This is a genomic window from Lysobacter sp. 1R34A, assembly GCF_051217035.1.
In the GTDB taxonomy this organism is placed as follows: Bacteria; Pseudomonadota; Gammaproteobacteria; order Xanthomonadales; family Xanthomonadaceae; genus Lysobacter.
Genome location: NZ_JBPKJP010000014.1, coordinates 1 through 54,680, shown reverse-complemented (window position 1 = coordinate 54,680; position 54,680 = coordinate 1). Strand labels below are relative to the sequence as shown.

At 68.4% G+C, this 54,680-nt stretch carries 45 protein-coding genes, 1 other RNA gene and 2 pseudogenes; 13 read left to right on the top strand and 35 right to left on the bottom strand.

Features of this window, described 5'->3' with window-relative positions; translation table 11 throughout:
- Window positions 1-434: 434 nt before the first annotated feature.
- Together ACSAMQ_RS06465 and ACSAMQ_RS06460 are read right to left on the bottom strand one after the other, a co-directional pair.
- The gene (locus ACSAMQ_RS06465; RefSeq protein ID WP_435394867.1) at window positions 435-1,511 is read right to left on the bottom strand and encodes a CmpA/NrtA family ABC transporter substrate-binding protein; all 1,077 of its coding nucleotides are present in this window, start codon (window positions 1,509-1,511) and stop codon (window positions 435-437) included.
- Window positions 1,512-1,518: 7 nt separating this feature from the next.
- Window positions 1,519-2,094: an ANTAR domain-containing response regulator gene (locus ACSAMQ_RS06460; RefSeq protein WP_223620158.1), complete on the bottom strand. Its 576-nt coding sequence runs from the start codon at window positions 2,092-2,094 to the stop codon at window positions 1,519-1,521.
- Window positions 2,095-2,180: 86 nt separating this feature from the next.
- Here ACSAMQ_RS06460 and ACSAMQ_RS06455 point away from each other — a divergent pair, with 86 nt between their 5' ends.
- The gene (locus ACSAMQ_RS06455) at window positions 2,181-3,161 is read left to right on the top strand and encodes an NAD(P)-dependent oxidoreductase (RefSeq protein ID WP_435394866.1); all 981 of its coding nucleotides are present in this window, start codon (window positions 2,181-2,183) and stop codon (window positions 3,159-3,161) included.
- Window positions 3,162-3,246: 85 nt separating this feature from the next.
- Here the strand turns inward: ACSAMQ_RS06455 and recJ are convergent, their stop codons facing one another.
- From recJ to hrcA, 11 genes are all read right to left on the bottom strand, one after another.
- On the bottom strand, window positions 3,247-4,971 hold the full coding sequence (gene recJ / locus ACSAMQ_RS06450; protein WP_435394865.1) for a single-stranded-DNA-specific exonuclease RecJ: 1,725 nt from the start codon (window positions 4,969-4,971) through the stop codon (window positions 3,247-3,249).
- Window positions 4,972-4,979: 8 nt separating this feature from the next.
- On the bottom strand, window positions 4,980-5,921 hold the full coding sequence (locus ACSAMQ_RS06445) for a phosphoglycerate mutase (protein WP_435394864.1): 942 nt from the start codon (window positions 5,919-5,921) through the stop codon (window positions 4,980-4,982).
- Between the two features lie 43 nt (window positions 5,922-5,964).
- The gene (gene greA, locus ACSAMQ_RS06440) at window positions 5,965-6,441 is read right to left on the bottom strand and encodes a transcription elongation factor GreA (RefSeq protein WP_435394863.1); all 477 of its coding nucleotides are present in this window, start codon (window positions 6,439-6,441) and stop codon (window positions 5,965-5,967) included.
- A 214-nt stretch (window positions 6,442-6,655) separates the two neighbouring features.
- Window positions 6,656-9,907 (bottom strand): carbamoyl-phosphate synthase large subunit, encoded by a 3,252-nt coding sequence (gene carB / locus ACSAMQ_RS06435; RefSeq protein WP_435394862.1) that lies wholly within the window; start codon window positions 9,905-9,907, stop codon window positions 6,656-6,658.
- Between the two features lie 3 nt (window positions 9,908-9,910).
- The gene (locus ACSAMQ_RS06430) at window positions 9,911-10,315 is read right to left on the bottom strand and encodes a four helix bundle protein (RefSeq protein WP_435394861.1); all 405 of its coding nucleotides are present in this window, start codon (window positions 10,313-10,315) and stop codon (window positions 9,911-9,913) included.
- A complete protein-coding gene (gene carA, locus ACSAMQ_RS06425) occupies window positions 10,312-11,466 on the bottom strand; it encodes a glutamine-hydrolyzing carbamoyl-phosphate synthase small subunit (RefSeq protein WP_435394860.1) in 1,155 nt (384 codons plus the stop codon). Before carA ends, ACSAMQ_RS06430 begins: the two co-directional genes overlap by 4 nt.
- A 370-nt stretch (window positions 11,467-11,836) precedes the next feature.
- The gene (gene dapB, locus ACSAMQ_RS06420) at window positions 11,837-12,574 is read right to left on the bottom strand and encodes a 4-hydroxy-tetrahydrodipicolinate reductase (RefSeq protein WP_435394859.1); all 738 of its coding nucleotides are present in this window, start codon (window positions 12,572-12,574) and stop codon (window positions 11,837-11,839) included.
- Window positions 12,575-12,840: 266 nt separating this feature from the next.
- Complete coding sequence (gene dnaJ, locus ACSAMQ_RS06415; protein ID WP_435394858.1) at window positions 12,841-13,977, bottom strand: molecular chaperone DnaJ; 1,137 nt, start codon at window positions 13,975-13,977, stop codon at window positions 12,841-12,843.
- A 166-nt stretch (window positions 13,978-14,143) separates the two neighbouring features.
- Complete coding sequence (gene dnaK / locus ACSAMQ_RS06410; protein ID WP_435394857.1) at window positions 14,144-16,060, bottom strand: molecular chaperone DnaK; 1,917 nt, start codon at window positions 16,058-16,060, stop codon at window positions 14,144-14,146.
- 238 nt (window positions 16,061-16,298) lie between these two features.
- Window positions 16,299-16,817 carry a nucleotide exchange factor GrpE gene (gene grpE / locus ACSAMQ_RS06405; protein WP_435394856.1) on the bottom strand — a complete coding sequence of 173 codons (519 nt, stop codon included), beginning with the start codon at window positions 16,815-16,817 and terminating at the stop codon, window positions 16,299-16,301.
- 398 nt (window positions 16,818-17,215) lie between these two features.
- Window positions 17,216-18,283: a heat-inducible transcriptional repressor HrcA gene (gene hrcA, locus ACSAMQ_RS06400; protein WP_435394855.1), complete on the bottom strand. Its 1,068-nt coding sequence runs from the start codon at window positions 18,281-18,283 to the stop codon at window positions 17,216-17,218.
- A gap of 239 nt (window positions 18,284-18,522) precedes the next feature.
- Between hrcA and recN the strand changes: the two genes are divergently transcribed.
- Window positions 18,523-20,205: a DNA repair protein RecN gene (recN, locus tag ACSAMQ_RS06395; RefSeq protein WP_435394854.1), complete on the top strand. Its 1,683-nt coding sequence runs from the start codon at window positions 18,523-18,525 to the stop codon at window positions 20,203-20,205.
- Between the two features lie 122 nt (window positions 20,206-20,327).
- Here the strand turns inward: recN and ACSAMQ_RS06390 are convergent, their stop codons facing one another.
- Window positions 20,328-20,840 carry a DUF2199 domain-containing protein gene (locus tag ACSAMQ_RS06390; RefSeq protein WP_435394853.1) on the bottom strand — a complete coding sequence of 171 codons (513 nt, stop codon included), beginning with the start codon at window positions 20,838-20,840 and terminating at the stop codon, window positions 20,328-20,330.
- A gap of 8 nt (window positions 20,841-20,848) precedes the next feature.
- Window positions 20,849-21,250, bottom strand: a complete 402-nt coding sequence (gene fur, locus ACSAMQ_RS06385; protein WP_435394852.1) for a ferric iron uptake transcriptional regulator — start codon at window positions 21,248-21,250, stop codon at window positions 20,849-20,851.
- 221 nt (window positions 21,251-21,471) lie between these two features.
- Between fur and ACSAMQ_RS06380 the strand changes: the two genes are divergently transcribed.
- Entirely contained in the window at window positions 21,472-21,873 is a 402-nt protein-coding gene (locus tag ACSAMQ_RS06380) for an outer membrane protein assembly factor BamE (protein ID WP_031372716.1), read from the top strand.
- Between the two features lie 97 nt (window positions 21,874-21,970).
- Here the strand turns inward: ACSAMQ_RS06380 and ACSAMQ_RS06375 are convergent, their stop codons facing one another.
- Together ACSAMQ_RS06375 and ACSAMQ_RS06370 are read right to left on the bottom strand one after the other, a co-directional pair.
- Window positions 21,971-22,252 (bottom strand): RnfH family protein, encoded by a 282-nt coding sequence (locus tag ACSAMQ_RS06375; protein ID WP_435394851.1) that lies wholly within the window; start codon window positions 22,250-22,252, stop codon window positions 21,971-21,973.
- A gap of 10 nt (window positions 22,253-22,262) precedes the next feature.
- Window positions 22,263-22,745, bottom strand: a complete 483-nt coding sequence (locus ACSAMQ_RS06370) for a type II toxin-antitoxin system RatA family toxin (RefSeq protein WP_435394850.1) — start codon at window positions 22,743-22,745, stop codon at window positions 22,263-22,265.
- A gap of 226 nt (window positions 22,746-22,971) precedes the next feature.
- On the opposite strand from ACSAMQ_RS06370, the gene smpB reads away from it, so the two are divergent.
- Window positions 22,972-23,484, top strand: a complete 513-nt coding sequence (gene smpB, locus ACSAMQ_RS06365) for an SsrA-binding protein SmpB (RefSeq protein ID WP_435394849.1) — start codon at window positions 22,972-22,974, stop codon at window positions 23,482-23,484.
- 318 nt (window positions 23,485-23,802) lie between these two features.
- Here smpB and ACSAMQ_RS06360 read toward each other — a convergent pair whose 3' ends face one another.
- Genes ACSAMQ_RS06360 through ACSAMQ_RS06350 form a run of 3 tightly spaced genes read right to left on the bottom strand, consistent with a single transcriptional unit; the run spans window position 23,803 to window position 26,870 of the window.
- Window positions 23,803-26,028, bottom strand: coding sequence for a CHASE domain-containing protein (locus tag ACSAMQ_RS06360; protein WP_435394848.1), 2,226 nt, complete (start codon window positions 26,026-26,028; stop codon window positions 23,803-23,805).
- Between the two features lie 54 nt (window positions 26,029-26,082).
- Window positions 26,083-26,547: a hypothetical protein gene (locus ACSAMQ_RS06355; RefSeq protein WP_435394847.1), complete on the bottom strand. Its 465-nt coding sequence runs from the start codon at window positions 26,545-26,547 to the stop codon at window positions 26,083-26,085.
- Window positions 26,547-26,870 carry a hypothetical protein gene (locus ACSAMQ_RS06350; RefSeq protein WP_435394846.1) on the bottom strand — a complete coding sequence of 108 codons (324 nt, stop codon included), beginning with the start codon at window positions 26,868-26,870 and terminating at the stop codon, window positions 26,547-26,549. The genes ACSAMQ_RS06355 and ACSAMQ_RS06350 overlap by 1 nt, the downstream gene beginning before the upstream one ends.
- 187 nt (window positions 26,871-27,057) lie before the next feature.
- Between ACSAMQ_RS06350 and ACSAMQ_RS06345 the strand changes: the two genes are divergently transcribed.
- Window positions 27,058-27,429, top strand: a complete 372-nt coding sequence (locus ACSAMQ_RS06345; protein ID WP_031373591.1) for a helix-turn-helix domain-containing protein — start codon at window positions 27,058-27,060, stop codon at window positions 27,427-27,429.
- A gap of 210 nt (window positions 27,430-27,639) precedes the next feature.
- Window positions 27,640-27,993, top strand: a transfer-messenger RNA (tmRNA) gene (gene ssrA / locus ACSAMQ_RS06340).
- 149 nt (window positions 27,994-28,142) lie between these two features.
- Here ssrA and ACSAMQ_RS06335 read toward each other — a convergent pair.
- The 6 genes and pseudogenes from ACSAMQ_RS06335 to ACSAMQ_RS06310 all read right to left on the bottom strand — a co-directional run.
- Window positions 28,143-29,177, bottom strand: a complete 1,035-nt coding sequence (locus ACSAMQ_RS06335) for a hypothetical protein (protein WP_435394845.1) — start codon at window positions 29,175-29,177, stop codon at window positions 28,143-28,145.
- A 588-nt stretch (window positions 29,178-29,765) separates the two neighbouring features.
- Window positions 29,766-32,807, bottom strand: a complete 3,042-nt coding sequence (locus ACSAMQ_RS06330; protein WP_435394844.1) for a winged helix-turn-helix domain-containing protein — start codon at window positions 32,805-32,807, stop codon at window positions 29,766-29,768.
- A gap of 157 nt (window positions 32,808-32,964) precedes the next feature.
- Window positions 32,965-33,339, bottom strand: a complete 375-nt coding sequence (locus tag ACSAMQ_RS06325) for a hypothetical protein (RefSeq protein ID WP_435394843.1) — start codon at window positions 33,337-33,339, stop codon at window positions 32,965-32,967.
- 246 nt (window positions 33,340-33,585) lie between these two features.
- A complete protein-coding gene (locus ACSAMQ_RS06320; RefSeq protein ID WP_435394842.1) occupies window positions 33,586-34,020 on the bottom strand; it encodes a transposase in 435 nt (144 codons plus the stop codon).
- Window positions 34,021-34,188: 168 nt separating this feature from the next.
- Window positions 34,189-41,592: a hypothetical protein gene (locus ACSAMQ_RS06315; protein ID WP_435394868.1), complete on the bottom strand. Its 7,404-nt coding sequence runs from the start codon at window positions 41,590-41,592 to the stop codon at window positions 34,189-34,191.
- A 525-nt stretch (window positions 41,593-42,117) separates the two neighbouring features.
- A pseudogene (locus tag ACSAMQ_RS06310) lies at window positions 42,118-42,246 on the bottom strand (ESPR-type extended signal peptide-containing protein); the annotation flags it as partial.
- Between the two features lie 295 nt (window positions 42,247-42,541).
- Between ACSAMQ_RS06310 and ACSAMQ_RS06305 the strand changes: the two are divergent.
- Together ACSAMQ_RS06305 and ACSAMQ_RS06300 are read left to right on the top strand one after the other, a co-directional pair.
- Window positions 42,542-42,751 carry a hypothetical protein gene (locus tag ACSAMQ_RS06305; RefSeq protein WP_435394841.1) on the top strand — a complete coding sequence of 70 codons (210 nt, stop codon included), beginning with the start codon at window positions 42,542-42,544 and terminating at the stop codon, window positions 42,749-42,751.
- A gap of 199 nt (window positions 42,752-42,950) precedes the next feature.
- Entirely contained in the window at window positions 42,951-43,352 is a 402-nt protein-coding gene (locus ACSAMQ_RS06300) for a hypothetical protein (RefSeq protein WP_435394840.1), read from the top strand.
- A 384-nt stretch (window positions 43,353-43,736) separates the two neighbouring features.
- Here ACSAMQ_RS06300 and ACSAMQ_RS06295 read toward each other — a convergent pair whose 3' ends face one another.
- The 5 genes from ACSAMQ_RS06295 to ACSAMQ_RS06275 all read right to left on the bottom strand — a co-directional run bounded on the left by ACSAMQ_RS06295 (window position 43,737) and on the right by ACSAMQ_RS06275 (window position 46,565).
- Entirely contained in the window at window positions 43,737-44,006 is a 270-nt protein-coding gene (locus ACSAMQ_RS06295) for a DUF2845 domain-containing protein (protein WP_435394839.1), read from the bottom strand.
- Between the two features lie 293 nt (window positions 44,007-44,299).
- Window positions 44,300-44,686: a hypothetical protein gene (locus ACSAMQ_RS06290; RefSeq protein ID WP_435394838.1), complete on the bottom strand. Its 387-nt coding sequence runs from the start codon at window positions 44,684-44,686 to the stop codon at window positions 44,300-44,302.
- Between the two features lie 224 nt (window positions 44,687-44,910).
- Window positions 44,911-45,111, bottom strand: coding sequence for a hypothetical protein (locus ACSAMQ_RS06285; RefSeq protein WP_435394837.1), 201 nt, complete (start codon window positions 45,109-45,111; stop codon window positions 44,911-44,913).
- A 214-nt stretch (window positions 45,112-45,325) separates the two neighbouring features.
- On the bottom strand, window positions 45,326-45,772 hold the full coding sequence (locus ACSAMQ_RS06280) for a hypothetical protein (protein ID WP_435394836.1): 447 nt from the start codon (window positions 45,770-45,772) through the stop codon (window positions 45,326-45,328).
- 301 nt (window positions 45,773-46,073) lie between these two features.
- On the bottom strand, window positions 46,074-46,565 hold the full coding sequence (locus ACSAMQ_RS06275) for a GNAT family N-acetyltransferase (RefSeq protein WP_435394835.1): 492 nt from the start codon (window positions 46,563-46,565) through the stop codon (window positions 46,074-46,076).
- Window positions 46,566-46,762: 197 nt separating this feature from the next.
- On the opposite strand from ACSAMQ_RS06275, the gene ACSAMQ_RS06270 reads away from it, so the two are divergent.
- Together ACSAMQ_RS06270 and ACSAMQ_RS06265 are read left to right on the top strand one after the other, a co-directional pair.
- A complete protein-coding gene (locus tag ACSAMQ_RS06270; RefSeq protein WP_435394834.1) occupies window positions 46,763-47,386 on the top strand; it encodes an antitoxin Xre/MbcA/ParS toxin-binding domain-containing protein in 624 nt (207 codons plus the stop codon).
- Between the two features lie 34 nt (window positions 47,387-47,420).
- Window positions 47,421-47,897, top strand: a complete 477-nt coding sequence (locus tag ACSAMQ_RS06265) for an RES family NAD+ phosphorylase (protein ID WP_031370827.1) — start codon at window positions 47,421-47,423, stop codon at window positions 47,895-47,897.
- A 128-nt stretch (window positions 47,898-48,025) separates the two neighbouring features.
- Here ACSAMQ_RS06265 and ACSAMQ_RS06260 read toward each other — a convergent pair whose 3' ends face one another.
- The 4 genes from ACSAMQ_RS06260 to ACSAMQ_RS06245 form a co-directional block, all read right to left on the bottom strand.
- Window positions 48,026-48,706, bottom strand: a complete 681-nt coding sequence (locus tag ACSAMQ_RS06260) for a DUF4166 domain-containing protein (protein ID WP_435394833.1) — start codon at window positions 48,704-48,706, stop codon at window positions 48,026-48,028.
- 67 nt (window positions 48,707-48,773) lie between these two features.
- On the bottom strand, window positions 48,774-50,315 hold the full coding sequence (locus tag ACSAMQ_RS06255) for a TIGR01777 family oxidoreductase (RefSeq protein WP_435394832.1): 1,542 nt from the start codon (window positions 50,313-50,315) through the stop codon (window positions 48,774-48,776).
- Window positions 50,316-50,328: 13 nt separating this feature from the next.
- Complete coding sequence (locus tag ACSAMQ_RS06250; protein ID WP_435394831.1) at window positions 50,329-50,766, bottom strand: thiol-disulfide oxidoreductase DCC family protein; 438 nt, start codon at window positions 50,764-50,766, stop codon at window positions 50,329-50,331.
- A gap of 55 nt (window positions 50,767-50,821) precedes the next feature.
- Window positions 50,822-51,529, bottom strand: coding sequence for a GbsR/MarR family transcriptional regulator (locus ACSAMQ_RS06245; RefSeq protein WP_435394830.1), 708 nt, complete (start codon window positions 51,527-51,529; stop codon window positions 50,822-50,824).
- A gap of 478 nt (window positions 51,530-52,007) precedes the next feature.
- Here ACSAMQ_RS06245 and lexA point away from each other — a divergent pair, with 478 nt between their 5' ends.
- The 3 genes and pseudogenes from lexA to ACSAMQ_RS06230 all read left to right on the top strand — a co-directional run.
- Window positions 52,008-52,673, top strand: a complete 666-nt coding sequence (lexA, locus tag ACSAMQ_RS06240; RefSeq protein ID WP_435394829.1) for a transcriptional repressor LexA — start codon at window positions 52,008-52,010, stop codon at window positions 52,671-52,673.
- 8 nt (window positions 52,674-52,681) lie between these two features.
- Window positions 52,682-53,305: pseudogene (gene imuA / locus ACSAMQ_RS06235) on the top strand (translesion DNA synthesis-associated protein ImuA); the annotation flags it as partial.
- A 205-nt stretch (window positions 53,306-53,510) separates the two neighbouring features.
- On the top strand, window positions 53,511-54,680 hold a 1,170-nt coding region (locus ACSAMQ_RS06230; RefSeq protein ID WP_435394828.1), incomplete at its 3' end, for a Y-family DNA polymerase.

Here is a 54,680-nt window from a genome sequence, read left to right as displayed (position 1 = left end):
GGCCTCGCCGTCTCTGCGCGTCCCGCGGTCGCGACTCACGCCGCTCCTACCGGGGATACACCCAAAGACGAAGCGAGATTGCTACATGACGGTCGCGGCTTGCGCCGCTCCTACCCTGCGAGAGCACGTCGCTTCGACCAATGACGGCGGCCTCGCCGTCTCTGCGCGTCCCGCGGTCGCGACTTACGCCGCTCCTACCGGGGATACACCCAAAGACGAAGCGAGATTGCTACATGAAGGTCGCGGCTTGCGCCGCTCCTACCCTGCCAGAGCACGTCGCTTCGACCAATGACGGCGGCCTCGCCGTCTCTGCGCGTCCCGCGGTCGCGACTTACGTCGCTCCTACAGGGGCACATCCGATGACGACGCAACGATCCGGACATGGCGTTCCCGGCTCACGCCCGCTCCCACAGGGAGGCGATTGCCACTCTTCGTCATTCCCACACCGTTCCATCGAACAGCAGACTGCGGCGGCTGTCGACAGCCGGCACCGCGACGTTCAATCGCTGCGCCGCCTCGCGATAGGTGTCCAGGCGATGGATATTGCCGAGCCGGATCGCGTCTTGGCCCGGCTGCGCCGGCGCCAGCCAGCCCCAGCGGCGGAACTGCTGCAGGAACCAGCGCCCATCGGACAGCCAGGGAAAATTGACCCGACCGTCATCGTGGAAACGCAGGCCGCCGTCGCGGGTGTCGATGGCGCCGCCCGGCAGCAAGCCGGCTTCGATCGAGGCCGCCGGCAGGTCGATCACTTCCGGCTGGGCCAGCCAGGCCACCGCCTCGCGCCGATGCTCGGCCTCGTCGAGCCAGCGGCAGGCGTCGAGCAGAGTCGCGGCCAAGGCCAGCGCGAGTTCCGGCTGCAGGGCGGCGAATTCGCGCCGGCACGCCAACACTTTCTCCGGATGCCCCGGCCATAGCCGCCCGCTGCGGATCGCCACCCGGCCGGCGCCGAGCGCTTCGGCCTGGCTCGCCCAGGGTTCGCCGGCGCAGTAGCCGTCGAGTTCGCCGGCGGCGAGCGCGGCCGGCATCTGCGGCGGCGGCAGGCTCAGGCTGCGGATGTCCTCGACCGGGTTCACTCCCTGCGCGGCGAGCCAGTAATACAGCCACATCGCGTGGGTGCCGGTCGGAAAGGTCTGGGCGAACACCGGCCGCCTCGGCAGCCCGGCCAACAGTTCGCGCAGCGGCCGGCCTTCGGCGAGGCCCTGCGCTAACGGCGGCGACAAGGTGATGGCCTGGCCGTTCTGGTTCAGGGTCAGCAGGATCGCCAGGTCCGCCTGCGGCCCGGCGATGCCGGCGTCGATGCCGTAGACCAACCCGGCCAGGGCATGCGCGGCGTCGAGTTCGCCGGACAGCAGCTTGTCGCGGACCGCCGCCCACGACGCCTGCCGCCGCAGCTCCAGGCGCAAACCGTGGCGGCGGTCCAGGCCCAACCGCACCGCCGCGATCAGCGGCGCGCAATCGATCAGCGGCATATAGCCCAGGGTCAAGGTCGGCAGTTCGCGGTCGATGGTCATGCGGCCCTCATCCGATCAGGTCGGCCATGGCGATGATCTGGCGCGCCACGTCGACCAGCTTGGCGCCCTGCCGCATCGCCTGCTGGCGCAGCGCGGCGTAGGCCTCGCTTTCGCTCATGCCGCGCTTTTCCATCAGCAGGCCCTTGGCGCGGTCGATCAGTTTGCGGTCGAGCAATTGCTGCTGGACGTCGTCGAGCCGGCGGCGGATATGCAATTGCTGCTCGAAGCGCGCCAGCGCCACCTGGATGATCGAGGCCAGCCGTTCCGGCGCCAGCCCGTCGACGACGTAGGCGGTGACGCCGGCGCCGACCGCGGCGCGGATCAACTGGTGGTCGCCGTCGGCGGAGAACATCACCACCGGCCGCGGCGCGTGCTGGTGCAGCATCGCCAATTGCTCCAGCGAATCGCGCGAGGGCGAATCGACATCGACGATCACCACGTCCGGCTGCTGGGTCTCCACCGCCCGCAACAGGGCGCCGGTGGCGGCCACTTCGTCCAGCACCTCGTGGCCGGCCGCGAGCAGCGCGTTGCGCAGCTGGCCGATCGGCTTGTCGGTGTCGGTGACCAAGAGGACGCGTAGCATTGCAGCCCTGGCTGGCGGAGTCCGACCCCATGTTGCCATGCAACATGAGCCGCCGCGAGCCACCCCCTCCGCCCCAGGAACCCCGCATGGCGCTGTTTCCCCTGTTCGCCAATCTGTCCGGCCGCGAGGTCCTGGTGATCGGCGGCGGCGAGGTCGCCACCCGCAAGATCGAGGCCTTGCTGCAGGCAGGGGCGCGGGTCGAGGTGCACGCTCATGCGCTCAACGAAACCCTGCGGCAATGGCTCGGCGAGGGCCGGCTGAGCCGGCGCGAGGGCGATTTCGACCCGGACTGGATCGACCAGGCCTGGCTGCTGGTCGCGGCGACCGACGACCACGCCTTCAACCAACGCCTCGCCGACGAGGCCGGCCGGCGCAAGCGCCTGGCCAATATCGTCGACGACGCCACCCTGTCGAGCTTCCAGATCCCGGCCCTGGTCGACCGCGCTCCGCTGCAGGTCGCGATTTCCTCCGGCGGCGCCGCACCGATGCTGGCCCGGCGCCTGCGCGAGCGGTTGGAGTCGCAGCTCGATCCCTCGCTCGGCGCACTCGCCGGCCTGTTCGAACGCCATCGCGACGCGATCCGCCGGGCGCTGCCGCACCTCGCGCAGCGGCGGCGCTGGTTCGACCAGGTGCTGGACGGCCCGGTGCCGGGCCTGCTCGAACGCGGCGAAAGCGCGCAGGCCGAGCAGGCGTTCCGGTCGGCTCTGGAGCACAGCGATGCGGTCGCGCGCAGCGGTGTGGCTTTGCTGGTCGGCACCGGCAGCGGCGACGTCGGGCAACTGACCTTGCGCGCGCTGCGCGCGCTCAACCAGGCCGATGTGCTGTTGTACGGCCCCGCGGTCGCGCCAGCGGTGCTGATGCTGGCGCGGCGCGATGCACCCCGCCGGCCGCTGCCGGGCGATGCGGATGCGCAATGGCGTTCGATACTCGATCGCCTCGAAGCCGGCGACTGCGTGGTCTGCCTGCAACCCGGCGATGCCTACCGCAGTGCGCCCGGCGATGCGTTGGCGCGACGGCTGGCCGACCAAGGCCTCGCGCATGAAGTGATCGCGGGGTTGGCCGGGTAGTACCCGAGCGCATGCGGTGCCTGGCGCGGTGACCGCAGAGGATCGGTGTCCCGCGCGGGCGGGCGGCGCCGGTTCGAGCCGCGTCTCAGAGCGACTCTCGGTAGACGACGTTGAGCTGGATCGCGTCCCCGCCGCGGTAGTCGTCCGGCTCCAGCTTGAAGGCCGCCAGGACGTGCTTCGGCGGAGGCACGCCGTCCCAGCCGTTGAAGTGGATGGCGTTCAGTGGCTCCGCCCTGCCCTCCAGGCGCAACACCAGCTTCAGGTGCTTTTCGCCGAGGACGCGGAAGCTGAGCACTTCGAAGGCCAGATCGAAGGTCGGCTCGGGAAAGCCCTGGCCCCAGGGACCGCCGTCGCGCAGCGATTCGGCATGCGCGCGGTCGAATTCGCCGATTTCGAGTCCGCCGTCGCTGAGCACGTCGGCCTGCAGCAGCTCCGGGGTCAGGATGCGGCGGGCGCAAGCCTCGAAGGCTTCGCGGAAGGCGTCGAACGCGTCCAGGCGCAGCGACAGGCCGGCGGCCATCGCATGCCCGCCGAAGCGTTCGATCAGGTCCGGGTGTTGCGCGGCGACGTCGGCCAGGGCGTCGCGGATATGGAAGCCGGGGATCGAACGCGCCGAACCGCGCAGGTGGTCGCTACCCGGCTCGGCCGGCGCGAACGCGATCACCGGCCGGTGCAGGCGCTCCTTCATTTTCGAGGCGACCAGCCCGACCACGCCGGGATGCCAATCGCCGTCGAACAGGCACAGCGCCATCGGCATCGCCGCGGCGTCGATGGCGACGCGGGCGAAGGCGAGTTCGGCCTCGTCGGTCATCTGTTGCTGCACCGCGCGGCGCTCGGCGTTGATCTCGTTGAGGGTGGAGGCGATGTCGCGCGCCTGTGCGGCGTTTTCGGTCAACAGGCATTCGATGCCGAGCGCCATGTCTTCGAGACGGCCGGCGGCGTTGAGGCGCGGCGCCAAGGCGTAGCCGATGTCGGACGCGGTGAGCCGGCGGTAATCGCGCTGCGAGACTTCGATCAGCGCGCGCAGGCCGGCGCAGCCCTGCCCGGCGCGCAAGCGGCGCAGGCCGGCGGCGACCAGGGCGCGGTTATTGGCGTCGAGCGGCACCAGGTCGGCGACCGTGCCGACCGCGACCAGGTCGAGCAGCACGCTGAGGTCGGGGCCATTGCCGTCGCCGAAAGCGCCGGCGTCGCGCAGGCGCCGGCGCAAGGCCAGCAACACGTAGAACATCACCCCGACGCCGGCCAGCATCTTGCTGGGGAAGGCATCGCCGGGTTGGTTCGGGTCCACGATCGCATCGGCCGCGGGCAAGTGTTCGCCGGGCAGATGGTGATCGGTGACCAACACCTGCCAGCCGCGCCCGCGCGCGGCGGCGATGCCGGCGTGGCAGGCGATGCCGTGGTCGACGGTGACGAGCAGATCGGGTTGCAGCGCGGCGAGTTCGTCGACCAAGGCCGGCGACAGGCCGTAGCCGTGGACGATGCGATTCGGCACCGCATGCGACACGCGTTGCGCGCCGAGCATGCGCAGGCCGCGCACGCCGACCGCGCAGGCGGTGGCGCCGTCGCAATCGAAATCGCCGACCACGACGATGTGGCGGCCCGCGGCGATGGCATCGGCGAGCAACCCGGTCGCCGCATCGAGGCCGAGCATGCCGTCCGGCGGCAGCAATTGGGTCAGCCGCGGTTGCGCCTGTTCGACGCAGGTCGCGCCGCGCGCGGCATAGACCCGGCGCAGCAACGGCGGAACCGCATCCGGCCACTGTCCGGTTTCGGCCGGTGCGCGGCGACGCAGGCGTGCGACGGGTTTCATCGTGGGGTTCAGTCCTGCAGCGAATGCAGCGGCTTGCGCCAGAAGCGCCAGCGCTGCGAGCGGCTCAGTTCGAAACGTTCGCCGTCGGCGAAGGCCAGGCTGACGCGATCGAGACTGCCGCCGTCGAGGGCGAGCCCGATCGGTTCGAACCAGTCGCGTTGCAAGGGGGTGACGTCGCGGGCGCCGCGCAGGTCGAACAGGCGCGCACCCTCGCCCGCGGTCCAGGCCGACGGCATGTCGCCGGCGACGATGCCGGCCTGCGCGCCGAACGCGGTCAGCGCTTCGTCGTCGCTGCGCACCTCGGAATACTCGCTGCGCACGTGATCGGGCAATACGCCGGCGCCCCAGAACCACAGCGAATTGATCGGCGCCAACCCGGCGGCGATGCGCTGGGCGTTGTGCGGATGGTTGTGCAGCAGCACTTGCGCCTCGCTGAGCAGGGCGCGCCAGCGGCGGCCTTCGGGGCCGTCGCCCTCGGCCCCGGGCAGGTGCTGGAACAGGTCTTCGCCGAGCGCCCGCTCGGGCGAGGCGAAACGCGGCATGCGCGCTTCGCGCGGCAGCGCCAGGTACCAGCGCGTGGGAGTCGGCGCATCGATCGGAAAACCGGCGTCGCCGAACAACGGCTTCAAGGCCGGCAGCAGCGCAGCGGCATCGCGCTCGGTCAAGGCCAATGCCTCTCCATAAGCCAACAGGCGCGCGCCGTTGATATCCGGGCGCACATAGGCCGGGTCGGCGCGCAGCCAGGCGCCGAGCATGGCGTCGCCGGCATCGCGTTGACGGGTCACCGCCGCGACCGGCCAGCCGCGCGGCAGGATGTCGAACACCCGCGCGGCCTGGTCGCCGGCCTCGACGCTTCGGTCGGAGCGCCCGAGCCGGCGCCCGAAGCTTTCGCTCAGGCGCTGGCCGCCGAACCGGGCCCGTTCGGGCAACAGCAAGGTGGCGCTGTTCATGTGCGGCGATTCCTGCACGGCGAACCCGGATGCGGAATCACGCTCAGCCTTCGTAGCTGACGGCGACGATCTCGTACTCGTGGGTGCCGCCCGGCGCTTCGATGACGACGCTGTCGCCTTCGTTCTTGCCGATCAGGGCGCGCGCGACCGGCGAGGAGATCGCGATCAGGCCGAGTTTGATGTCGGCTTCGAGGTCGCCGACGATCTGGTACTTGCGCTCTTCGTCGGTGTCGACGTTGGCCAACTCGACGGTGGCGCCGAACACGACCTTGGAGCCCGCGTTGAGCTGGCTGATGTCGATGACCTGGGCGTGCGACAGCTCGGCCTCGAGCTGCTTGATCCGGCCTTCGATGAAACCCTGCTGTTCGCGCGCGGCGTGGTACTCGGCGTTCTCCTTGAGGTCGCCGTGGGCGCGCGCTTCGGAAATCGCGTTGATGACCGCCGGCCGCTTGACCGACTTCAGTTCTTCCAGTTCGGCGCGCAGACGCTGCGCACCCTTCACCGTCATTGGTGCTCTCATTCCAGCTTCCTCATACCGGGCTGTGCCGGCCGATCGAGTTGATTGTCGACCCCATTGTGCCGGGAACAGAAGCGCTTGACACCCTTGTGACGGGGCGCCGGGTTCCGCAACGCGGCAACAGGGACAAGGCGTCTCCCGCTCCGCTCGCGCGGGCCGGAAGGCAGCGGGACCCGGCGACCGCCGGGCCCGCCTGCGGAGGGACCGCCGCGGCCGGTCAGGCCGTGGCGGAACCGATCTGCGCGTGCAGTTCCTGCAGGGACCAGACCGGGCCGGTGCCGCGGTAGTCCAGCGAGTTCACCAGCGCGCGCGCGCCCGACACCGTGGTCGAGTAGGTCACGCGCTGCTGCAGGGCCTCGCGGCGGATCGAGAACGAGTCCGAAATCGCCTGGCGGCCTTCGGTGGTGTTGATGATGTAGACGATCTCGCCGTTCTTGATCAGGTCGACGATGTGCGGACGGCCTTCGGTCACCTTGTTCACCACTTCGCAGGCCACGCCGTTCTCGCTCAGGAAGCTCTGGGTGCCGCTGGTCGCGACCAGGCGGTAGCCGCGGCGCACCAGTTCCTGCGCCACCGGCAGCACGCGCAGCTTGTCCGGGTCGCGCACCGAGATGAAGGCCTTGCCGACCGGCGGCGCCTTGATCCCGCCGGCTTCCTGCGCGCGCGCCATCGCCGCGCCGAAGTTCTTGCCGACGCCCATCACCTCGCCGGTCGAGCGCATCTCCGGCCCGAGGATCGGGTCGACCCCCTGGAACTTGGCGAACGGGAAGATCGCTTCCTTGACCGAATAGTAGTCGGGCACGATTTCTTCGAGCGCGCCCTGCGAGGCCAGGGTCTGGCCGACCATGCAGCGCGCGGCGATCTTCGCCAGCGCCATGCCGGTGGCCTTGGACACGAACGGCACCGTGCGCGAAGCGCGCGGGTTGACCTCGATCAGGAAGATCGTGTCGTTGCCTTCGGCATCGGTCTGGATCGCGAACTGGGTGTTCATCAGGCCGACCACCTTGAGCGCCTTGGCCAGGGCCACGACCTGCTGACGCAGGCGCTCCTGGGTCGCGGCCGACAGCGAGTACGGCGGCAGCGAGCACGACGAGTCGCCCGAGTGCACGCCGGCTTCCTCGATGTGTTCCATCACCCCGCCGATCAGCACGTGGCCTTCGCGGTCGGCGATGATATCGACGTCGACCTCGACCGCATTGTCGAGGAAGCGGTCGAGCAGCACCGGCGAATCGTTCGACACCTTGACCGCGTCGCGGATGTAACGGGTCAGGTCGGCGTCGGAATAGACGATTTCCATGGCGCGGCCGCCGAGCACGTAGCTCGGGCGCACCACCATCGGGTAACCGATCTGGCCGGCCAGCAGCAGCGCCTCATCCGGGTTGCGCGCGGTGCGGTTGATCGGCTGGGCCAGGCCCAGCTCCTGCACCAGTTGCTGGAAGCGTTCGCGGTCCTCGGCCAGGTCGATGCTGTCCGGGGTGGTGCCGATGATCGGCACGCCGTTGGCCTCGAGCGCGCGCGCGAGCTTGAGCGGGGTCTGGCCGCCGTACTGCACGATCACGCCCTTGGGCTTTTCGAGGTCGGCGATCTCGAGCACGTCCTCCAGGGTCAGCGGCTCGAAGTAGAGGCGGTCGGAGGTGTCGTAGTCGGTCGAGACCGTCTCCGGGTTGCAGTTGACCATGATGGTTTCGTAGCCGTCCTCGCGCAGGGCGAGCGCGGCGTGCACGCAGCAGTAGTCGAACTCGATGCCCTGGCCGATACGGTTCGGGCCGCCGCCGAGCACGATGATCTTGTCGCGGTTGCTCGGCGCGGCCTCGCACTCGTCCTCGTAGGTCGAGTACATGTAGGCGGTGCTGGTGGCGAACTCGGCGGCGCAGGAGTCGACCCGCTTGTACACCGGGCGCACGCCGATGGCGCGGCGCAGGGTGCGCACCGCGGTCTCGTCGGTGCCGGTCAGCTGGGCGATTCGCGCATCCGAGAAGCCCATGCGCTTGATCGCGCGCATCCGGTTCTTGTCGAGCGCGCCGAGGCCGCCATCGGCGATCTCGCGCTCGCTGGCGATCAGCTCTTCGATCTGGTCGAGGAACCAGGGGTCGACGAACGACAGCGCGTGCACGTCCTCGACGCTCATGCCGGCGCGGAACGCGTCGCCGATGTGGAACATGCGCTCCGGGCCCGGCTCCTTCAGTTCGCGGCGCAGCTTGGTCAGGTCGGCTTCGCTGCTCAGGTCCAGGCCGGTCGGGTCGAGGCCGACCTTGCCGGTTTCCAGGCCGCGCAGGGCCTTGTGCAGCGATTCCTGGAAGGTGCGGCCCATCGCCATGACTTCGCCGACCGACTTCATCTGGGTGGTCAGGCGGGCGTCGGCCTGCGGGAACTTCTCGAAGGCGAAGCGCGGGATCTTGGTGACGACGTAGTCGATGCTCGGCTCGAACGAGGCCGGAGTGGCGCCGCCGGTAATCTCGTTGCGCAACTCGTCGAGGGTGTAGCCGATGGCGAGCTTGGCGGCGATCTTGGCGATCGGGAAGCCGGTGGCCTTGGAGGCCAGCGCCGAGGAGCGCGACACGCGCGGGTTCATTTCGATGACCACGACGCGTCCGTCGTGCGCGTTGATGCCGAACTGGACGTTGGAACCGCCGGTGTCGACGCCGATCTTGCGCAGCACCGCGATCGAGGCATCGCGCAGGCGCTGGTATTCCTTGTCGGTCAGGGTCTGCGCCGGCGCGACCGTGATCGAGTCGCCGGTGTGCACGCCCATCGCGTCGAAGTTCTCGATCGAGCACACGATGATGCAGTTGTCCGCGGTGTCGCGGACCACTTCCATCTCGAATTCCTTCCAGCCCAGCACCGACTCTTCGACCAGGATCTCGTGCACCGGCGAGAGTTCCAGGCCGCGCTTGGCGATCTCCTCGAACTCTTCCTTGTTGTAGGCGATGCCGCCGCCGGTGCCGCCGAGGGTGAAGCTCGGGCGGATGATGGTCGGGTAGCCGACGCGGGTCTGGATGTCGACGGCCTGCTCGAAGGTGCGCGCGACTTCGGCCTTCGGGCATTCCAGGCCGATCTCGCTCATCGCGATGCGGAACAGCTCGCGGTCTTCGGCCATGCGGATGGCGTCGCGTTTGGCGCCGATCAGCTCGACGTCGTACTTCTCCAGCACGCCGTTGTCGGCCAGGTCGAGCGCGCAGTTCAGCGCGGTCTGGCCGCCCATGGTCGGCAGCAGCGCGTCGGGCTTTTCCTTGGCGATGATCTTCTCGACCGTCTGCCAGTTGATCGGCTCGATGTACACGGCGTCGGCCATGTTCGGGTCGGTCATGATCGTGGCCGGATTCGAATTCACCAGCACGACGCGATAGCCCTCGTCGCGCAGCGCCTTGCACGCCTGCGCGCCGGAGTAGTCGAATTCGCAGGCCTGTCCGATCACGATCGGGCCGGCGCCGATGATCAGGACGGTTTTGATGTCGGTACGCTTGGGCATGTTTTAACTCCGGGACTCGGGGCTCGGGACTTGGGACTCGGTCTCAAGCCTGCGAACAAGGGACTGATGAAGGCGTTGCAGCATCTGCCCCACCCGCTCACATTCTTCGATAGCGTTCGTGCGTGTCGTCTCGTCGCCGAGCGTCAGCTCGCCGGACAAGATCAACTGTGTTTGCAGCTCGGCAGAGGAACCCAGCGCCATCGACACGAATCGCGCGTAGTCCCGGGTGCTGTGCCGGGCATTGCCCTCGGCGATGTTCGATGGAATCGATACAGCCGAACGCTGTAGCTGGGAACTCAAGCCATATCGCTCGTCGCGAGGAAAGCCGGCGGTCAGTTGATAGACCTGCTTGGCCAGCGACATCGCCAGACGCCAGACTTCCAATTCGCGGAAGTGCGAAATGCTCATCCGGCTCCTTTCGAGTCCCGAGTCCCGAGTCCCGAGTCCCGCATCGAATTAACGAAGCGGTCGAACAAGGGCGACACATCGTGCGGACCCGGACTGGCTTCCGGGTGACCCTGGAAGCTGAAGGCCGGCGCGTCGGTCAGGGCGATGCCCTGGTTGCTGCCGTCGAACAGCGAGCGATGGGTCACGCGCACATTGGCCGGCAGACTGGATTCGTCGACCGCGAAACCGTGGTTCTGCGAGGTGATCATCACCCGGCCGCCGTCGAGGTCCTGGACCGGGTGGTTGGCGCCGTGGTGGCCGAACTTCATCTTCAGGGTCTTCGCGCCCGAGGCCAGGCCGAGCAGTTGGTGGCCGAGGCAGATGCCGAAGGTCGGCACCTTCCTGGCGATGAATTCCTTGATCGCGGCGATCGCGTAGTCGCAGGGCTCCGGGTCGCCGGGGCCGTTGGACAGGAACACGCCGTCGGGATTGAGCGCCAGCACCTCGGCGGCCGGGGTCTGCGCCGGCACCACGGTGACGCGGCAACCGCGCTCGGCGAGCATGCGCAGGATGTTGAGCTTGACGCCGAAGTCGTAGGCCACGACATGGAAGCGCGACTCGACCTTGACGAAGGCGTTGCGGTCCAGGTCGAGCTGGCCGTCGGTCCACTCGTAGCGTTCGCGCGTGCAGACTTCCTTGGCCAGGTCCATGCCCTTGAGGCCGGGGAACTTGCGCGCGGCTTCGAGCGCCTTGGCCGCATCGATCTCACCGGCCATCAGCGCGCCGTTCTGGGCGCCGGTATCGCGCAACAAGCGGGTCAGCTTGCGCGTATCGATGTCGGAGATGGCGACCACGCCGCGATCGCTGAGCCACTGCGGCAACGCGACCTGGCTGCGCCAGTTGCTCGGGCGACGCGGTACGTCGCGCACGATCAGGCCCGAGGCCCAGACCCGGCGCGCTTCGTCGTCCTGGTCGGTGCAGCCGGTGTTGCCCACGTGCGGATAGGTCAGGGTGACCAACTGGCGGGCATACGAGGGATCGGTGAGGATTTCCTGGTAGCCGGTGATCGCGGTATTGAATACGACTTCGCCGACGCTGAGGCCGGGCGCGCCTACGGAAACGCCCTCGAACACGGTTCCGTCTTCGAGTGCGAGGATTGCGGGTTGGGTCACGGGGGTCGCCTTGGCTGCCGAAGGATCTGATCCCGTGCGCGACATCGGCAAAACCGACTTGCAGCAAAGCGCGGACGCGGTGCGGGACCGGTCCGGCGTTCGGGATTCAGGCGAGCCGGAATTCTAGCGGCGATGGGCTCCGGAAGCCAGCTAAAATTTGTCCGGATCGCGGCGGCCCGGCCCGTTCAGGCTACGGCGGCGCGGCACATTCCGCGCGGATTTGTCGTAGTTCCACGCCGTCTACGCGCCGGCAACGCCTGAACGAAAGCTGGGCGCCCTGCCCGGCCGGCCCGGACACGCCCTTTTTCGACCCGGCGAGCCGTCCCGGAACTCCGTGCTGCCGCGTTCGGGGCGCCGGGTCAAAAGGCGTTCAGAGGTTCGGAAACATCAGCTCGGCCAGTCCGTAGCGCCCCGGCGCCTGGTGGGCGACCCGCAGCGCGGCCTCGAGCGCGCCGCGGGCGAAGATGTCGCGATTGGTGGCGCGATGGATCAGCTCCAGGCGCTCGCCCGCCGCGGCGAACTGCACGGTGTGCTCGCCGACGATGTCGCCGGCGCGCAGGCTGGCGTAATGCGGCTCCTCGCCGCGGCCGATCGCCGCGGCCGCGCCCAGGTGCAAGGCGGTGCCCGAGGGCGCGTCGAGCTTGCGGGTGTGGTGGGCCTCGATCACGTCGCAGTCCCAGCCCGGCAAAGCCGCGGCGGCGCGCCGGACCAGTTCGGTCAGCACCGCCACGCCAAGGCTGTAGTTGGCCGCCCAGACCACGGCGATGCCGTTGGCGGCGTCGTTGATCGCGGCGTTCTGCGCCGAACTGAGCCCGGTGGTGCCGGACACCAGCGCCTTGCCGCGCGCCGCGCACAGCGCCAGCACCGGGTCGAAGCCCTGCGGCAGGCTGAAATCGATGGCGACGTCGAACTCCGGCGCCCCCGACAGCTCGGCGACGGCGAAATGCGGCACTCCGTCGATGACCCGCTGGGCCGGCTGCGAACGCGAGTACGCCGCGACCACGTTCAAGTCCGCGCGCTCGGCGGCCAGACGCAACAGGGCCCGGCCCATGCGCCCGGAAGCGCCGTGGATCAGGAGACGGACGGGGGTCTTGGTGGGTTCGCTCATGCGCGCAGGCTAGCGGCTGCGCGGGGGCGAGGACAAGCGCAGATGCATGTGGTTCACGCTGTGGCACGCGGCGCGACCGGCACCCTACGCGGGATTCGCCACCTGGCCGACGGAAACAAACGCCGCGGCTGAAACCTCGGGCGATTCGTCGACGCCACGAATGCGGCCGAACGGCTGCTTCAACAAGGTCCGCGTGGATCTTCTAGGGCGCATACCCGCGAGAAGGGGCCGAAGCCCCTTTCGCAATGCATTCGAGAGGCTCGGATTCAGGACGTCATGCGGTCCCAGAACCCTTTGACCCCGTCCAGAAAGGTGGAGGACCGTGGCGAGTGCTTTCGCGCCCCCTCACCCACGAACGTAGCCTCGAACTTCTCCAGCAGCTCGCGCTGCTCGGGAGTCAGGTTGACCGGCGTCTCGACCACGGCGCGACAGTACAGGTCGCCCGGCTTGCGGCTGCGCACCGACTTGACGCCCTTGTCGCGCAGGCGGAACAGCTTGCCGCTCTGGGTTTCGCCCGGAATGCGCAGTTCCACCTCGCCGCCGAGCGTCGGCACCCGGATGGTGTCGCCGAGCGCGGCCTGGGAAATGCGGATCGGCACTTCGCAATGCAGGTCGTCGCCGTCGCGCTGGAAGATCTCGTGCTCGCGCACGCGCACTTCCACGTACAGATCGCCCGGCGGCGACCCGGTCGGTCCGGCCTCGCCCTCGCCGGTCAGGCGGATGCGGTCGCCATTGTCGACACCGGCCGGAATCTTCACCGACAAGGTCTTGGTGCGCTCGACCCGACCTTGGCCATGGCAGTCGGCGCAGGGGTTGGCGATGCTCTGGCCGCGGCCGTTGCAATGCGGGCAGGTCTGCTGCATCGAGAAGATGCCGCGCTGGAAGCGCACCTGGCCGCGGCCGCCGCAGGTCGTGCAGGTCTCGACCTTGCCGTCCGCCGAACCGCTGCCTTCGCAGGTGTCGCAGGCGTCCAGAGTCGGGATCTCGATCTGCTTTTCGATGCCGCCGACCGCCTCTTCCAGCGACAACTCCATCACGTAGCCGATGTCGGCGCCGCGGCGCGGCGCGCGCGCACCGCCGCCTCCGCCGCCACCGAAGATGTTGCCGAAGATGTCGCCGAAGATATCGCCCATGTCGGCGTAGCCGGGACCACCGCCGCCACCGCCGCCCATGCCGTGCTCGAACGCGGCGTGGCCGTGCTGGTCGTAGGCGCGGCGCTTGTTGGCGTCGGCCAGGACCTCGTAGGCCTCCTTGCATTCCTTGAACGCGGCCTCCGCGGCCGCGTCGCCCGGGTTGCGGTCCGGGTGGTGTTTCATCGCGCAGCGGCGATAGGCCTTCTTGAGGTCGTCGTCGCCGGCGTTGCGCGCAACGCCCAGCACTTCGTAATAGTCGCGTTTGCTCATAGGCCGGGAATCGGGAATCGAGAGTCGAGAATCGTTAAATCAAAAGCGGGCGGCGCGTAAAAACGCCTGCCGCCCGCGACGGATGCGGGAACGGGGAACCGGATCTTTACGGGCCGCAAGCACAAGCCGCGTACCGATTGCCGATTCCCCATTCCCTATTCCCGGCTTACTTCTTGTCTTCGTCCTTCACTTCGGTGAATTCCGCGTCGACCACGTCCTCGGACTTGGCCGAGCCGGCTTCGGCGGCGCCGCCGGCCTCCGGCTGCGCGGCCTGGGCCGCGGCGAACAGCGACTGCGCAGCCTCTTCCAGCGCCTTCGACTTGGCCTCGATCTGGCCCTTGTCGTCGCCCTTCATCGCCGTTTCGAGGTCGGCGATGGCCGCCTCGGCGCGGCCGATCTGGTCGCCCGGCAACTTCTCGCCGTGCTCCTTGATCGTGCTGCGGGCCATGTGGATCAGGCCGTCGGCGTGGTTGCGCGCCTGCACCAGTTCGTGGAACTTCTGGTCTTCCTCGCGGTTGGCTTCGGCGTCGGCGACCATCTTGGCGATCTCTTCCTCGGACAGGCCCGAGCCGGCCTTGATCTCGACCTTCTGCTCCTTGTTGGTCTTCTTGTCCTTGGCGCTGACGTGCAGGATGCCGTTGGCGTCGATGTCGAACGACACCTCGACCTGCGGCATGCCGCGCGGCGAGGGCTCGATGCCGGACAGGTCGAAGCGGGCCAGCGACTTGTTGAAGCGGGCTTGTTCGCGCTCGCCCTGCAGCACGTGCACGGTCACCGCGGACTGATTGTCCTCGGCGGTCGAGAAGGTCTGCGAGGCCTTGGTCGGCACCGTGGTGTTCTTCTCGATGATCTTGGTGAACACGCCGCCGAGGGTCTCGATGCCCAGCGACAGCGGGGTCACGTCGAGCAGCAGCACGTCCTTGACGTCGCCGGCCAGCACGCCGCCCTGGATCGCGGCGCCGACGGCGACCGCTTCGTCCGGGTTGACGTCCTTGCGCGGTTCCTTGCCGAAGAACTCGGCCACCGCCTGGCTGACCTTGGGCATGCGGGTCTGGCCGCCGACCAGGATCACTTCGCTGACGTCGCTGGCGCGCAGGCCGGCGTCGTTGAGGGCGATGCGGCAGGGTTCGATGGTCTTCTTGACCAGGTCCTCGACCAGCGACTCCAGCTTGGCGCGGGTCAGCTTGATGTTGAGGTGCTTCGGACCCGAAGCGTCGGCGGTCACGTACGGCAGGTTGACTTCGGTCTGCTGCGAGGACGACAGCTCGATCTTGGCGCGCTCGGCCGCATCCTTCAGGCGCTGCAGCGCCAGCGGATCCTTGCGCAGGTCGATGCCCTGGTCCTTCTGGAACTCTTCGACCAAGTAGTCGATGACGCGCTTGTCGAAGTCTTCGCCGCCGAGGAAGGTGTCGCCGTTGGTCGACAGCACTTCGACCTGCATTTCGCCGTCGACCGAGGCGATCTCGATGATCGACACGTCGAAGGTGCCGCCGCCGAGGTCGTAGACCGCGACCTTGCGGTCGCCGCCCTTCTTGTCCATGCCGTAAGCCAACGCCGCCGCGGTCGGCTCGTTGATGATGCGCTTGACTTCCAGGCCGGCGATCTTGCCGGCGTCCTTGGTCGCCTGGCGCTGGCTGTCGTTGAAGTAAGCCGGCACGGTGATGACCGCTTCGGTGACCGGCTCGCCCAGGTAGGCTTCGGCGGTCTTCTTCATCTTGCCCAGCACTTCGGCCGAGATCTGCTGCGGCGCCATCTTCTTGCCGTCCTGGGTCGCGACCCAGGCGTCGCCGTTGTCGTGCGGGACGATCGCGTACGGCACCAGGCCGAGATCCTTCTGCACTTCGGCGTCGGTCATCTTGCGGCCGATCAGGCGCTTGACCGCGTAGAAGGTGTTCTTGGGATTGGTGACCGCCTGGCGCTTGGCCGAAGCGCCGACCAACACTTCGCCGTCCTTGGTGAACGCGACGATCGACGGCGTGGTGCGGTCGCCTTCGGAATTTTCGATGACCTTGGCCTTGCCGCCTTCCATGATCGCGACGCAGGAATTGGTGGTGCCCAGGTCGATGCCGATGATCTTGCCCATACGTAGTGCTCCCTCTCGAATGCTTGAAATAGTGGGGCGGTCCGCGCAGTGCGCCGTGCCGCCGATGTCCGTTATCTGGGGCTAGGTGCCGGGCAGTTCAAGCGCCCGTGCCCCGCCCTCGTGACGTCCGTCCCGGCCCTTCCCGGTACGTCCGCTCGCGGCTCGCGCCGCTTTCAGCTCCGGTTCCGCGACCGCGGCCGAGCCGCCGCCGTGAGCCGTCCCGCGTCCGCTCAAGCGCTTATTCGGCGTCCTGGGCGACCACCACCAGCGCCGGCCGCAGCAGGCGCTCGTTGAGCAGCCAGCCCTTCTGGTAGACCTGGACCACATGGTTCGGCGCCACGCCCGGAGCCGGCACCATGCTCATGGCCTGGTGATGCTCGGGGTTGAACGGCTGGCCGGTCGGGTCGACCGCGATCAGGCCGTTGTCGCCGGCGACCTTGAGCAGTTGGCGCAGGGTCAGTTCCATGCCCTGGCGCAGGGCGCTGGTGTCTTCGCCGGCGACGGCCAGGCCGGCCTCGAGGCTGTCGATCACCGGCAGCAGGTCGCCGAGCAGGCGTTCGTTGGCGAACTTGCGCGCCATCTCCACGTCGCGCGACACGCGCTTGCGCTGGTTGTCGAGTTCGGCGCGTTCGCGCAGCGAGTCCTCGCGCAGCTTGGTCAGCTCCGCGCGCAGCGCTTCGAGTTCGGACGCCTCGGCGCCCGGGACCTCGTCCTGGGCCGGCGGATTGAGTTCGGAATAGGGATCGTGTTGGTTCATGCTGGGTCCTGGCGGTTTTTCCGCGACAGGCCAGCAATGGGGCCGCCACGGCGGCATTCAAGTGCCGGGATCTGCGCCGATCGGCCGCCATCGGCGGCGAGCGGCGGGTTTCGTGGCCCGGTTCGGGACGATCGCCGGCCATCCCCCTGTAGGAGCGGCGTAAGCCGCGACCACCCGAAGCGATAAACCCCGGCCCGGCCCGAAGCCGATGGTCTCCATAAAGGTTCGCCCTACCCGAGAGATGGCGGTCGCGGCCCGCGCCGCTCTTACCCCGGTTCCCGCTGACTGGGGTTGGGCGGGACGGTTGGACCGGCTTCGGAGGCGGGACCGCCCCTCGTTTCAGTCCACTTCGATGGGTCGCGGCTCGCGCCGCGCCTGCCCTGGGCCTGCGGGACGGGTCACTGCTCCTCGGCTTCAGCCCCCTTCGGTTCCCCGAACGCATCCCCGAGCGCGTCGGCGGCGGCCTGCACCACCGGGATCACCCGGTCGTAGGCCATCCGGGTCGGGCCGATCACCCCCAGCACGCCGAGCACCCGGCCGCCGGCGGTGTACGGCGCGGTCACCAGCGACACGCCTTCCAGCGGCGCCAGGCCGGTTTCCTCGCCGATGAAGATGCGCACGCCGGGGGCGCGCACGGTGCGTTCGAGCAGTTGCAGGATCTCGCGCTTGCGGGCGAAGGCCTCGAACAGCTCGCGCAGGCGGTCCAGGTCGGCCAGCTCCTGCACGCCCATCAGCCGGGTCTGCCCCGCCAGGACCATGTCGTCGCCGTCGGGCATCAACACCTGCTCGGCCAGTTCGACCGACTGCGCGAGCAGGCTCTGCATCTCCGACTGGGCGTTGCGCAGCTCGACCAGCAGGGTGGCGCGGATCTCGGCCACCGGGCGGCCGGCGAAGTGTGCGTTCAGGTAGTTGGCGACCCGCTCCAGCTCGCCGGCGTCGTAGGCCCGGCGGGTCTGGATGATCCGGTTCTGCACGTCCTGGTCGGCGAACACCAGGATCGCCAGCACCCGCTGGGCGTCGAGCGGCACGAAGTCGATGCGCCGGAACGCGAACTGCTCGCGCTTGGGCACGCTGACCACGCCGACGAAATGAGTCATCGCCGACAACAGCTCCGAGGCGCTGCCGAGCAGGGCCTGGGTGCCCGAGCCCGATGGCAGCTCGCTGCGCAGACGCGCGACCTCGCCCTCCGGCAGCGGCCGCACCTGCAGCAGCGAGTCGACGAACAAGCGATAGCCCTGCACGGTCGGGATGCGTCCGGCCGAGGCGTGCGGCGCGCTGAGCAGGCCGACGTCTTCCAGGTCGGCCAGGATGTTGCGGATCGTCGCCGCGCTGACGTCGAGCCCGGCGTGCTTGGCCAGGGTCTGCGATCCGACCGGTTCGCCGCTGTGGATGTAACGGCCGATCAGCGTGCGCAGCAGTTGCCGCGCGCGCGGGTCGAGGCTCGGGTCGGGCGGTCGGCGATTCATGCTGTGGATATAGGCGCGGACGCGGGCCGGCGCAAGCGCCTTCGTCGGATTCGGCGATCGCCGCCCGGATCCGTCGCCGCGCCCGCGCCCCCCTCGTCGGCATCGGTAAGAATGCTCGTGCACACTAGCGATGGCGCGCACCGCCGCCGATCTCACGCTGTGATCCGCGACCGCCCTACCCTCCGGCCCGCTTGCCGCCCATTCCCAGTCTCTCGCCGCCAAGGCACAATCGCCGCCGCATGCTCGCTCACCTCTCGCTCAAGCAATTCGCCGTCGTCAGCGCCGCCGAACTCAGCTTCGGTCCCGGCCTCACCGTGATCTCCGGCGAAACCGGCGCCGGCAAGTCGCTGCTGGTCGACGCCCTGGGGCTGCTATCCGGCCTGCGCGCCGACAGCGGCGTGGTCCGCCATGGCGCCGACCGCGCCGAACTGGTCGCCGACTTCACCCTCGACGATGCGCCCCTGGCCGCGGCCTGGCTGCGCGACAACGAACTCGACGAGACCGGCGACGGCGAGGCGCCGGTCTGCCAGATCCGCCGGGTGATCCGCGCCGACGGCGGGTCGCGGGCCTGGGTCAACGGGCGGCCGGTGACTCTGAACCAGCTCGCGGACCTGACCTCTCGCCTGGTCGAGATCCACGGCCAGCACGAACACCAGGCCTTGATGTCGCGCGCCAGCCAGCTCGGCCTGCTCGACGCCTACGGCCGCCACGAGGCGCCGCTGGCCAAGGTCGAGGCCGCCGCGCAGCAGTGGAGTGCTCTGCTGCGCGAACGCGACACCCTGTCGGCGCAGGGCGACGTCTCCGACCGCATCGCCTGGCTCGAACATCAGCATGCCGAGCTGGAACGCGAAGTGCTCGAAGCCGAAGCCCTGGCCAAGCTGCTCAGCGACCACCGCCGCCATGCCCATGCCGCCGGCCTGATCGCCGCCTGCGAATCGGCCTTCGCCCGCCTCGGCGGCGACGAAGGTCCGTCGCTGACCCGGCTGGTGCAACAGGTGCGCGGCGAGCTGCAGCGTGTGGCCGAGCACGAGCCGCGCCTGAACGACGTCGACGCCATGCTCGACAACGCCGCGATCCAGATCGACGAAGCGCTGACCCTGCTCGACCGGGTCCGCGACGACCTCGACCTCGACCCCGCGGCGTTCGAGCAGATCGAAAACAAGATCGGCCGCCTGCACGAGCTGGCGCGCAAGCACCGCGTCGCACCCGAACAATTGCCGGCCACCCGCGACGGCATGGCCGGCGAGCTCGACCAACTGCGCAGCGCCGGCGACCGCCTGCAGGTGCTCGACGGCGAAATCCAGAGCGCGCGGGCGCAGTGGCGCCGCGCCGCCGACACTTTGGGCGAGGCGCGCCGCAAGGCCGCCAAGAGCCTGTCCGACACCACCAGCGTGCTGATCGGCGAACTCGGCATGGGCGGCGGGCGCTTCGACGTCGCCCTGGAACCGCTCGACGAGGACCGCCCCGACCCGCAAGGCGGCGAGCGCGCCGAATTCCTGGTCGCGGCCAACGCCGGCCAGCCGGCCCGGCCGCTGCGCAAGGTCGCCTCGGGCGGCGAACTGTCGCGCATCTCGCTGGCGATCGAAGTCGCCGCCTTCGGCATGGACGCGGTCGCGACCATGGTCTTCGACGAAGTCGATTCCGGCATCGGCGGCGCGGTGGCCGAGATCGTCGGCCAGAAGCTGCGCGCGCTCGGCGCCAGCCGCCAGGTGCTGTGCGTGACCCATCTGGCTCAAGTCGCGGCCCAGGGCCACGCCCATTACCGGGTCAGCAAGGCCGCCAGCGAAGGCGTGACCCAGAGCGCGGTGCAGGTGCTCGGCGCCAAGCAGCGCGAGGAAGAACTCGCGCGCATGCTCGGCGGCATCGAACTCAACAAGGAAGTGCGCGCTGCGGCCAAGCGGTTGCTGGCCGACGTGGTCTGAGGTCTGAGGCCGGGACTCGGGACTCGGGACTCGGGATTCGGGATTCGGGATTCGGAACCCACATCGAGCTCAGTCTCGAAGTGGGTTCGGCCTCGATCAAGCAAGCTCGATCGATAGCCGGCTCAGTCGAGGTCCGGCAGCCGGGTGAAGAACGCCGCCCGGTGCGGGGTGATGCCGTGGCGCTGCTCGTCTTCGAGCGGATGGCCGCTGTCGACCAGGCGGAAGGTCGGCCGGGTGTCGTCGTGCAGCTGCACCCGCAGCTCCAGGCCGAGGGTGCTGAACTCGTAGACGCGCGGGATATGGTTGGCCAGGGTGCCGGCGAACTCGGGCACCCGGTCGTTGCCGGCTTCGTCCCACATCATCCGCGCCAGCCGCCAGTCGTGTTCGGCCAGCTCGACCCAGGCGCCGATGCAGTAGTCGTCGCCGCCTTCGACCGGCAACGGAATCACCCCGCGCACGAACAGCTGGCCGCCGCCGATCGCGCAGAAATTCGCGTCGCAGAAGGTGTCCGGCGCGCAGCGCGCGGCGTTGTCGAGGGCGTGATAGGCGTCGGGAAAGGTGAAGGAGTACTCCATGTCCGACAGCGCGACGAGTTCGCCGCAGCACGAGCACGGCAACATCGTCTCGCCGGACATGTCGGACTTCACTTCTTCTTGCGCACGTACAGCACCAGCGAGTGCTCTTCGATCTCGTAGCCGTGCTTGGCCGCGATCTTGCGCTGCAGCTCTTCGATTTCGACGCTCTCGAACTCGATGATCTTGCCGCTGTCGATGTCGACCATGTGGTCGTGGTGATGGCCGCGGTCGAGCTCGTACACCGACTGGCCCGCCTCGAAGTTGTGCTTGAGCACCAGGCCCGCCGATTCGAACTGGGTCAGTACCCGGTAGACCGTGGCCAGGCCGATGTCCTCGCCCTTCTCCAGCAACATCCGGTAGATGTCCTCGGCGGTCATGTGGCGCGGCTTGGATTGCTCCAGCAGCTCCAGGATCCGCAGGCGCGGATGGGTGACCTTGAGTCCGACGTTGCGCAGGTCCTGCGATTCCATGAGTGTTCCCTTCAGATCGATTCGGCCGGCGTTCGCCGTGCCTGGGTGTTGACCGGCTGGCCGTGGCCGCGGGCGGCTGCGCATGGAGCGGACGGGGCTGGCTGGGCCGGAATGGCGGATGAACGCGAGGGACCTCCGCGCGCCGTAATCCGCCCTTGGTGGGTACGGGCTTCAGTGTATCATCGGCCCCGTTGCCTTCGACTGCCGCAGAACCCTACCCGATGCGTAAGCTCCTGCTCGTCCTCTCGCTGTCCATGCTCACCGCCGGCTGCGGCATCATCTACAAGCAGCCGATCTATCAGGGCAACCTGCTCGAGAAGACCGCGATCGACCAGCTCCAGACCGGCATGACCAAGCAGCAGGTGCAGTTGCTGCTGGGCACCCCGTCGATCGAAGACCCGTTCCACCAGAACCGCTGGGACTACACCTCGACCCAGCGCGTCGACCGCCTCGGCCACACCGACCGCAAGAACCTGACCCTGTGGTTCGAGAACGACAGCCTGACCAAGTGGGAAGGCGACTACTTCGCCGAGCAGGACGAGCAGATCGCCCGCGCCTCGGTCAAGCAGTTCGGCCGCAACCTGGCCAAGGACAAGGATAAGGACAAGCGCCGCCGGCGCTGATCCCCGCCGCGCGGCCCCACGGTCGCGCCGGCTTCATCGAGTCTCGCCCTGCCGGCCCGGCCGCCCTGCGTCCGGGCCGTCGTCGTTGGTTGGCCGCTTATTTCTTCAGCGGCCGGTCGGCGGCGCGGCGGCGGCGCGCTTCCTTGGGGTCGAGCTGCAAGGGCCGCAGCAGTTCCAGCCGGTCGCCGTCGCGCAGCGGGGTGTCGGCCAGCGCCTTGACCCCGAACACGGCGTAGCCGCTGATTTCGGCGTCCGCCACCTCGGCATGGGCGCCCCACCCGGCCGCGGCCAACGCCTCGGCGACCGTGGCGCCGTCGGCCAGCTCCAGGCTCAGCGCCTGGAAACGCCGCGGCCAGGCGCGGATCAGCTCGATCTTCACGGCTCGATCTTCACGGCTCGATCTTCACGGCCGGGCTCGGCCCGGTCACCGACGGCAGCGCCGGCTCGGCGCCGCGATCGGCGACCCGGACGAAATCGTCGACCATGCGGTCGGCCAGGCTCTGGAAGCCCAGCGCCATCGCCGGCCCCAGCAGCTTCACCGCCGGCTCGAATTCCAGGGTCAGGGTGACCTTGCAGGCCGATTCGTCGAGGGCATGGAACTCCCAACGCCCGCCGAGCTTGCGGAACGGCCCGTCGACCAGCTTGAGTTCGATATGGTGCGGCGGCGACAGGCTGTTGTGGGTGGTGAACCAGGTCCGCAGCGCGCCCAGGCCCAGGTCGAGCCGCGCCACCATGTGGGCCTCGTCGGCTTCGAGCACCAGCGCCTGCTCGCACCACTCGAAACGGCGCGGGTACGCGGCGACATCGTTGACCAGGGCGAACATGCGCGCGGCGGAGTGTTCGACGAGGGCGGAACGGCGAATCGTAGGCATGTGCTTATCGCAATAAGGTCCGCGAGGCGGAATTCAAGCGGGGAGGCGGACCAAAAGCTGCCGCGCGGGCATCGTAGCCGGGCGAAGACCCGGGATGGCTGCCGAACCGTCGCGAGCTGCGGCCTTTCCGCATTCGGCGACCACTCGAACGACCCCGAGACCGCCGAACTTCATCCAAAACCGGAAACGGCTACTCAAACGGCCTCCGGATCGTGGACAATCGCTCATGGCTAAAAATACGAACAACAAGGCCGGCAAGGATAAAGGAAAGGGCAGCGCGGGCGGCACCATCGCGCTGAACAAGCGTGCGCGCCACGATTACCACCTCGAGGAACGCTTCGAGGCCGGCCTGTCGCTGCAGGGTTGGGAGCTCAAATCCATCCGCGCCGGACGCGCAAACATCACCGAAAGCTACGCCGTCATCCTGCGCGACGAGATGTTCCTGATCGGTGCGCAGATCAGCCCGCTGATCTCCGCCTCGACCCACGTAGTCGCCGAGGAACGCCGCACCCGCAAGCTGCTGCTGCACCGCGACGAGATCGACAACCTGATCGGCCGCGTCCAGCGCGACGGCTACACCGTCGTGCCGACCGCGATGTACTGGAAAGGCAACAAGGTCAAGCTGGAAATCTCGCTGGCCAAGGGCAAGCAGAGCCACGACAAGCGCGAGGCGAGCAAGGAACGCGACTGGGCGCGCGAGAAGCAACGCGTGATGCGCAAGCACAACCGCGACGCCTGATCCGGGCGCTTCCCGGCACGGCACCGTACACCCCGCCCGCCCTGCGCGGGCTGCAGTCGTTTGCGCCGGTGCGTGAAGTTCGCGGTCGCGGCGTGCGCCGCTCCTGCCCGGGCAGGCCGGCCGCTCCTGGACAGGAGCGCGCAAGCCGCGACCGACCGAAGGGGCCTGAAACGAAGGGCGATTCACCTCCGAAGCCGATCCAGCCGTCCCCATCTATCCAGCCGGTCTATAGCTCCGGGCAGGAACGGCCCAAGCTGATTGCCCGCCAGGCTTAACGCACCGCCTAAGCGGCCTATATCAGCGCACGGCTCGGCAACCTCACTCCCCTCGCCCGGCCCCGTCGTGCGGCAGGGTGAAATGGAACACCGCGCCCTCGCCCTCGCGGCCTTCGGCGCGGATCGTGCCGCCGTGGCGTTCGACGATGCGCTTGACCGAGGCCAGGCCGATGCCGTGGCCGGCGAAATCCTCGACGCTGTGCAGGCGCTGGAACGGCCGGAACAGCTTGTCGACATAGGCCTGCGGAAAACCGGTGCCGTTGTCGCGCAGGTAGAACTCGCGCACGCCGCTCGCGGTCTGCTCGGTGCCGAACTCGATCCGCGCCGGATCGCGGTCGCGGGTGAATTTCCAGGCGTTGCCGAGCAGGTTGGCGAGCAGGTTGCGCAGCAGGGAGGCATCGCCGATCACCTGCATGCCCGGCTCGATCGACACCTCGACCTGGCGCTGGGCGTCGCCCATGCGCAGCTCTTCGATCACCTCGCCGGCGATCCGGCTCAGGTCGACCGACTCGTGCTTGAGCTCGCTGCGCGCCAGGCGCGACATCTTCAGCAGCGCATCGATCAGGTCGCCCATGCGCGCGGCGGCCTTGCGCACCCGTGCCAGGTAATCGTTGCCGGCGGCGTCGAACCGGTCGGCGTATTTCTCGCCGAGGATGCGGCTGAAACCGTCGATCGCGCGCAACGGCGCGCGCAGGTCGTGCGAGACGCTGTAGGCGAAAGCTTCGAGCTCCTGATTGGCCTGGCTGAGCTCGCGCGTACGCAGCGCGACGCGCGCCTCCAGGGTGCGGTTGAGCGCGTGCACCCGCGCTTCCGCGCGCAAGCGCTCGGTCACGTCCTCGACCTGGACCAGGCCGCTGATGTCCTGGCCGACGTTGCCCGGCACCGGCGAATAGGTCAGCTGCACCTGCCGCGCGACACCGTGCGGGCGGCGCAGGCGGCGGGTCGCCCGGTGCACGCCGTCTTCTTCGGTGTGGCTGGCGCCGCCCGGCAGTTCGACGTCCTCGTCTTCGAGCAGGCTGTCGAAGCGCTGGCCCAGCAACTGCGCCGGCGCCAGCCCGACGATGGTCGCCAGGGCCGGATTGGAGTCGACGATGCAGCCCTCGCTGTCGAGCAGGGCCTTGCCGATCGCCGAGTACTGCATCGCGCTGCGGAAGCGGGTTTCGCTGCGGCGGTAGTCTTCGGTCATGCGCAGCGCGATGCGGCGCGCGCGCGACTCGGTGCGCGCCAGCATCAGCGCGATGCTGTACAGCAGCAGCGCCGAGAACAGGCCCAGGGCGAACATGTTGCGCAGGCCTGCCAGGCGCGGCACCGCCTCCTCGACCGGCGCCGATTCGTATTCGATGCGCCAGGTGCGGCCGTAGATATCGAACGCGGCGCGGTGGACGAAGGCCGCGGTGGTACCGGTCTTGAGGTTCGGGCTGGCGTACAGCAGTTCGTCGCGCCCGCCGGTTTCGTCGAAGATGCGAAAGCGCATTTCTTCATGCGCGTCGCCCAGCGCCGTTTCGACGAAGGTTTGTATCCGGAACGGCACGTACACCCAGCCCTGCATTTCCGCGCGCCGCAGCTCCAGGGTCTGCGGACGGCCCCCGCCGAGATACACCGGCAGGGCCAGCAGCATGCCGGTGTTCTGGCGGTCGCCGTCCTGGATCAGCTGGATCTTGCCCGACAGCCAGGCCTGGCCCGAATCCAGCGCCGCGGCCAGGGCGGTGTGGCGCACCTGCTCGGCGTACATGTCGTAACCGATCGCGGCGACGTTGGCCGGGGTTTTCGGCTCCAGGTACAGGATCGGCCCGTAGACCTCGCGCCGGCCCTGCGGCCGTATCGACAACAGCCCATAGCCGGCGTCGCGCCACTCGTTCTGCAACTGCACCAGCAACCGCTGCGGCACGTAGCCGCTGAAACCCAGGCCCAAGGTCGCCGGAAACCGGCGCTGCATGTTCATGCCTTCGACATAGGCCTTCCATTGCGCCGCGGTCGGCCGTTGCACCGAGGCGAACAAGGACACGCCGCCGCGCGCGACCAGTTCGTAGTTGACCAGGCGTTGCTGGATCAGCTCGGTGACCTGCACGGTCTGGCCGATGAACTCGGCCTGCGCCGAGCGCAGCTCGCGGTCGCGCGCGACCCGCCACGCGGTGAACACCAGGATCAGCGCGCCGATCAGCACCGCGAGCGCGAGCAGATAGCCGCGGCGCGGCATCAGGCCGGAAAGTTCGGAATCTACCCCGTCGTTCGGGGGGCTGGCGTGGGCGGCCGGGTCGGTCGTCGTCATCGCCGCAAGCATACCCGCCAGTTTGTAGTGACGGCATCACGACGCCGGCACCGCTCAACATTCGGGCGGCTTGCCCTCCTCGTGCCAGACCCCTTCCAGCAGCAGGCAGTTGATGCACTCCAGGTGCTCGGCCGCGACCTGGCGGCACAGCTGCGGCCAGTGCCGCTGCTGGCGTATCGACACACCGGCCTCGTGCTGGCGGACCAGATAGCCCTCGATCTCGTCGGCGAGTTGCAGCAGCGCGCGGCCGTTGCGGTCGGCGCGACGGGCCAGGCGCTCGTAAGGGGGCAACCGCCGCCGTCGCGACCACCAACTGGCCAGCCCCGCTGCCGCGAGCGCCAGGCACACTCCTAAGCCCAGCACCGCCGGCTGCAGCCAGGCCGCGGCCAAGCCCTGCACCACCGGCTGCACCGAAGCCGCAGCCAATTCCTGCACCGCCGGCCGCGGCAAGGCCGCAGTCAGCTCCTGCACAGCCGGCTGCGGCAAGGCCGCAGCCAGGCCCTGCACCGGCCCGGCCATCAGCCCTCTCCCTTCGGCAAGGCCATCAGCTCGACCGCCTCGATCCGGAACCCGCAGGCCTGCGCCATCAACAGCGCCCGCGCCCGGGTCGAGACATAACCGCGCACCCGCATGCGCCGTAGCATCGCCGCCGACACCCCGGCCGCCGCCGCGGCCTCGCGGGCGGTGTCGAAGCAGGCGATATAGCGCTCGATGGGATTGGGCGATTCGCCCCGGGCCCGCCTGCGCGCGACCCGCGTCCGCGGCGCCGGACGCGGCGGTGCGGCTTCTTTCTTGCTCTTGCCGGCACTCCGCCGGGCCTTCTTTTTCGCTCTGCCTTCCATAGCCTGACCTCTGACTGGCATCCATGCCCAGCCAACTTACCACCGCAAATTGGTCTTTTCAACGACCAAAAAGAGTGATCAATTTCGGGAAGCGTACGCAACAATGAGTTGCGCTATCCTCGCCCGGCCGACAGCCAGGGTGGGCGGCGCCACGTTTCAGCCCTGCAGGATGCTCCGGCGAGACCTCATGACCAACGCGCCTCACCAAGAATTCGCCAATCGGCTGCACCAGGCCCTCGATTTTTCCGGATTCGCGAAAGGCCGGGCCCGCACAGGCGCGCTATCCGCTTACTACGACGTCAGCCGCGAGACCGCCCGCAAGTGGCTGGTCGGCCTGGCCCTGCCCGAACTCGAGCGCATGCTGCAGATCGCCGTGCAGCAACATGTGAGCTTCGAATGGCTGGCGACCGGCCGCGGCACCATCGAAGGCAAATCGCTGTCGGTGCGCGAAAACGCCGCCAAATACAGCGACCCCGACGAACTGCGGCTGATGGGCCTGATGCGCAAACTCTCGCGCAAGAAGCGCCGCGCCCTGATCGAACTGCTCGACGGCAACTGAGCCGGCGCGGCTGCGCCACCGCGGTTCGCCATCCACCAAGGGCCCGGACGGACCGCCGCTCGGCGCAGTGCTGGCGCGTACACTCGCTGGCGCGCGAGCCGCCCGCGCGCCCGGATCGCTATCTGAATCGCCGGTGCGTCGTTGCACGGCAACCCTTGAGAACGCGCCGCCAGCCCCTATACTGAACACGTCAGCGATGTTGCTGTCCCCGGGGGTGCACTGGCTTCGACGGGGGTCGCGAAATCACTTGGCGCATGCCGAGGGGGTAGCTTTCCTCGTAAATCCAGCTGCAAACTTTTAGTTGCCAACGACGACAACTACGCTCTCGCCGCTTAAGGCGTAAGCCCCGAAATTGCTTGTGTCCGTGCTCGCAATGTAGGGTCATTATCACGGAATCGCCGGGAGTGGTTGCCTGTCAGCACCCGGTCAACTCAAAACAGGCTGGCTCCTGGATGCGCTTTGCGCGCCGTGCTGTTCGGGGGCGAGATCTAACGGAGCGCTAAGCATGTAGTGCCGGGGATGGAGTGCCTTCGGACGGCGGTTCGATTCCGCCCACCTCCACCAATACCGATCCGCGGATCGCAAATGAAGCTGGAAACCTCAGGGTTTCCGGCTTTTTTTGTGCCCATGGCAAACGAACACGCCGCCCTTGCCGCCTCGCATCGCGCCGCCACTCCACACACTCCACACTCCTCACTTCGCACTTCTAGTTACTAGTTTCCGGCCCCACACCCCGCCACCCGCCCCTCAGCGTAGGCAATAGCCCTCCGTGCCTGGTCGTAGGCGGTGTCGGCCGCACGCGGCAGCATGTGCTCGCGGCGGATCGGGTCGGCACCGTGACCGTAGGCGTATTCGGCGCGCTGTAGTTCGGCCAGGTGCTTGCGCACCGGCGCCAACCAACCCTCGACGGCTTGCCGCTCGCAGCGCGAGGGCAGCTTGAGCAACAATTCGATGGCTTCGCGAATGCGGCGGCTGGCTTCGCCTTCGAGGCCGGGCACTGCTTCATGAGCGACGGCCGCCGCCTTGTAGGCATCGCCGGTCGCCTCGCTGCCGAGGTCGGACGGCCGCCCATGCAGTTCCGGCCGGAACCTCACCGACGGCGGCGGACGCGCTTTCGCCGACTGGATGTCTTTGCCGAAGATCGCCTCGGCGACGCGATTGACCGACACTTGCCCATCTGCGCGTGCGCCCGCCTTCTTGGCCGCATCGCCGAACCAGTCGTGCAGGGCCGGCGGCTGGTCCCCCAACGGATTGCGCCGTTCGACCAGCTTCTTGGCGTAATACTGACTGCGTTCGCTCGGGTCTCCGGGCGCGCGCGGTTTCGGTGCCAGCGGTGAGTCGCCCGACGCGTTGCGGGGGCGCAAGCTGAAACGGTCGGGCAGCAGCCAGCGGTTCGGCGGCGCGGACTCGACGACCGGGTCCGGTTGAGCCGGTGGCGGTTCGGCGATCGCCGGGTCCTGCGTGGAGCGCGCGGCATTTTCGGGTGGACGCATCGATTCGTGTCGCGGATCCGGCTTATTGCCGCCTGGCGATGCTGTGCCGGGGCGTTGGGCGATCGGCTGCGAAACGTCAGGCGCCTGATCGATACGCACGATGCGATCGATCAGGATCACCTCCATCGCCGTGGCCGTCTTCGGCAATGGAACCGGACGGAACAACAGCGCACCGATCGATAAGGTCGCCGCCACCGCGATCGACGATGCGGCGATATGCAGCCTGCGTTCCCGGGGATAATCCGTCCTGCTCATCCAACCTCGATCCGATGCCATCGCGACGATGTCGCAAGGGAACAACGCGCAGCCGAAACGATTGCCCGAGCTGCGCGGCAGCCGGCAAGCGAATTCATGGGAGTAAAAACACCTCAGCGAAGAGTCGTGGCGTCTCGTCGCTTTCGATCTCGACACGTCCGTCGTGCCGCGCAGCCACCGCATCCGTTATTAGGGCGCGGGGGCTGGCGACGCGATCGGCCCGGATACTTAGCAGCGTTCATGAGCGCTGCATCGCGAAGCCCGACCGCGAGCCGAACGATACAGAGAACACCGCCCCGGAGAGAATAAAAAAAGCGTTCGCCCGGATGCCGGAAAGAAACCCGTGCATCAAGCGTTCACTATTCTCCGGACGATCGGCATCGGCGAGGCACGACGGCCTCGCAGCAGCGCCCGCCGACCGCGAACGCCTTCATGCGTGATTAGTGGCACAGGTTACTCGTGCCCAACTCGCCAATACGACGACCGGCACCCCTGCCCCGATGCCATCAGTGGCGGGCGCAATCATCACGCGAATACAGACCGCATGAGCGCGATCACCGGCGCCTCCCGCCCGCGCCGCCTATATCGCTAGTGCGAAGGGCCTCGAGCAAGACCATGTACAGGCGACAGCCAATCGACATCGGCGCCGCGCATACCGGTCCGAGCGATCATCGCCTCGCGCTCGGCCGCGCTGCAATCGTTCTCGATGACGCCCGGCTCGAACATCGCGTGCACCTGCATCTCGATGACTGCATCGCCTAGTTGCCGGGCGCGCAAGTGCAGTTTGCTCGCCAGCGCGACAGCATCGGCCCGGTCGCCGCGCTGGCGGGCATCGGCGATGGCCAGCACATCCAGATGGCGGCTTACGAACCAGGCATCAGGCACCAACTTGCGCGCCTCAGTCGCATGCCTGCGGCTGTCAGCCCAATCGCCCCGTGCCGCAGCGTTTTCCGCCTGCGCGACCATCGCCTGGACGACGAACAGGGCAAGGCCACTCGTCTGTATTTGCGGCACCAACTGCGAAAGAACGCGCTCGGACTTTTCGGTCTCGCCGAGCCAGGTCGCCAACCGGGCCGATTCGAGGCGCTGATTCCAACTGTCGGGCGGCGCCACGGGCAGGATTTTCTCTGCACGCTCCAGCAAGGCCAGCGCTTGCGGGCGATCGCCGGCCATCAATTCGACCTGGCTCATCCCGAGCAGCCACAGGCTGCGCTGGATCTGACGAGTACCGTTGGAGCAACGATCGAGGCTAGTTCGCGCCTCGCGCAGCCGTCCCAACGGCACCAGGAACTCCGCGCGTCCGCAGGCCAACTGCGCATGCGCCTCCGACTCGGCCTGGCCTGCCGGCGTGGCCGGCAGTAAGCGCTCAGTCGCTTCGAGGATCTTCAGTCCCTCACCGTAATGCCCTTGAACGGCCGCCAGCATCGCGGCCAACTGATGGGTGGTCACGGCCTCGCCGCCTTGCATTTTCATCCGCAGCAAGGCTGGGATGCGAACGGCCGCGCTGTCGAACCGGCCCGCCATCATGTCGACGTGGGCCAGCTTCATGTCGAGATACGCGGCGGCGCGCAAGTCGCCGGATGCCTTGGCGACCGCCAAGGCCTGCGACAGGCGCGAGTGCACGGCCGTCACGTCTCCGGCCGCGAAATACTGGTCCGCGCTGGCGGAAAGTACGTTGATTTCCAGCCGGCGGTAGCCACCTGCGTTGGCGCGCGCCAGCAGTACGTTCAGGGCCGGATCGACATCGCCTGTCAAGGGACCGGCCATGCGCGCCATCACACGCGCATACAAGGCCCCGGTCGAATTACCGCCGCGCTCGTAAAGCACCGCCGATTGTTCGTACGCGGCGGACGGCGGGCGCTCGCGGTGTTGCAGCCGCTCGGCCGCGGCCAACGACAGCAAGGCATCGGCGCGCTCGATGAGCCAGCCGGGGCCGGCGTCGCGAGCCAGACGTTCGGCCGCGACGGCCTCCCCACGCATCTTCACCGGATCGCCCAGCGCCTGATAGGCGCCCGCCCGCACCTGGTGCTTGGCCAGTTTCGTGCCCAGCGCGTCGTGCTGGCCGGGTCGATCGGCCAGTCGCGCCAAAGCATCTTTCGCTCGTCCGCTCGCGATCAGCAAGCGGGCGTACTCTACTTGATAGGCAATCTTGTCCGGGTATTTATCGGCAAGCACGGCGACGGCCTGGAGCGCGTCCTGCTCGCGGCGCGGGTCGGCCGCCAGGCGCTGCGCTTCCAGCAACAGCCGCGCATCGGCAGGCAACGGCCGCAGCAGTTCGACCGCGACCTCCATCTGCGCGGTCGCCGCGGCGCCCTGTGAGAGTCGCGTTTGAGCCTGCGCCAATTGCAGCCGCATCAGCCCGAAGCGCGGCGCCGCCTTGACCACTTCGTTGCCGATCGCGGCCGCCGCCATCCAGTCGCGACGCTCGATGGCCAGCGCGGCTTGTTCGTATCGACTGGCAGCTTGAGCACTCAACTGCAACGCGGGCCACGGCGCATCGCGCCCAGGCAGCAGGCGGGCAAGAATCCGGTTCGACGCCAAATCGATCAGGGCCGGCATGTCCGACGGCTCGCCCTCGACCTCGATGCGTTCCTCTTTGCCGTTCTCCTGAAAGCGCGCGTACACGCTCAGCCGCTTCGGATCGTCGGGAGAACGCACCGACGACAGCAAAACGACCTTAGACGAGGCCGGGTCGTTACCGGCGGCCAGGTCGCTCTCGCTGAGCAGATTGACCTCGGGCAGGCTGCCCAGCTTCCAGCTCAGCCACTCCTCCAGCAACTTGGCCGGCCATCGCGAAGCCGGGTTCTGGTCCTCGATCACGACCAAGGCCACGGCCAACTCGCGCTTGCCGGTTATGGATCGATCTCCGCGCTGGACGAACAGCACCGCCGCGGCGACGAGCGCGATCAGGCCCAGCGAGATCACGGCCCACGTGCCCGGGCTGCCTCGCAAACTTCGCGGCGGCGCGGCTGCCGCCTTGGTCTCGACGATCGGCGACGCAAGCGCGGACGAGGCGGCTGGCTCCGACACCACTCCATGCGATCGCGGGCTCGCTGCCGGCTCTGGCGGTGCTGCTGCATCGGCGGCCGGATGCATCGAATCGGCCACGCGCTCGGGCTGCGGCGGTTCGAAGAAGGCCTGCGGACCGTGAGCGGCCGTTGCGGCACTCGGCTGCGGGGTCGGAGGCAGTTCTTTGAACCAGTGCACCGGCCCGGGCGCCTCGAATACGTACCCGCTCTTGGCCACCGTGCGGACCCAATTCTTGCGCTCCTCGCCCAGGGCCTTGCGCAGCAGCCAGACGTTCTGCGACAGATTGGTGTCTTCGACGATCGTCCTCGCCCACAAGCGGTCGAACAACTCGGTGCGCGTATGCAGCCGGTTGGGTTCGCTGAGGAACAGCAGGCACAGGTCGAACACCCGCTGCGGCAGCTCGATGCTCTGGCCGGAATGGATCAGCCGGCGAAAACGCAGATCGACGGTCAGATCGGCCAGTTGCAGGTACCAGGCATCTGCGGGCCACGGCGTCGTCATCGAGTTCTCTACCTTGGTGTCGCCGTGATGCGGCGCAAGATCGTCAGGAACGTTGAACGCAGGTACCGGCGCAGATCGCCCATTCGCCCCCTTGGCCATCCGAGCGGCCGCTGGCGGTGAAGATGCTGAACAATCATGCGGCCGATATACGTGCTCGGCAAGTCCCGCCGTGCACGCGCCTGGCGCGCGCCGAGCGCCTTCCCGGCGGTCGCTGGCGGGGCTCAGCCGAGGCCGCTCGACCGCAAATCCGGCCTGCTCAGGAAACCAGTACGACGAGTTCGCGCGGGTCTCGCCGGTTCACGCACTCGGTCACCGGATTCGTGTCGTACAGGCGTTCCCGGCAAATCCAGGTCGTCCCGGTCACGCTGATCCGGACGCTCGCAACTACCTTCTTGCGCACTGCCCGCAGATATCGCTCGCCGACCAGACTCGCTCGCGGGCAGGCGAACTGCCTGGGCTGGACGGACGCGGCCTTCACGGCCAAGCCGTTGGACGTCGAACCGCAGTCGACGAACTGGATGCCGTCGGCGGCCAAGGCGTGGGCGTTGCCGATGGAGTACAGAGCAATGGAGTACAGAGCAAAGGCGATCAGGGCCAAGTAGAGAGAGTTGGAGACGGCTGATTTCTTCATGGGTGGTTTCTATCGATCAAATTGTCGCTTCGCACACCGCCCAATCGGAGGCGAAAGTACCCGTGGCTACGGGAATTCGGGCAGGCCACGAAAAGAGCGTCGAACCGTCCATGAACTGCGAGGGAGGGATCGGCCCGACGCAAGACTGCAAAGCGGCCCCCGAGCCGGGGGGAGGCGGGCCGGGGCATCGCTAAACGCCGCACGGGGTTGCGGCATACCGGGAACATCGAAGGCGTCGAACCTGGCTCAGCAGGCTTTCAAGATTCCCCAGGGCCTGGCAACGCCGCCGAGCTCGCGCTCCGCGTCGGACGTCGCCGCCGGCGATTTGGTCCGCTTGCGGCGCCAGCGGTTGCTCGCGCGGTAGCGTTCGACGCGCTCGCGCAGGCTGCCGGCCAGGCGGCTCTCCATGCCGATCGCCCGTTCCACCGCGATCCAGTGCTCGCCTTCGCACCAGCGCAGGAAACGCACGTAGATCGCCCGCCACGAGCCGTACCCCTGAGGAACGCTGGTCCACGGCGCATTATTTTCGACCGCCCACAACACCGCCTCGATAAAGGCACGGTAGTCGCCGGTGTTGTTGAGAATGCGCGCCTGGTATTGGCGGGGAAGATAGGACGCGACGATGCGCCATTGTTCGTCGGTGAGCTGGAACTGCCGCGATTCGACCAAGGATAAGGTCATACCGAAAACTCCGATGGAAGGTATTGCTGATGCACTGCGAGGAGGAGGCAAACGCCCTGCGCCGCAAGTTCGCGGCGCAGGTGGAGCGAAACGCCGTGCCGGCCGAGCCAGCGGGCGGCAACCGGCCCGCCTTGCATTCGAAGCAAGACGGGCCGAAACGCGACCTGCTCAGTCGCCGAGCACGCCGCTGACACCCAAGTAGGCGCCGATGCCATCTCGGTTGCTCGACGCGCCGCCTTCCAGGCTCCAACGCCCATCGTCAGACGTATGCCGCAGGCTGACGCCGAACGCGACCTCGCTCTTGTACCCGCCGAAACCGGCGTAGTAGGTCGTGCGACCGGCCACGTAGGGCGCCGGCTTCATCGAGATCGCCGTGGCGATGCCCGAGTGCATATCGCGTTCCAGGCGGCGGACGTCGCCGCCGAGCTTCCATACGTCGTCCCGGACGGTAGCGATCTGGCCGTCGGTGTAGCTGTTGGCGGTGACCACCGCCTGGTCCAACTGACTGACGTTGACCGCATCGGTCGGCGCCTTGCCGGCCGCGACGTTGTGCACAGTGGTCTGGCCGGTGCCGTTCGGGTTGAGGGTCAGGCTGTTGGTGTTGTTGCTGCCGTCGGCGTTCTTGTCGTACTGCAGCCCGCCGTTGGTGAAGCCCTTCAACTGCGCGACATTGACCGCATCGGTATCGGCGCTGCCGGCCGCGACGTTGGTCACCCGGCGTTCGCCACCGGCCGAGCCGACCGACACGGTGCCTTCCTGGTTGGCCACCGAACCGGCGCCCAGGGCCACGGCGTTGTTCGCCGAGGCGATCGCACCGTTGCCGAGGGCGGTGCTGCCGGTGCCCGAGGCCACCGCACCCGCGCCGCCGGCCGCGGCATTGGCGCCGCTGGCGGTCGGTGCCGTGGTGTTGTCCTGGCTCACCTGAAACAGGCCCGCCGAGCCGTTCTTGACGTTGTTGACGTCGCCTTCGACCGCGCTGATGCGGTTGTCGTACTGGGCCACGTTGCCGGCGATCTGGTCGACGCGCGTGTCGGTGTAGGCATTGGCCTGGGTGACCGCATCGCTGACGCCGGCCTGCAACTGGGCGACGTTGACCGCATCGTCCGCCGCCGAGCCCGCGGCCACGCCGCCGATGGTGCGGCCGCCGACCTGGACCTGGCCGGTCGAGTTGCTGCTGCCGACATAGGCCGCGTTGTAGCCGCTCTGCGCACCGGCGGTCGTCGACGAACCGGCGCCGAGCGCGACCGAGTTGGCATGGCCGGCGACCGAATCGCGCCCCACCGCCACGGCGTTCCCGGCCGAGGCGGTGGCGTTGTAGCCCATCGCGCTCGCACCCGCCGCCTGCGCATGCGCATCCGCCTCGGCCAGGCCGGTGTCGTTGGTGCGCGCATAACGCGTACCGCGGCCGTTCTGACTGATGTAGGTCGCATCGTTCGGGCCGGCGACGTTGTAGAGCTGGGCGCCGTTGACCGCATCGGTCGACGTGGCCGACACCTCGCCCTGGGCCAGGTTGGTGATCTTGCTGCCGCCGGTCGCACCGCCGTCGGTGCTGGTCGGGCCGGCCAAGGTCGCCTTGCTGAAGTCGACCTCGCCCGGGTCGATCTCGCCGTCCGCATCCAGGTCGTTCCAGTCGTACTTCACCGAGCGCTGTTCGGCCTGGGTGGCGCTGTTCGCCACCGCCTTGAGCTGGCTGACGTTGACCGCATCGGTGTCCTGTGCGCCGGCGGCGACGCCGGTGACACGGCGGTTGCCGACATTGACCTCGCCGGTAGCGGCGCCGCCGACCAGGTAGGCCGCATTGCCGAGCGTGCTGCCATCGGCGACCGAACCGGCACCGAGCGCGACGCTGCCGGCATGGCTGGCCTGGCTGTTGCGGCCGATCGCGACCGCATCGGCGGCCGAGCTGGTGGCGTTGTAGCCCACCGCGGTCGAGCCCACGCCTTGGGCATGCGCATCGTCCTCGGCCAGGCCGGTGTCGTTGGTGCGCGCATAACGCATGCCGCGGCCGTTCTGCTGCAGATAGGCCGGGTCGGTCGGGCCCATCTGGTTCTTGATGTTGGTGATGTCGCCTTCGTTGGTGGTGACGCGGTTGTCGAGGTTGTCGATGTCCCCCTCGGCCGTGGTCACCCGGGTATCGAGCGCGGCGACGTCCTGGTTGGTCTGGAACAGTTGCGAGCCGTTGACCGCATCGGCACTGGTCGCGCTGAGCTCGGCCGGAGCGACGTTAACGATCTTGTTCGGGCCGGTGCCGCCGTGATTGGCGTTATACGCACCGGCACCGCCGTTCGCGGTCGGGTCCCACAGCAACGAGTCCTGGCCCAGCGCGGTGATCTTGCTGTCCACCGCCTTGAGCTGGCTGATGTTGGCCGCGTCGGTATCGCCCGCACCCGCTGCAACGTTGGTCAGGCGGCGTTCGCTGCCTGCGCTGCCGATCGACACTTCACCGATCGGCGCCGTGCCGGCCACCGCATAGGTCGAGGCCGGCGGCACGTAGGCGGCGGTGCCGAGGGTAGCGCCGTTAGCCACCGCGTTGGCACCGAGCGCGACGCTGCCGGCGTGACTGGCCTGGCTGTTGCGGCCGATCGCGACCGCATCGGCGGCCGAGCTGGTGGCGTTGTAGCCGACCGCGGTCGAACCGGCGACCTGGGCGTGCGCGTCGTCCTCAGCCAGGCCGGTGTCGTTGGTGCGCGCATAACGCACGCCGCGGCCGTTTTGCTGCAGGTAGACTGGATCGGTGGGGCCGACGGCGTTCTTGAGGTTGGTGATGTCGCCTTCGTTGGTGGTGACGCGGTTGTCGAGGTTGTCGATGTCGCCTTCGTTGGTGGTCACGCGGCTGTCGAGCGCGGCCACGTCCTGGTTGGTCTGGAACAATTGCGAACCGTTGACCGCATCGGCGCTGGTCGCGCTGAGCTCGGCCGGAGCGACGTTGACGATCTTGTTCGGGCCGGTGCCGAGATGGTTGGCGTTATACGCGCCGGTGCCACCGTTGGCAGTCGGGTCCCACAGCAGCGAGTCCTGGCCCAACGAAGTGATCTTGCTGTCCACCGCCTTGAGCTGGCTGATGTTGGCCGCGTCGGTATCGACCGCGCCCGCTGCGACGTTGGTCAGACGGCGTTCGTTGCCCGCACTGCCGATCGACACCTCGCTAAGCACGAAGGTACCGGCGACGGGATAGGTTGAATCGTCCGGCACATAAGCCGCCTCGCCGAGCGTGGCGCCGTCGGCGATCGAATTCGAGCCTAGCGCTACGCTGTCCGCACTACTGGCCTGGCTGCTCAGACCGATCGCCGTTGCGCCCACGGCGCTCGCATTTGCGCCATTGCCCAAGGCCGAGGCCCCGTTTTCCGTGGCACGGCTAGAAGAACCCAGTGCGGTGGCACTGGAACCACTGGCAACCGTACCCAAGCCGATCGCTATCGCCGACTCTCCGCTCGCATCGGCGGTATCCCCCACCGCCAGCGAGAATCTGCCGCTGGCCGTAGCTTCATCGCCTATCGCAATCGCGTATTCGGCCGTTGCCTCCGAGCCCGAGCCGAGCGCCAAGCCACTGAGCGCGCTGGCCACTGCGTTTTCGCCGATCGCGAGGGTTTCCTCGGCCGATGCTTGGGCGTTGTAGCCGACCGCGGTGGAGTTGGCACCGGTCGCGAAGGCATCGGATTCGGGCAGACCGGTGTCGTTGGTGCGCACATAACGCACACCGTGGCCATTGGCATCCTGGTAGGCCTGATCGGTCGGGCCGACCACATTGTTGAGCGCGGCAATATCGCCCTCGTTCGTGGTCACGCGATTGCCGAGCGCCGCGGCGTCCTGGTTGGTCTGGAACAACTGCGAACCGTTGACCGCCTCGGTGCTGGCCGCACTAAGGTCGGCCGCGGTCACGCCGTTGATCTTGCCGGTGCCGCCATCGTTGACGATGACATTGCCGAACTTCGGCGAGTCCGCCAACTGCACGTTGATCGCGCCGGTGGTCGGGTCGGTCACCGTCCGGACGTTGCCGCCGCTGTAGGTGCCGGCGGCGGTCGCATCGCCGCGAATCGACAAGGTCTGACCGAGGTCGCGGTGCACATCGCCGGCGGTATTGTCGTTACCCGTGAAGTTCAGGCCCAGCGTCGTGGAGCCGCCGGCCACGGCATCGAGCTGGCTCTTGTTGACGCCGTCGGTCGCGGCGACGCCGGGAGCGACGTTGCTGATGACCCGGCTGCCGGCATCTATGCCGGCCGAGGTCACGCTCGGGCCGCCGGCGATGGTCAGGCCGCTGCTGTTGAGCGTGGTGGCGCCGGCGGTCACGCTGTTGACGGTGATGTCGTCGACCAGGTCGAAGCTGACGTTGTCGTCGGCGCCGGTCTTGCTGACCACGATGTTGCCGTCGGTGTTGTTGAGGTCGACGGTCTCGCCCGGGGCGACGTTGGTGCTGTTGGCGCCCTGCGCGGAGACGTTGAAGCCCGCGTTCGCGGTCGCGCCGACCGCATCGAGCTGGCTCTTGTTGACCGCGTCGGTCGCTGCCGTGCCGGCGGTGACGCCGCTGATACGGCCGCTGCCGCCGTCGTTGATCACGACATTGCCGAACTTGGGCGAATCGGCCAATTGCACGTTGATCGCGCCGGTGGCCGGGTCGGTCACCGTCCGGACGTTGCCGCCGCTGTAGGTGCCGGCGGTGGTCGCATCGCCGCGAATCGACAAGGTCTGACCGAGGTCGCGGTGCACATCGCCGGCGGTAGCGTCGTTACCGGTGAAGTTCAGGCCCTGAGTCGTCGCACCGCTCACCGCGGTGTTCAACTGGGTGACGTTGACACCGTCGGTCCCTGCAACACCTGCGGCGACGTTGCTGATGACCTGGTTGCCGGCGTTGATACCGGCCGTGGTCACGCTGGGGCCGCCGGTGATGACCAGGCCGGTGTTGTCGAGCCTGCTGTTGCCGGCGGTGACGCTGTTGACGGTGATGTCGTCGGCCAGGTCGAAGCTAACGTTGTCGTCGGTGCCAGTCTTGCTGACGACGATGTTGCCATCGGTGTTGTTGAGGTCGACGGTCTGGCCCGGAGCGACATTGGTGCTGTTGGCGCCCTGCGCGCTCACATTGAAGCCCGCGTTCGCGGTCGCGCCGACCGCATCGAGCTGGCTCTTATTGACGCCGTCGGTCGCGGCAACACCCGGGGCGACGTTGCTGATGACCTGGCCGCCGGCATCGATGCCGGACGCGGTCACGCTCGGGCCGCCGGTGATGACCAAGCCGGTGTTGTCCAGTCGGCTGTTGCCGGCGGTAACGCTGTTGACGGTGATGTCGTCGGCCAGGTCGAAGGCGACGTTGTCGTCGGCGCCGGTCTTGCTGACGACAATGTTGCCGTCGCTGTTGTTGAAGTCGACGGTCTCGCCCGGGGCCACGTTGGTGGCGTTGGCGCCCTGCGCGCTCACATTGAAGCCCGCGTTCGCGGTCGCGCCGACCGCATCGAGCTGGCTCTTGTTGACGCCGTCGGTCGCGGCAACACCCGGGGCGACGTTGCTGATGACCTGGCCGCCGGCATTGATACCGGCCGCGGTCACGCTCGGGCCGCCGGCGATGGTCAGGCCGCTGCTGTTGAGCGTGGTGGTACCGGCGGTGACGCTGTTGACGGTGATGTCGTCGGCCAGGTCGAAGGCGACGTTATCGTCGGCGCCGGTCTTGCTGACCACGATGTTGCCGTCGCTGTTGTTGAGGTCGACGGTCTCGCCCGGGGCCACGTTGGTGGCGTTGGCGCCCTGCGCGCTCACATTGAAGCCCGCGTTCGCGGTCGCGCCGACCGCATCGAGCTGGCTCTTGTTGACGCCGTCGGTCGCGGCGACGCCCGGGGCGACATTCGTGATGACCTGGTTACCGGCATTGATGCCGGCCGCGGTCACGCTCGGGCCGCCGGCGATGGTCAGGCCGGTGTTGTTGAGCGTGGTGGCACCCGCGGTAACGCTGTTGACGGTGATGTCGTCGGCCAAGTCGAAGGCGACGTTATCGTCGGCGCCGGTCTTGCTGACCACGATGTTGCCGTCGGTGTTGTTGAGGTCGACGGTCTCGCCCGGGGCGACGTTGGTGCTGTTGGCGCCCTGCGCGGAGACGTTGAAGCCCGCGTTCGCGGTCGCGCCGACCGCATCGAGCTGGCTCTTATTGACGCCGTCGGTCGCGGCAACACCCGGGGCGACGTTGTTGATGACCTGGCCGCCGGCATCGATGCCGGCCGAGGTCACGCTCGGGCCGCCGGCGATGGTCAGGCCAGTGCTGTTGAGCGTGGTGGTACCGGCGGTAACGCTGGTGACGGTGATGTCGTCGGCCAGGTCGAAGGCGACGTTATCGTCGGCGCCGGTCTTGCTGACCACGATGTTGCCGTCGGTGTTGTTGAGGTCGACGGTCTCGCCCGGGGCGACGTTGGTGCTGTTGGCGCCCTGCGCGGAGACGTTGAAGCCCGCGTTCGCGGTCGCGCCGACCGCATCGAGCTGGCTCTTATTGACGCCGTCGGTCGCGGCAACACCCGGGGCGACGTTGCTGATGACCTGGCCGCCGGCATTGATGCCGGCCGCGGTCACGCTCAGGCCGCCGGCGATGGTCAGGCCGGTGTTGTTGAGCGTGGTGGCACCCGCGGTAACGCTGTTGACGGTGATGTCGTCGGCCAGGTCGAAGGCGACGTTGTTGTCGCCCGCGACCTTGCTGACGGCGATGTTGCCGTCGGTGTTGCGCAGGTCGACCGCCTCGCTCGGATCGACGTTGGAGCCGTTGGCGCCCTGCGCAGTCAGGCCGAAGCCGGCGCCGGCGGCCTGCACCGCCTGGTTGGTGGCGAACAACTGGCTGCCGTTGACCGCATCGGTGCTGGTGCCGCTGAGGCGGCCGGCGGCGACGTTGGTGACGGTGCGTTCGCCACCGGCCGTGCCCACGCTGACCGTGCTGGTCGGGGCGGCGCCGGCGAAGTTGTAGGTAGTGCCGCGGATCACGGTGCTGGCGGTACCGACCGCGGCGGCGGTCGCCGAACCGCTGCCCAGCGCGACGCTGCGCGCGATGTTGGCCGAGGCGCCGTCGCCGATGGCCACCGCGCCAGCGGCGCCGGCGGAGCTGGCGTTGCCGAGCGCCACCGCGCCCTGTCCGGTCGCCGTGTTGAGGTTGCCCAAGGCTACGGCGCCCTGGCCGTTGGCGTTGTTGTCCGCACCCACCGCCACCGCACCGGTGCCGGTCGCGGTGTTCGGATCGCCGATGGCGACCGCGCCGTTGCCGTTGGCGGTCTGGGCGCGGCCGATGGCCACGGCGCCGCCGATGGCGCTGCTGCTGTTGGCGGTGGTACCGGTAGAACCGATGGCGACGTTGCGGCCTGTTGCGCCGGACACGACGCCGTCGCCCTGGGCGATGCCGAAGGCACCGTTGACGGTGGCGCCGCGGCCGAGGGCGATGCCGGAGGTGCCTGCAGCCGCGACCGAAGATTGACCGCCGATGGCCAATGCATTGCTGGCTCGGGCGCGGGCGCCTACAGCCGTTCCGTCGCCACCAATAGCTACAGCGCCGGTCGCGCTGGCCTCGGTGTCGTTGCCGAGGGCGACGCCCCCGATGGCCGCTGCGGTCGTCATCGCCTGGCCACCGATGGCGATACTCAGCACGGCCTTGGTTTGCGCGCCGCGGGTGCCGTCGGAACCGATCGCGATCGAGCCCGACGCCTCGGCACGGACCGCATTCGCTGCGGTGTGCGGAAGGTTGGCGGAACTGATTGCGCCACCGATCGCTACGCTATTGGATCCGGTCGCGAAGCTGCCGAAACCTGCTGCGGTCGCCCCGAATGCAGTGGCCGCGCTATCGATACCTAATGCCGTACCCCATTGACCGGCCTTAGCTTGAAACCCAAACGCGCTTCCGCCATGCCCGGTGACACTCGAGCCCCCGCCGAACAGTGTGACCGCGTTGAACCCGCCTCCGTTGGCGTTGCAGCCGGTAACTATCGAGTAATCGCCGCTGCCGTCGGTTATGCCGTTAGCAACGGTAAATCCCGGATCACGGCCTGGGGTGCTGGGCGTATAGGTGCTACCGACCGCAGCGCACCCTGATGGGGTCAGGGTGTCGGCGAATGCATTAGATCCAGCCAAAGACAGCAATACAAAGGAAGACACAAGAACGGCGCCGACGGTTTTCTTGCCGCCCTTGGCTTTCTTGCCGCCCTTGGCCAGTTCCGAAGCGACCACCCAGGTTCCCAGGCTCTTGCTCCACACCTTGCAGTAAATAAAGTTCATCGGTCATTCCCCTTCGCCGTCCCGGCGAATCGATTTCAAAAGTTGAATATCGATTTCGAACCGATATTCGCCCGCGGTTGACACGCCCGATTAAGAGCGAACCGTGTAGTGGAGGGTTTTGAATGCCGATGTGTTGCCGTTCGATCGCTCGAACCGGGCCGCCCGGGGCGTGGCCGATGGCGAGGCGCCATCGAATCCCGCCGGGCAGCCAGCCAATCGGCCGCGTCGCTATCCCTGTGGCGGCCAGACTAGGCAGGCCGCTCGAAGCGGGCATCTAAGGAGATATATTTTTTTTATGATTTCTTCGCCGCCTGCAGACGGCCTGCTCGACCACAAAGCTGAACGCAGCCGCGCCGCAAGCCCGGTCGCTCAAAGCTTTGCCGGACAAGCCTTGCCGCAGGCAGACACCGGGGAGCCCGGTAGGAAAGCGCTTGAAAATAGTGACTTCAGTCACACGGAAACGAGACCCAAAACCACTGGAGAGATCGCCGAGACAAAAAATTGATGTTTCCCAACAAGCGTTACGTCTCGAAATGAACGCTACTAGGCGACGGGCGTTGCGCCTAGCGTGACCGCCCGCCCTACCCCGTTACCGCCCCACCGGCATGCCGGCCTTCACGGCCAGCGTCGGCTCGCTTTGCAGTTGCTGACCGGAACCTTCCGCCGCCGCCCGGCCGTGCATGCGCGCCCATTACGAGACCGTCATGACCGAAGCCGAGTTCGAGATATTCATGGATTCCCTTCGGGTGCCGGGCTCGATCCATATATCGCCGAAACGGGTGATCGCGGCGCTGGGTATCCGGGCCAAGGACCTGAACGCCATATCCAACCCGCAAGACCGCATGGCCGCTAAAACCCAGCAAGGCTCGGCCCGGCTGCAGACGGCCCTGCGCAATCTGGTGCGGATACTGTCGGCGGCCCGGGCCAACCATGAAAATGCCGAGCAGATGCTGTATTGGTTCATGAATTATCCGCTGGTGCAGTTTTATTACCGCACCCCATTCGAAATGTTCGCCGACGCGCGCGTCGAGGAATTGCTGTCGCTGCTGTCGGTGAACGCCCAACGCCAGCCGATCGATGAAGTCCCGCACCGGCGTCCTCGCTGAGCGGAAGCCGCGGCATGGCGCGGCGACGTGTGCGATCGGTCCAGGTCCGACACCGAGCGCCCTGATTGCTCAGTCACGCCTTTAACGCGCCCCGCACCGGCGCAACACTCGAGGGCCCATCGTGTGAGGTTCGCGATAGACGGAAAGCCATCGGGGATCGTCACCGCGCCCAGGCCATCACGACTGTGATTCCATAGGCGGGACATTCAGCCACGCAACGCGTGGCCACCGATATTTAACGGCCGGGCATCGACGGCCTGGCGATGAAACCATTCGAGCGGTGCCGCGACGCAGCCCTGGCTACAGGACTGCGCCTGCGCCGCCGATGCGCCAGGGCATCGGCAACGCGATGATTCAAAAACACGATGCTCGAAGCGCGATGCTTCAGAACACTTCGCGGATATCGGTGACCTTGCCCTCTACGACCGTGATCAACACGCTCTTGCGGGGAAGGTAATACTCGAAGCGTTCGGCGACGGTCGCGCCGTATTTGTTTTGGATCGGCACGATGCGGTCCGGCTTGCCGGCGACTTGCTGGACCGTGCCGACGGTGTCGCCGACGTTGATCAGCTTGCTGCCGAAAGAGACCGACTGGGCCCAGGCCGGGGCGGCCAGGCAGGTGGCCAATACCAGGGCGATGACGAGGCTGCGCATGGAAACTCCCTTTCTCGTGGGGGAAAGCCGAACCGTGTCGGTCCGGCCGGGATTAAACCGACGACCCTAGCGCAATGCGGCGCCGGGCCGTCGTTGGATTTTGTAAAACTGCGACACGGTCCGCATGCAGGCCTCGCGCACCCCGGTAACCGGCATTGACGAGCGCCGGAGCCGATCGTATGCGCGAGTCGATGAATGCCTGCTCTCCAATCCCCGAGCCCCCGACCGACGGGTCCGACTCCCGACTCCCGACTCCCGACTCCCGAGTCCCGAGTCCCGAGTCCCCAGAGCGATCAAGTCTTGCGCCGCGCCAGCCGCCGCCGGTTCGCCGACACCGTGCGCGCGACCGGCGCGAGCCCGGCCGACAGGATGCGCTCGCCGCTCTGGGCGCCGCGCACCCACCAGTCGGCCGGCGACGGCATCGACCACGGCGTCCAGGCGCCGCTCATGGCATTGAACCAAGCCTCGCAGTAGGCCTCCCACACGGCGCCCGACATCGCCCATGAACCCTGCACGGCGGCGGTCCATTTCTCGTCGAGCATGCGCTGCCATTCGCGTTGGTCGAGGGCCGAAGGGTTCGGGCCGGCCATGGCGAAGCGCAGCAGGCGGTCGGCGATGACGAAGGGCGCGGCGTACGCGACCTGGGACAGTTGCGTGGTCGAATGCGATCGGCGCGTCATGGCTCTTCCTGGCGTTGCGAGAACCCCAGTCTGCCAGGGCCATGCGTTGCCTGAGTGACGGCGCTTCGCATTCCCGAAGCCGGGGTGCAGGCTGAACGATTCAGCGTCACCGCGTCTGGTTTCCGCTCCTGAAAACTAAAAAGCTCCTGAAAACTAAAAAAAAGCCCGCCGTTGCCGGCGAGCCCAAGGAAACGAGAGAGATGAGGAGGACGGCGGACGACGGATTACGCGGCGGGCCACTGCGGCTCGTCGGAGCCGTCGATGCGATTGAACAGGTGGTCCACGCGCTGGAAGAAATCGGAAATGCTCTCGAACACTTCATGACGCAGCACCAGCCCGGTGTCTTCGCGAGTGAAGTACTTGAACACCCATCCGTTGTCGGCGCGCTCGAATTCGCCGGTCTTTTCCGCGGGGGTCGGGGTCATGTCGGTCTCCTGGCAGTGCCGGCATCCATCCCTGCCGGCGGGGCGTAGGCGTCGGGCCCGATGCAGTATCGCAAGCCGCCCTCGCACCGCCTGAGATGGCCGAAAACGCGAAAACCCCGGCTTGGGCCGGGGCTTCGGAGTCGTTGCGTCGTGATGCGCGAGGATCGGATGCGCTGAACAGCGCTACCGGAGCTGCGGCCGGATACGGGCCGGATCAGCGCACCATGCGACCGCGGAACGCCGGTACCAGGGCGCCTTCGGCCAGCTTGCCGTTCGGCTTCCAGACCACGGTCTGGCTGGGGAAGGATTGGTCCTTGGCATAGGCCGCGGCTTTGCCCGCGAGCAACTTCGCCGAGCCGCGCGCGGCGGGATTCCAGGCGAACACGCCCTCGCGGCCGTACCAGACCACCGGCGTCTGCGAATCCAGTCGACGGTCCGGGCACAGGGTGTAGTTGCGTTGCTCGATCACTCGCAGGGCGGCCACGGGGATGCCCTTGATGCCGGGCCCGGTGCGCTCGGGCGAGTGGTCGGGGCATACGCGCGACGCACGCGCGATGGCGGCCTCGTAGACCTGGCGGTCGCCCGGAGCCGCCTGCGCCGCGGACGCCGCGGCCATGGCCAGCCCGAGGCCGGTTGCGAAGATCTGCGATTGGCGGTTCATGCGGACTCCTTACGTTTAACGATTGCGGTGCAGCGTTTCGCGGCCGGCAGAAAACGCCGGCCATGCAGAGCATAGCAACCGCAAATGGCCCTTCGATGCAGTACCAATGGCGGATGGACTCCATCGCGAAACAACGCGAAACAGCCGCGATGCAGGCCCTGCGGACGGCACGGCCGGGCGTGCGTCGGTCGCGGCGACGCTACCCGAAGAATCGGGCGCGGCATGTGAAACCGGGGTTTTCGGGCGCCGGCCGCGGGCTCGCCGAGCCGTCGCTCAGCCGATGAAGCGGCTTGCGATCAATCTACGGCGCAGCCGTCTCAAGGCCTGCGCCCTCGCTCGCGGCCTCATCGATATCCGGCACGCGTTTGTCGGCCAGGTAGATATCCGGGACATAGCGCTCCATCAGCGTGTGCGGATGACGCGGCGTAGCGAAGCCGAAACGGGCATACAGGCCGTGCGCATCGGCGGTCGCCAGGGTGAAGCGGCGCAGCCCCTGCAACTGCGGATGCGCCAGTACCGCCTCGACCAGTTGCTTGCTGTAGCCCAGGCCGCGGCATTCGGGCAACACGAACACGTCGACCAGGTTGGCGAAGGTGGCGCAGTCGGACACCACGCGCGCGAACGCGACCTGGCGGTCGCCGAGGAAGCCGCCGAAACACAGCGAGTGGGCGATCGATTTTTCGACGACTGCCAGGGGAATGCCCTGGGCCCAGGTGCTGTGCTCGGACAAGAACCGATGCACGAACCCCACGTCGATGCGTGCGCGCTCCGAGCTGATGCTTAATTCGTTCATGCCCCCGCCTCTGCAGAGGATCGCCGCAGCGACCCGATGACCGGACATTTTGCCGCAACGGCCGCATCCTGGGCTCTATTGCGGATACGAAACCCCGACGAGCGCCACGCCCCGGACACCGGGACGGGCACGGCGCCACTTGTGATGGCCGTCCAGTTTTGTGCTAGAGTGAGTCCCGATCCAGACAGAGCCCCGCCATGAGCAAAGCCGCCAAGAAGCCCTCGCCGGCCAAGCCGCTCCCCAAGCCGGCCGGCCGCGCGCAATCGAGCGTCCACGAAAGCAAGCTGGGCCTGCAGGAATCGCAGGCCTACCCGGCCTCGCAGCGCCCGCGCGGCCTGTCGGTGAAGGAACCTGCGCTGGAAGTCCATGGCGCGCCCGCCACGCTCAAGGGCTACGTCAGTTATCTGCGCTCGGCCACGCCGCTGCAACGCGTGGCGGCCGAACGCCAGGGCGTGCCGGCCCAGGTCGTCAAGCACATGGCCGCGAGCATGGAACTGCCGGCGGTGCGCATGTTCAACATCCTCGGCATCGCCAAGGCCACCGCCGAAAGCAAGGCCGCGCAGCAGGCGCGCATCGCCGGCGCCAGCGGCCAGGCCGCGCTCGGCATCATGCGCCTGCTCGGCATCACCGAGGCCATCGTCGATGCGAGCACCGCCGAAGGCGCGCGCGGCTTCGATGCGGCCAAGTGGCTGGGGCGCTGGATCGAGCAGCCGCAGCCGGCGCTCGGCGGCCGCAAGCCGGCCGACCTGCTCGACACCCCGACCGGTTTCGATGTTGTCGCGCGCTTGCTCGGCTCGCTCGAAAGCGGCTCCTACCAGTGACGCCCGGCGCAGCCGCAAGGACGAGGCCGGGCTCATGAAACTCTGGCGCATCGCCACGGAAACCCGCGCCTATCGTGCCGACGATCTCAGCGGCGCCGGCGCGGCGGCGCGTCCGGGGCGCTGGAACGACGACGGCCAGCGCGTGCTCTACACCGCCACCTCGCTGGCGCTGGCGGCGCTGGAAACCGCGGCCTATGTCGACGCGCACGGCCTGCCCTTGAACCGGCACGTGGTGTCGATCGAGGTGCCCGCCGCGGTGTGGAAGGCGCGCCTGCAGTTGTCGCCGCAGGAATTGCCCGGCGCCTGGGACGCGGTGCCGGCCGGCATGGCCAGCGTGCGGGTGGGTTCGCAATGGCTGGCGAGCCAGGCCTCGGCGATCCTGCTGGTGCCGTCGGTGATCGTGCCGGAGGAATACAACGCCCTGATCAATCCCGAACACCGCGACGCGAAGAAGCTGCGCGCGACCACCGGCCGGCGCTTCCACTACAACGTGTTGTTCCGGGTGGCCTGAGCCGCCTGCCTGCGACGCGGCCCTGCGCGATCCTGGCGCGGCCGCCCTGCCCGCGCCAGGCCGTCCATGGCCCCTGCGCCGTCCTTGTCGGCGCATCCCTGCGCCCTCGCCGGCGTGTCCTTCGCCGCTCAGCCCCGCGCCGCTTCCATGCGCTCGAAGGTCCCGTCCTGATGGAACAGCGGTCCGAACCACGGGTGCACGACATCGATCGTGACTTCGAAATGCGCTGCGTCGAGGTCTCTATGCACTAGAACGAAGCGGCCCGGCCAGAACGGCCGCGGCAGCGGCAAACGCAGGCCGCGCCAGTGCAGGAAGAATCCCTGATCGACGAATACCAGCCGGTTCGGCAGCACTTCCAGGCGCACGCGCATGCCCAGGCCGCCGCCGAAATGCTCGAGCAATTCGCCTTTTTCGCCGAGGATCATGCGAGAGCGGAAACTGAACACCTCGTCGATGAAGTGATAGGTGCGGGTCTTGATCCAGCCCAGGCCGTTGCGCACGGGCTGCACGTCGAAACGGAACGGCACCTCGTCGGCGTTGTGGTGCGGCAGCACGCGCGCGTAACGGATCAGTCGCGCGAACAGACCGCCCAGCCGGGTGCAGCGCACCTGATGCATGTTGCCGACGTATTCGGCCTGGGTTTCGCCGTCGCCGAGGGTGAAGCGCGCCTGGATATGCGGATGCAGCAGCTTCCAGCGCGCGCCGAGCGCGGCGCGCAGCAACGCGGCGAGATCGGCCGAGGCCTCGGGGAAACGCGTTTCGCCGCGCGAACCGGCAAGGCCACGGTCGCCCGCCGGGGCTGCGCTCACCGAGGCTGCGTTGGCGTGCGGCGTCGAAGGCAGCGGGCCGGTGCCGGCCGAATCGAGACCGGCGGGCTTAAAGCAGGCCGGAATGGATGCGGCCGGCTTCATTCCGACCGGATTCAACAGTTCCATGTTGTTCCCCTGGGTGTTCGTCACCCGAATGAGTAGAACGGCAAGCGCGCTCGCGACCGGCGCTCAATGCGCTGTCCAGGTCGCGATGCAGGAAGCGGTAGCGCTGATCGAGCAGCCGGCGCGGTTCGACCTTCGGGCCGTCGAGCAGCATCATCGACATTTCGCCGAGCGCGAGCCGAAGCGGCCAGGCCGGCACGCGCAGCCAGGCCGGGCGATGCAGATTGCGCGCCAGTGCGCGAGTGAACTCGGCCTGGCTGCAGCCGCCCGGCGCGACCAGGTTGTAGGGGCCGCGGATGCCGGCATGCTCGACGGCTTGTTCGACGAAGCCCAGCACGTCGTCCAGGTGCACCCAGGCGAACCACTGTTTGCCGTCGCCGAGCACCGCGCCGGCGCCGAGCGAGGCCGACAGCGACAGCATCGGCAACACGCCGCCGCTGCGATGCAAAACCAGGCCCAGCCGCATCGTGACCAGACGCAGGCCCATCTCGCTGACCGGCGCGGCGGCGCGTTCCCAATCGCGGCACAGCTCGCTGGCGAAGTCGCCGGCCTGCGCCGCGGGCTCGCGCAACTCCGCGCCGCTGCGGGCGTGGGCGCCGTACAGGCCGACCGCGCTGGCCTGCAGCCACAGCGACGGCTTGCGCCGGGAACGCTCGCACCAGGCGCGCAGAGCGTGGGTGGTATCGATGCGGCTCGCGCGCAGCGCGCGCTTGCGCGCCGGCGACCAGCGCGGGCCCACCACCGGTGCGCCGGCGAGATTGACCACCACGTCGATGGCCTCGTCGTCGCGCAATTCGGCGGTGTCGGCGATGCAGCGCGCGCGCCCGCCGAAGCGCAAGGCGGCGCGGCGCGGATCGCGGCTGAGCACGGTCACCCGGTGGCCGCCTGCGAGCAAGCCTTCGACCAGGGCGCTGCCGATGAAGCCGGTGCCGCCGCTGATCAGGAACCCGGTCTGCGGCCGGTCGGCGAGCAAGGCGCGCGGCGCCGGCTCGGCGGCGTTGACCCGCGCGGCGAACCCGTCGCGCACGGCCGACAGGCCGATGCCGAGCGCCGCGGCGGTCAGCGCCCACGAGGCCCAACCGTGCGAGACCGGCACCAAGACGCTAGGCGCGCTCCAGTCCTGCGCGGTCGCCATCGCGTACACGGCGAACATCGCGCCGCCGTTGACCGCGAGAACGGTGTGCAGCACGCGCTCGGTCGGCGGCAACAGGCGGGTCGCGTCCTCGACCACGAAGTCCCACAGGGTGATACCGACTTCCACCAGCACCAGGCCCCACACCAGCGCCAGCCACAGGCCTTGCGGATGCAGCCAGGCGAACGCCAGGAACAGCGCGCCGTAGATGAAGGCGCGCGCCGAATGCAGTTTCAGCTCGAGCGCGGCGCTGCGGCGGTTGGCGAGTTTTTCCATCAGTTCGTGATGGGCGATGGTGTCGATCGCGCCGAGCACGACCTGGAGCAACAGCAAGGCGATGAAGACTCGTTGCATGATCGCGCTCCGCTCAGAAGTGGGTCGGGCAATGCCCGTTGTCGCAGCGCGGCGCAGGCTCATGGCCGGCTTCGCGATAGCCGAGCCAGCGCGACACGCGGTGACGGTTCGGTGCGATCCAGCGGTAGGCGCGCGCGGCCATGCGCCCCGCTCCGGGTACGCGCAGCGGCCAGGTCAGCCAGCCCAGACCGACCGCGCGATAGGCCTCGGCGATGCCGGGCACGCCGATCCGCCATTCGCCGTTCGGCAGGCGCACGTGCAAGGCGTTGCGCAGCGCCTCCAGTTCGAAACCCCACTGCGCGGCATCGAACTGCGGCGCGGCGATGTCGACCAGTTGCAGCCGGCCGCGGCGGTCGTGAGCCTTGAGCCGGTGCATCTCGGTCCGGCACAGCGGACAGGCGTGGTCGTACAGGGCGATGACGGCGTGCGGGACGGGATCGTGCTTGCTCATAGCCTGCTCCTACAGTTATTTCGGTAATTAGAGAAATTACTGGGCAAAAAAACACTCAGGACGGGTCGTCTCCGGCGCCTGCACGGCCGGCCCGCGCACGGCCGGCTTCGGGCTGGCTTGGTTCGGGCTGGCTTGGTTCGGGCTGGCCTGGGTCGGGACGGGCTTCGAGGTCGTCGGCCGCCTCGGCATAGGGCTCGACCGGCGGCGCTTGCGGCGGCGGGAGCGGCTTGACCGGGCCGCGCACGTACTGCTGGATGCGCGCGCCCATCTTGAGCAGCTTGATCAGGGTCTTGGGGTCGAGCCGGTTCATCTCGTCGATCCAACTCGTGCCGGTCTCCATGAAGTCCAACACCTCGCGCATGCGCTCCAGGGTGCGCTGGTCGCGCGGATCGCTCGGGGCGGCGGCGCTGTCGAGCACCGAGCTGCGCAGCATGCTCAGGGTCGGCTCGATCTCGCGCCGGCGGCGCTCCTGGACCACGGCGCGGAAGATGTCCCAGACGTCCTTGTAGGTCTCGAAGTGGTCGCGGCGGTCGCCCAGCACGTGGGTGACGCGGGCCAGGTTCCAGCCCTGCAGCTCCTTGAGGCTGGTGCTGACGTTGGAACGCGCCAGGCTCAGGGTCTCGCAGATCTCGTCGGCGGTGATCGCACGCTCGGACAGGAACAGCAGCGCGTGGATCTGGGCGACGGTGCGGTTGACGCCCCAGCGGCTGCCCATCTCACCCCAGTGGAGGATGAATTTCTCTTGGAGCGGGCTGAGCTGCATGGGGTTTCTCTTATTTCTGTTTAGACAGAAATTAAAGAACGATCCGGCCGGCGTCAATCTCCGTTCGTCGGGTCGTCGCCGCGTTCGCTGTAGGAGCGGCGTAAGCCGCGACGCGCCGCCGCAGCAACGACGCTATTGCAATGCCGCGGTCGCGACTCACGTCGCTCCTACAAGGGATAGCTGCGCAGGCCCGGCCGCTTCACTTGCCTCTCGGCTTGTGCAGAAGCGATGTAAGTCGCGCTGGAAGCCCGAATACGCAGGCCCTCGGATCATTCCGAAGCCAGGCAACTTTCGGCCGGCGCGATCTCCAGCCCCCAGGTCGCGGCTCGCACCCCTCCTACCCCGGAGCCCAAAGCACGCAGCATCGGTCTCACCCTGCGCGACCGGTCCGACACAGGCTCGCGCTGCGAGCCGCACCATCCGTCGGCCGCTTCGATCAAGTCTTACCGGCTTGCCCATTTGTTACTAAGATTAGTACATGAGCCTGACCGACACCCGCCGCGCCCTCCTCGCCTACCTGCGCGAGCGCATCGCCGCCGATGGCTTGCCGCCGTCGCAGCAGGAGATCGCCGCGCACTTCGGCTTCCGCCAGAACCGCTCGGCCGGCTACCACCTGCAGGCGCTGCAGGCCGAGGGGCTGATCGAGCTGCTGCCGGGCCGCGCCCGCGGCATCCGCCTGGTCCACGAGGCCGGCCTCGACGGCGAGTTCGGCGCGCACGGCTTAGACGACGGCGCCTCGCACGCTCCGGCCGCTCACGATCCGCGCCTGTCGCTGCCGGTCCTCGGCCGGGTCGCCGCCGGCGCGCCGATCGGCGCCGCCGCCGAAGTCGAGAGCCATGTGCTCATCGACCGCCTGCTGTTCTCGCCGCGCCCGGACTATCTGCTGCGGGTCAAGGGCGATTCGATGCGCGAGGACGGCATCCTCGACGGCGACCTGGTCGCCGTGCACCGCACCCGCGACGCCGCCAACGGCCAGACCGTGGTCGCGCGCATCGGCGAGGAAATCACCATCAAGCGCCTGAAGATCACCGCCGACGGCATCGAGCTGCTGCCGCGCAATCCCGACTACGCGCCGATCGTGATCGCCGCCGACGCCGACTTCGCGATCGAAGGCATCTACTGCGGCCTGGTACGCCGGGCCTGAGCGCGGCCATGAGCCACATCGTCGCGCTCGACCGTTTGATCGACACCCGCCAGGTCTGGCGCGGGCAGTCGGCGAACCTGGCGCCCTCCTCGCAATCCACCGGCCACGCCGCGCTCGACGCCGCGCTGCCGACCGGCGGCTGGCCCGAGGCGGCGCTGAGCGAGTTGCTGCTGCCGGCCAACGGCGTCGGCGAGCTGGAACTGCTGTGGCCGGCGCTGGCGCGGCTGTCGCAGGACGATGCCCTGCACGGCGGCCGCATGATCGTGCTGGTCGATCCGCCTTTCGTGCCGTATGCGCCGGCCTGGCGCGATGCCGGGGTGGCGCCGGCGCGCTTGCAATGGATCCGCGCCCAGCACCGCGACGCCTTGTGGGCGACCGAGCAATGCCTGCGCTCGGGCGCCTGTGCCGCGGTGCTGTGCTGGCCGCAGCGCGCCGACGACCGCGCGCTGCGCCGGCTGCAGGTCGCGGCCGAGACCGGGCAATGCCTGGGCTTCGCCCTGCGCGACAGCCGCGCCGCGTTGAACCCCTCGCCGGCGGCCTTGCGCATCGCCATCGACACCGCGCCGCGGCAATTGCGCGTGCTCAAGTGTCGCGGCGGCAATGCGCCGACCCGGCCGATCGCGTTCGCGCATCGCACGCGCGAAGCCGCGATCGAGGCCGTGGCGGCCGCGCGCATCGAAGCGCTCCGCGACGACCGCGAATCCAGCCTCGGCGAATCCGTCGTGGTGCAGCCGATCCGCCCCGGCGCGCAGCCGGGCCCCGGCACGGGACAGGACCCGTCGCCGCCGGCGCGTCCCGCGCCGGTCCTGAACCTGCGCCCGCGTTGAGCCGGCCGCGATGCGCTGGGCCTGCCTGCTCTTGCCGCAACTGGCGCTGGACGTGGTCCTGCGCGGGCACGCCGAACCCGAGCGTGCGCTGGTCCTGGTCGACGGCCCGCAGGCGCGACGGCGCCTGTATGCGGTCAACGCCGGCGCGCGCGCGCTCGGCCTGAAACCGGGCATGCCGCTGATCGCCGCGCAGGCGATCGCCGACGGTTTCCAGACCGTCGACCACGCCCCGCAAGCGGCCGAACAGGCGCGCCAATTGCTCGCCGCCTGGGCCTACCGCTACAGCTCGCAGGTCAGCACCGTGTTCGCGCATGCGATCGTGCTCGAAGTCGGCCGCAGCCGGCGTTTGTTCGGGCCCTGGCCGCAGTTGCGCGAACGCCTGACCCAGGAATTGCGCGAGCTCGGCTTCCGCCACCGCATCGCCGCCGCGCCGAACCCGCATGCCGCGCGTGTGCTGAGCAACATCGCAGACGGTCTGTGCTGCGACGAAGACCGGCTCGATGCGATGCTGGCGAAGTTGCCGATCGAACGTTGCGGCTTCGACGCCGACACGGTCGAAGCCTTGCAGCGCATGGGCCTGCGCAAACTCGGCGCGGTCTATGCCCTGCCGCGCGCGCCGCTGGCGCGGCGTTTCGGCCAGGAGGTGCTGACTCGCCTGGACGCCTTGCGCGGCGCGGCCGCGCCGCCGCTGACCTATTTCCAGCCGCCGGACGCCTTCGACGCGCGCATCGAGCTCGGCCACGAGGTCGAATCCAGCCTGGCGCTGTTGTTTCCGCTGCGCCGGCTCACCGCCGACCTGTCGGCGTATCTGTCCGGCCGCGATGGCGGCGTCGAACGCTTCAAGCTGATCCTCGAACACGAGCGCCACGCCCACCATCGCAGCCATCCGCCGAGCGAGATCGCGGTCGGCCTGCTGGCGCCGGAACGCGATGCCACGATGCTGTTCGAACTCGCCCGCGGGCGTTTGCAGCAGGCGCAGTTGCCGGCCGCAGTGGTCGGTCTGCGCCTGCTCGCCGAGGCCTTGCCGCCGTTCGTGCCGGCGCGCCGCGACCTGTTCGACACCCGTCCGCAACAGGCGCTGCCGTGGACGCAGCTGCGCGAACGCCTGCGCGCGCGGCTCGGCGACGACGGCGTACAAGGCCTGGCGCCGCAGGCCGACCATCGCCCCGAGCGCGCCTGG

Bases quoted from the DNA above. Each gene is read 5' to 3' on its own strand.
- ACSAMQ_RS06465 (WP_435394867.1), bottom strand. From the start codon at position 1,511: ATGACCATCGACCGCGAACTGCCGACCTTGACCCTGGGCTATATGCCG.
- ACSAMQ_RS06460 (WP_223620158.1), bottom strand. From the start codon at position 2,094: ATGCTACGCGTCCTCTTGGTCACCGACACCGACAAGCCGATCGGCCAG.
- ACSAMQ_RS06455 (WP_435394866.1), top strand. From the start codon at position 2,181: ATGGCGCTGTTTCCCCTGTTCGCCAATCTGTCCGGCCGCGAGGTCCTG.
- recJ (WP_435394865.1), bottom strand. From the start codon at position 4,971: ATGAAACCCGTCGCACGCCTGCGTCGCCGCGCACCGGCCGAAACCGGA.
- ACSAMQ_RS06445 (WP_435394864.1), bottom strand. From the start codon at position 5,921: ATGAACAGCGCCACCTTGCTGTTGCCCGAACGGGCCCGGTTCGGCGGC.
- greA (WP_435394863.1), bottom strand. From the start codon at position 6,441: ATGAGAGCACCAATGACGGTGAAGGGTGCGCAGCGTCTGCGCGCCGAA.
- carB (WP_435394862.1), bottom strand. From the start codon at position 9,907: ATGCCCAAGCGTACCGACATCAAAACCGTCCTGATCATCGGCGCCGGC.
- ACSAMQ_RS06430 (WP_435394861.1), bottom strand. From the start codon at position 10,315: ATGAGCATTTCGCACTTCCGCGAATTGGAAGTCTGGCGTCTGGCGATG.
- dapB (WP_435394859.1), bottom strand. From the start codon at position 12,574: ATGAGCGAACCCACCAAGACCCCCGTCCGTCTCCTGATCCACGGCGCT.
- dnaJ (WP_435394858.1), bottom strand. From the start codon at position 13,977: ATGAGCAAACGCGACTATTACGAAGTGCTGGGCGTTGCGCGCAACGCC.
- dnaK (WP_435394857.1), bottom strand. From the start codon at position 16,060: ATGGGCAAGATCATCGGCATCGACCTGGGCACCACCAATTCCTGCGTC.
- grpE (WP_435394856.1), bottom strand. From the start codon at position 16,817: ATGAACCAACACGATCCCTATTCCGAACTCAATCCGCCGGCCCAGGAC.
- hrcA (WP_435394855.1), bottom strand. From the start codon at position 18,283: ATGAATCGCCGACCGCCCGACCCGAGCCTCGACCCGCGCGCGCGGCAA.
- recN (WP_435394854.1), top strand. From the start codon at position 18,523: ATGCTCGCTCACCTCTCGCTCAAGCAATTCGCCGTCGTCAGCGCCGCC.
- ACSAMQ_RS06390 (WP_435394853.1), bottom strand. From the start codon at position 20,840: ATGTCCGGCGAGACGATGTTGCCGTGCTCGTGCTGCGGCGAACTCGTC.
- fur (WP_435394852.1), bottom strand. From the start codon at position 21,250: ATGGAATCGCAGGACCTGCGCAACGTCGGACTCAAGGTCACCCATCCG.
- ACSAMQ_RS06380 (WP_031372716.1), top strand. From the start codon at position 21,472: ATGCGTAAGCTCCTGCTCGTCCTCTCGCTGTCCATGCTCACCGCCGGC.
- ACSAMQ_RS06370 (WP_435394850.1), bottom strand. From the start codon at position 22,745: ATGCCTACGATTCGCCGTTCCGCCCTCGTCGAACACTCCGCCGCGCGC.
- smpB (WP_435394849.1), top strand. From the start codon at position 22,972: ATGGCTAAAAATACGAACAACAAGGCCGGCAAGGATAAAGGAAAGGGC.
- ACSAMQ_RS06360 (WP_435394848.1), bottom strand. From the start codon at position 26,028: ATGACGACGACCGACCCGGCCGCCCACGCCAGCCCCCCGAACGACGGG.
- ACSAMQ_RS06355 (WP_435394847.1), bottom strand. From the start codon at position 26,547: ATGGCCGGGCCGGTGCAGGGCCTGGCTGCGGCCTTGCCGCAGCCGGCT.
- ACSAMQ_RS06350 (WP_435394846.1), bottom strand. From the start codon at position 26,870: ATGGAAGGCAGAGCGAAAAAGAAGGCCCGGCGGAGTGCCGGCAAGAGC.
- ACSAMQ_RS06345 (WP_031373591.1), top strand. From the start codon at position 27,058: ATGACCAACGCGCCTCACCAAGAATTCGCCAATCGGCTGCACCAGGCC.
- ACSAMQ_RS06335 (WP_435394845.1), bottom strand. From the start codon at position 29,177: ATGAGCAGGACGGATTATCCCCGGGAACGCAGGCTGCATATCGCCGCA.
- ACSAMQ_RS06330 (WP_435394844.1), bottom strand. From the start codon at position 32,807: ATGGCCAAGGGGGCGAATGGGCGATCTGCGCCGGTACCTGCGTTCAAC.
- ACSAMQ_RS06325 (WP_435394843.1), bottom strand. From the start codon at position 33,339: ATGAAGAAATCAGCCGTCTCCAACTCTCTCTACTTGGCCCTGATCGCC.
- ACSAMQ_RS06320 (WP_435394842.1), bottom strand. From the start codon at position 34,020: ATGACCTTATCCTTGGTCGAATCGCGGCAGTTCCAGCTCACCGACGAA.
- ACSAMQ_RS06315 (WP_435394868.1), bottom strand. From the start codon at position 41,592: ATGACGACCGCAGCGGCCATCGGGGGCGTCGCCCTCGGCAACGACACC.
- ACSAMQ_RS06305 (WP_435394841.1), top strand. From the start codon at position 42,542: ATGATTTCTTCGCCGCCTGCAGACGGCCTGCTCGACCACAAAGCTGAA.
- ACSAMQ_RS06300 (WP_435394840.1), top strand. From the start codon at position 42,951: ATGACCGAAGCCGAGTTCGAGATATTCATGGATTCCCTTCGGGTGCCG.
- ACSAMQ_RS06295 (WP_435394839.1), bottom strand. From the start codon at position 44,006: ATGCGCAGCCTCGTCATCGCCCTGGTATTGGCCACCTGCCTGGCCGCC.
- ACSAMQ_RS06290 (WP_435394838.1), bottom strand. From the start codon at position 44,686: ATGACGCGCCGATCGCATTCGACCACGCAACTGTCCCAGGTCGCGTAC.
- ACSAMQ_RS06285 (WP_435394837.1), bottom strand. From the start codon at position 45,111: ATGACCCCGACCCCCGCGGAAAAGACCGGCGAATTCGAGCGCGCCGAC.
- ACSAMQ_RS06280 (WP_435394836.1), bottom strand. From the start codon at position 45,772: ATGAACCGCCAATCGCAGATCTTCGCAACCGGCCTCGGGCTGGCCATG.
- ACSAMQ_RS06275 (WP_435394835.1), bottom strand. From the start codon at position 46,565: ATGAACGAATTAAGCATCAGCTCGGAGCGCGCACGCATCGACGTGGGG.
- ACSAMQ_RS06270 (WP_435394834.1), top strand. From the start codon at position 46,763: ATGAGCAAAGCCGCCAAGAAGCCCTCGCCGGCCAAGCCGCTCCCCAAG.
- ACSAMQ_RS06265 (WP_031370827.1), top strand. From the start codon at position 47,421: ATGAAACTCTGGCGCATCGCCACGGAAACCCGCGCCTATCGTGCCGAC.
- ACSAMQ_RS06255 (WP_435394832.1), bottom strand. From the start codon at position 50,315: ATGCAACGAGTCTTCATCGCCTTGCTGTTGCTCCAGGTCGTGCTCGGC.
- ACSAMQ_RS06250 (WP_435394831.1), bottom strand. From the start codon at position 50,766: ATGAGCAAGCACGATCCCGTCCCGCACGCCGTCATCGCCCTGTACGAC.
- ACSAMQ_RS06245 (WP_435394830.1), bottom strand. From the start codon at position 51,529: ATGCAGCTCAGCCCGCTCCAAGAGAAATTCATCCTCCACTGGGGTGAG.
- lexA (WP_435394829.1), top strand. From the start codon at position 52,008: ATGAGCCTGACCGACACCCGCCGCGCCCTCCTCGCCTACCTGCGCGAG.